This window comes from Bacillus sp. AK031 (assembly GCF_053903065.1).
The window spans coordinates 3,441,081-3,498,751 of sequence record NZ_CP096424.1; the positions used below are offsets into that span (position 1 = coordinate 3,441,081).

At 44.2% G+C, this 57,671-nt stretch carries 56 protein-coding genes and 1 riboswitch (2 of these 57 cut by a window edge); of the genes, 16 read left to right on the forward strand and 40 right to left on the reverse strand.

Translation table 11 applies throughout. The annotated features are described in order from the left end of the window. On the forward strand, positions 1–519 hold the 3' portion of the coding sequence (gene kynB / locus M1E09_RS17640; RefSeq protein WP_456272124.1) for an arylformamidase. It extends 102 nt beyond the left edge of the window; the window shows 519 of its 621 coding nt (coding positions 103–621); its start codon lies off the left edge, out of view; the stop codon is at positions 517–519. A 203-nt stretch (positions 520–722) separates the two neighbouring features. On the opposite strand, the gene M1E09_RS17645 is transcribed toward kynB, so the two are convergent. Further along, positions 723–812: a putative holin-like toxin gene (locus M1E09_RS17645; RefSeq protein WP_456272125.1), complete on the reverse strand. Its 90-nt coding sequence runs from the start codon at positions 810–812 to the stop codon at positions 723–725. A gap of 478 nt (positions 813–1,290) precedes the next feature. Between M1E09_RS17645 and M1E09_RS17650 the strand changes: the two genes are divergently transcribed. Continuing rightward, positions 1,291–1,437: a hypothetical protein gene (locus M1E09_RS17650; RefSeq protein WP_456272126.1), complete on the forward strand. Its 147-nt coding sequence runs from the start codon at positions 1,291–1,293 to the stop codon at positions 1,435–1,437. Between the two features lie 51 nt (positions 1,438–1,488). On the opposite strand, the gene M1E09_RS17655 is transcribed toward M1E09_RS17650, so the two are convergent. The 4 genes from M1E09_RS17655 to M1E09_RS17670 all read right to left on the reverse strand — a co-directional run bounded on the left by M1E09_RS17655 (position 1,489) and on the right by M1E09_RS17670 (position 6,944). Next, a complete protein-coding gene (locus tag M1E09_RS17655; protein ID WP_456272127.1) occupies positions 1,489–3,753 on the reverse strand; it encodes a UvrD-helicase domain-containing protein in 2,265 nt (754 codons plus the stop codon). A 310-nt stretch (positions 3,754–4,063) separates the two neighbouring features. Further along, on the reverse strand, positions 4,064–4,387 hold the full coding sequence (locus tag M1E09_RS17660) for a hypothetical protein (RefSeq protein ID WP_456272128.1): 324 nt from the start codon (positions 4,385–4,387) through the stop codon (positions 4,064–4,066). 120 nt (positions 4,388–4,507) lie between these two features. Then, complete coding sequence (locus tag M1E09_RS17665) at positions 4,508–6,079, reverse strand: diguanylate cyclase domain-containing protein (RefSeq protein ID WP_456272129.1); 1,572 nt, start codon at positions 6,077–6,079, stop codon at positions 4,508–4,510. A 154-nt stretch (positions 6,080–6,233) separates the two neighbouring features. Further along, positions 6,234–6,944: a YqjF family protein gene (locus tag M1E09_RS17670; protein ID WP_456272130.1), complete on the reverse strand. Its 711-nt coding sequence runs from the start codon at positions 6,942–6,944 to the stop codon at positions 6,234–6,236. A gap of 235 nt (positions 6,945–7,179) precedes the next feature. On the opposite strand from M1E09_RS17670, the gene M1E09_RS17675 reads away from it, so the two are divergent. Then, the gene (locus tag M1E09_RS17675) at positions 7,180–7,452 is read left to right on the forward strand and encodes a hypothetical protein (protein WP_456272131.1); all 273 of its coding nucleotides are present in this window, start codon (positions 7,180–7,182) and stop codon (positions 7,450–7,452) included. A gap of 169 nt (positions 7,453–7,621) precedes the next feature. Further along, entirely contained in the window at positions 7,622–9,178 is a 1,557-nt protein-coding gene (locus tag M1E09_RS17680) for an ABC-F family ATP-binding cassette domain-containing protein (RefSeq protein WP_456272132.1), read from the forward strand. A gap of 70 nt (positions 9,179–9,248) precedes the next feature. Here the strand turns inward: M1E09_RS17680 and M1E09_RS17685 are convergent, their stop codons facing one another. Together M1E09_RS17685 and M1E09_RS17690 are read right to left on the reverse strand one after the other, a co-directional pair. Then, positions 9,249–9,698 (reverse strand): N-acetyltransferase family protein, encoded by a 450-nt coding sequence (locus M1E09_RS17685; protein WP_456272133.1) that lies wholly within the window; start codon positions 9,696–9,698, stop codon positions 9,249–9,251. 55 nt (positions 9,699–9,753) lie between these two features. Further along, entirely contained in the window at positions 9,754–9,942 is a 189-nt protein-coding gene (locus M1E09_RS17690) for a hypothetical protein (RefSeq protein ID WP_456272134.1), read from the reverse strand. A 98-nt stretch (positions 9,943–10,040) separates the two neighbouring features. Between M1E09_RS17690 and M1E09_RS17695 the strand changes: the two genes are divergently transcribed. The 4 genes from M1E09_RS17695 (at position 10,041) to M1E09_RS17710 (ending at position 13,656) form a co-directional block, all read left to right on the forward strand. After that, on the forward strand, positions 10,041–11,654 hold the full coding sequence (locus M1E09_RS17695) for an amidohydrolase (RefSeq protein ID WP_456272135.1): 1,614 nt from the start codon (positions 10,041–10,043) through the stop codon (positions 11,652–11,654). A 35-nt stretch (positions 11,655–11,689) separates the two neighbouring features. Continuing rightward, on the forward strand, positions 11,690–12,163 hold the full coding sequence (locus tag M1E09_RS17700) for an ASCH domain-containing protein (protein WP_456272136.1): 474 nt from the start codon (positions 11,690–11,692) through the stop codon (positions 12,161–12,163). 99 nt (positions 12,164–12,262) lie between these two features. Beyond that, positions 12,263–12,826, forward strand: coding sequence for a helix-turn-helix domain-containing protein (locus M1E09_RS17705; RefSeq protein ID WP_456272137.1), 564 nt, complete (start codon positions 12,263–12,265; stop codon positions 12,824–12,826). Continuing rightward, on the forward strand, positions 12,790–13,656 hold the full coding sequence (locus M1E09_RS17710) for an IS3 family transposase (RefSeq protein ID WP_456272138.1): 867 nt from the start codon (positions 12,790–12,792) through the stop codon (positions 13,654–13,656). Before M1E09_RS17705 ends, M1E09_RS17710 begins: the two co-directional genes overlap by 37 nt. Positions 13,657–13,702: 46 nt before the next feature. Here the strand turns inward: M1E09_RS17710 and cls are convergent, their stop codons facing one another. Continuing rightward, positions 13,703–15,211, reverse strand: coding sequence for a cardiolipin synthase (gene cls, locus M1E09_RS17715; RefSeq protein ID WP_456272139.1), 1,509 nt, complete (start codon positions 15,209–15,211; stop codon positions 13,703–13,705). Between the two features lie 560 nt (positions 15,212–15,771). On the opposite strand from cls, the gene M1E09_RS17720 reads away from it, so the two are divergent. Next, positions 15,772–15,957: a CsbD family protein gene (locus tag M1E09_RS17720; RefSeq protein ID WP_456272140.1), complete on the forward strand. Its 186-nt coding sequence runs from the start codon at positions 15,772–15,774 to the stop codon at positions 15,955–15,957. 49 nt (positions 15,958–16,006) lie between these two features. Here M1E09_RS17720 and M1E09_RS17725 read toward each other — a convergent pair whose 3' ends face one another. Together M1E09_RS17725 and M1E09_RS17730 are read right to left on the reverse strand one after the other, a co-directional pair. Beyond that, entirely contained in the window at positions 16,007–17,128 is a 1,122-nt protein-coding gene (locus M1E09_RS17725; protein WP_456272141.1) for a DEAD/DEAH box helicase, read from the reverse strand. 67 nt (positions 17,129–17,195) lie between these two features. Continuing rightward, positions 17,196–18,482, reverse strand: a complete 1,287-nt coding sequence (locus M1E09_RS17730; protein ID WP_456272142.1) for an ATP-binding protein — start codon at positions 18,480–18,482, stop codon at positions 17,196–17,198. A gap of 152 nt (positions 18,483–18,634) precedes the next feature. Here M1E09_RS17730 and M1E09_RS17735 point away from each other — a divergent pair, with 152 nt between their 5' ends. Continuing rightward, complete coding sequence (locus tag M1E09_RS17735; RefSeq protein ID WP_456272143.1) at positions 18,635–18,934, forward strand: hypothetical protein; 300 nt, start codon at positions 18,635–18,637, stop codon at positions 18,932–18,934. 42 nt (positions 18,935–18,976) lie between these two features. Here M1E09_RS17735 and M1E09_RS17740 read toward each other — a convergent pair whose 3' ends face one another. Together M1E09_RS17740 and M1E09_RS17745 are read right to left on the reverse strand one after the other, a co-directional pair. Then, positions 18,977–19,747 (reverse strand): DeoR/GlpR family DNA-binding transcription regulator, encoded by a 771-nt coding sequence (locus M1E09_RS17740; protein WP_456272144.1) that lies wholly within the window; start codon positions 19,745–19,747, stop codon positions 18,977–18,979. A gap of 590 nt (positions 19,748–20,337) precedes the next feature. Next, positions 20,338–21,621: a homoserine dehydrogenase gene (locus tag M1E09_RS17745; RefSeq protein WP_456272145.1), complete on the reverse strand. Its 1,284-nt coding sequence runs from the start codon at positions 21,619–21,621 to the stop codon at positions 20,338–20,340. 159 nt (positions 21,622–21,780) lie between these two features. Then, positions 21,781–21,885, forward strand: a riboswitch (TPP riboswitch). A gap of 311 nt (positions 21,886–22,196) precedes the next feature. Here M1E09_RS17745 and M1E09_RS17750 point away from each other — a divergent pair. From M1E09_RS17750 to M1E09_RS17770, 5 genes are read left to right on the forward strand one after another with little or no spacing between them, the layout of a single operon-like run. Further along, positions 22,197–23,489 carry an acetylornithine deacetylase gene (locus M1E09_RS17750; RefSeq protein ID WP_456272146.1) on the forward strand — a complete coding sequence of 431 codons (1,293 nt, stop codon included), beginning with the start codon at positions 22,197–22,199 and terminating at the stop codon, positions 23,487–23,489. Continuing rightward, positions 23,489–24,163 carry a thiaminase II gene (tenA, locus tag M1E09_RS17755; RefSeq protein ID WP_456272147.1) on the forward strand — a complete coding sequence of 225 codons (675 nt, stop codon included), beginning with the start codon at positions 23,489–23,491 and terminating at the stop codon, positions 24,161–24,163. Before M1E09_RS17750 ends, tenA begins: the two co-directional genes overlap by 1 nt. Continuing rightward, entirely contained in the window at positions 24,156–24,935 is a 780-nt protein-coding gene (locus M1E09_RS17760) for an ABC transporter ATP-binding protein (protein ID WP_456272148.1), read from the forward strand. The genes tenA and M1E09_RS17760 overlap by 8 nt, the downstream gene beginning before the upstream one ends. Next, complete coding sequence (locus tag M1E09_RS17765) at positions 24,932–25,684, forward strand: ABC transporter permease (protein ID WP_456272149.1); 753 nt, start codon at positions 24,932–24,934, stop codon at positions 25,682–25,684. Before M1E09_RS17760 ends, M1E09_RS17765 begins: the two co-directional genes overlap by 4 nt. Then, positions 25,681–26,685, forward strand: a complete 1,005-nt coding sequence (locus M1E09_RS17770) for an ABC transporter substrate-binding protein (RefSeq protein WP_456272150.1) — start codon at positions 25,681–25,683, stop codon at positions 26,683–26,685. The genes M1E09_RS17765 and M1E09_RS17770 overlap by 4 nt, the downstream gene beginning before the upstream one ends. Before the next feature lie 196 nt (positions 26,686–26,881). Here M1E09_RS17770 and M1E09_RS17775 read toward each other — a convergent pair whose 3' ends face one another. From M1E09_RS17775 to M1E09_RS17910, 28 genes are all read right to left on the reverse strand, one after another. Further along, on the reverse strand, positions 26,882–28,036 hold the full coding sequence (locus M1E09_RS17775) for a homogentisate 1,2-dioxygenase (RefSeq protein ID WP_456275028.1): 1,155 nt from the start codon (positions 28,034–28,036) through the stop codon (positions 26,882–26,884). Further along, on the reverse strand, positions 28,030–28,950 hold the full coding sequence (locus tag M1E09_RS17780) for a fumarylacetoacetate hydrolase family protein (protein WP_456272151.1): 921 nt from the start codon (positions 28,948–28,950) through the stop codon (positions 28,030–28,032). The genes M1E09_RS17775 and M1E09_RS17780 overlap by 7 nt, the downstream gene beginning before the upstream one ends. Positions 28,951–28,954: 4 nt before the next feature. Beyond that, complete coding sequence (locus M1E09_RS17785; protein WP_456272152.1) at positions 28,955–29,566, reverse strand: flavin reductase family protein; 612 nt, start codon at positions 29,564–29,566, stop codon at positions 28,955–28,957. Continuing rightward, positions 29,556–30,677, reverse strand: a complete 1,122-nt coding sequence (hisC, locus tag M1E09_RS17790) for a histidinol-phosphate transaminase (protein ID WP_456272153.1) — start codon at positions 30,675–30,677, stop codon at positions 29,556–29,558. Before hisC ends, M1E09_RS17785 begins: the two co-directional genes overlap by 11 nt. Positions 30,678–30,827: 150 nt before the next feature. Beyond that, positions 30,828–31,949 carry a 4-hydroxyphenylpyruvate dioxygenase gene (hppD, locus tag M1E09_RS17795; RefSeq protein ID WP_456272154.1) on the reverse strand — a complete coding sequence of 374 codons (1,122 nt, stop codon included), beginning with the start codon at positions 31,947–31,949 and terminating at the stop codon, positions 30,828–30,830. A gap of 114 nt (positions 31,950–32,063) precedes the next feature. Continuing rightward, positions 32,064–33,494, reverse strand: a complete 1,431-nt coding sequence (locus tag M1E09_RS17800) for a dihydrolipoyl dehydrogenase family protein (protein WP_456272155.1) — start codon at positions 33,492–33,494, stop codon at positions 32,064–32,066. Continuing rightward, the gene (locus M1E09_RS17805; protein WP_456272156.1) at positions 33,495–34,712 is read right to left on the reverse strand and encodes a dihydrolipoamide acetyltransferase family protein; all 1,218 of its coding nucleotides are present in this window, start codon (positions 34,710–34,712) and stop codon (positions 33,495–33,497) included. A gap of 12 nt (positions 34,713–34,724) precedes the next feature. Continuing rightward, entirely contained in the window at positions 34,725–35,720 is a 996-nt protein-coding gene (locus tag M1E09_RS17810; protein WP_456275029.1) for an alpha-ketoacid dehydrogenase subunit beta, read from the reverse strand. Next, complete coding sequence (gene pdhA / locus M1E09_RS17815) at positions 35,720–36,784, reverse strand: pyruvate dehydrogenase (acetyl-transferring) E1 component subunit alpha (protein ID WP_456272157.1); 1,065 nt, start codon at positions 36,782–36,784, stop codon at positions 35,720–35,722. Before pdhA ends, M1E09_RS17810 begins: the two co-directional genes overlap by 1 nt. 22 nt (positions 36,785–36,806) lie before the next feature. Beyond that, positions 36,807–37,913: a Leu/Phe/Val dehydrogenase gene (locus M1E09_RS17820; RefSeq protein ID WP_456272158.1), complete on the reverse strand. Its 1,107-nt coding sequence runs from the start codon at positions 37,911–37,913 to the stop codon at positions 36,807–36,809. A gap of 65 nt (positions 37,914–37,978) precedes the next feature. Then, positions 37,979–38,371 (reverse strand): thioesterase family protein, encoded by a 393-nt coding sequence (locus M1E09_RS17825; RefSeq protein WP_456272159.1) that lies wholly within the window; start codon positions 38,369–38,371, stop codon positions 37,979–37,981. A gap of 424 nt (positions 38,372–38,795) precedes the next feature. Continuing rightward, positions 38,796–39,590, reverse strand: coding sequence for an ABC transporter ATP-binding protein (locus tag M1E09_RS17830; RefSeq protein ID WP_456272160.1), 795 nt, complete (start codon positions 39,588–39,590; stop codon positions 38,796–38,798). Then, on the reverse strand, positions 39,574–40,596 hold the full coding sequence (locus M1E09_RS17835; protein ID WP_456272161.1) for an ABC transporter permease: 1,023 nt from the start codon (positions 40,594–40,596) through the stop codon (positions 39,574–39,576). Before M1E09_RS17835 ends, M1E09_RS17830 begins: the two co-directional genes overlap by 17 nt. A gap of 16 nt (positions 40,597–40,612) precedes the next feature. Then, positions 40,613–41,602: an ABC transporter substrate-binding protein gene (locus M1E09_RS17840; RefSeq protein ID WP_456272162.1), complete on the reverse strand. Its 990-nt coding sequence runs from the start codon at positions 41,600–41,602 to the stop codon at positions 40,613–40,615. Between the two features lie 940 nt (positions 41,603–42,542). Then, on the reverse strand, positions 42,543–43,493 hold the full coding sequence (locus M1E09_RS17845; RefSeq protein WP_456272163.1) for an NAD(P)H-dependent flavin oxidoreductase: 951 nt from the start codon (positions 43,491–43,493) through the stop codon (positions 42,543–42,545). A gap of 15 nt (positions 43,494–43,508) precedes the next feature. Further along, the gene (gene paaX / locus M1E09_RS17850; RefSeq protein ID WP_456272164.1) at positions 43,509–44,384 is read right to left on the reverse strand and encodes a phenylacetic acid degradation operon negative regulatory protein PaaX; all 876 of its coding nucleotides are present in this window, start codon (positions 44,382–44,384) and stop codon (positions 43,509–43,511) included. Positions 44,385–44,612: 228 nt separating this feature from the next. After that, positions 44,613–45,815, reverse strand: coding sequence for a thiolase family protein (locus tag M1E09_RS17855; protein WP_456272165.1), 1,203 nt, complete (start codon positions 45,813–45,815; stop codon positions 44,613–44,615). A gap of 15 nt (positions 45,816–45,830) precedes the next feature. Next, complete coding sequence (locus M1E09_RS17860; protein WP_456272166.1) at positions 45,831–46,682, reverse strand: 3-hydroxyacyl-CoA dehydrogenase; 852 nt, start codon at positions 46,680–46,682, stop codon at positions 45,831–45,833. A 117-nt stretch (positions 46,683–46,799) separates the two neighbouring features. Then, entirely contained in the window at positions 46,800–48,317 is a 1,518-nt protein-coding gene (locus M1E09_RS17865) for an aldehyde dehydrogenase family protein (protein ID WP_456272167.1), read from the reverse strand. Positions 48,318–48,336: 19 nt separating this feature from the next. Further along, positions 48,337–49,110, reverse strand: a complete 774-nt coding sequence (locus tag M1E09_RS17870; protein ID WP_456272168.1) for an enoyl-CoA hydratase-related protein — start codon at positions 49,108–49,110, stop codon at positions 48,337–48,339. Between the two features lie 13 nt (positions 49,111–49,123). Next, positions 49,124–49,903 carry an enoyl-CoA hydratase/isomerase family protein gene (locus M1E09_RS17875; protein WP_456272169.1) on the reverse strand — a complete coding sequence of 260 codons (780 nt, stop codon included), beginning with the start codon at positions 49,901–49,903 and terminating at the stop codon, positions 49,124–49,126. Then, a complete protein-coding gene (locus M1E09_RS17880; protein WP_456272170.1) occupies positions 49,896–50,204 on the reverse strand; it encodes an EthD family reductase in 309 nt (102 codons plus the stop codon). Before M1E09_RS17880 ends, M1E09_RS17875 begins: the two co-directional genes overlap by 8 nt. A 32-nt stretch (positions 50,205–50,236) precedes the next feature. Next, on the reverse strand, positions 50,237–50,725 hold the full coding sequence (gene paaD / locus M1E09_RS17885; protein WP_456272171.1) for a 1,2-phenylacetyl-CoA epoxidase subunit PaaD: 489 nt from the start codon (positions 50,723–50,725) through the stop codon (positions 50,237–50,239). A gap of 16 nt (positions 50,726–50,741) precedes the next feature. Beyond that, the gene (gene paaC, locus M1E09_RS17890; protein ID WP_456272172.1) at positions 50,742–51,557 is read right to left on the reverse strand and encodes a 1,2-phenylacetyl-CoA epoxidase subunit PaaC; all 816 of its coding nucleotides are present in this window, start codon (positions 51,555–51,557) and stop codon (positions 50,742–50,744) included. Further along, a complete protein-coding gene (gene paaB, locus M1E09_RS17895) occupies positions 51,554–51,913 on the reverse strand; it encodes a 1,2-phenylacetyl-CoA epoxidase subunit PaaB (RefSeq protein ID WP_456272173.1) in 360 nt (119 codons plus the stop codon). Before paaB ends, paaC begins: the two co-directional genes overlap by 4 nt. Positions 51,914–51,930: 17 nt before the next feature. Then, complete coding sequence (gene paaA, locus M1E09_RS17900; protein ID WP_456272174.1) at positions 51,931–52,899, reverse strand: 1,2-phenylacetyl-CoA epoxidase subunit PaaA; 969 nt, start codon at positions 52,897–52,899, stop codon at positions 51,931–51,933. 74 nt (positions 52,900–52,973) lie between these two features. Beyond that, on the reverse strand, positions 52,974–54,299 hold the full coding sequence (locus tag M1E09_RS17905; protein WP_456272175.1) for a phenylacetate--CoA ligase family protein: 1,326 nt from the start codon (positions 54,297–54,299) through the stop codon (positions 52,974–52,976). An 866-nt stretch (positions 54,300–55,165) separates the two neighbouring features. Beyond that, positions 55,166–57,001, reverse strand: a complete 1,836-nt coding sequence (locus M1E09_RS17910; protein WP_456272176.1) for an ABC transporter substrate-binding protein — start codon at positions 56,999–57,001, stop codon at positions 55,166–55,168. 46 nt (positions 57,002–57,047) lie between these two features. Here M1E09_RS17910 and M1E09_RS17915 point away from each other — a divergent pair, with 46 nt between their 5' ends. Next, positions 57,048–57,671, forward strand: the 5' portion of a protein-coding gene (locus tag M1E09_RS17915) for an MDR family MFS transporter (RefSeq protein ID WP_456272177.1). Its footprint extends 606 nt past the window's final position; only the first 624 of its 1,230 coding nucleotides appear in the window; the start codon lies at positions 57,048–57,050; its stop codon lies off the right edge, out of view.

Consider the following 57,671-nt stretch of genomic DNA (forward strand, 5'->3'; position numbering starts at 1 on the left):
GGCTCGGTTAACGTCGGAAAATTCACCTTCAGTGCCCATACTGGCACACATATCGATGCTCCGTTTCATTTTGATAACGACGGAAAGAAAGTTGCTCAGCTCCCGCTTGAGCAATTTTTCGGGGATGCCTTAATCGTAGAGGTTTCAGAAAAGGAGTCTATCGGTGCCAAAGACTTGGAGGCTTTCGACCTGTCCTATGTCACAAAGCTTTTGATCCGTACAAACAGCTGGAATGACAGGAGTTCCTTCCCATCCACAATAACATGGCTTCGGGAAGACATCGGACCATTTTTAAAAGAAAATGGAATTGACTTGGTCGGAGTCGATGTTCCCTCAGTCGATCCCCTTGACAGCAAGGAGCTCTCTGCACACCATTCCCTCATGGAGAACGGAATCGGGATCCTTGAAGGAATCATACTCGATGGAATCGAAACGAAAACATATGAACTGGCAGCCTTTCCCCTTCCGGTGGAAGAAGGAGACGGCTGTCCGGTGAGAGCTGTACTGATCGACCGGTAGACAGGGAAAATACACGCTATTTCATTCTTCAAGTTCCTTTACTTCATACTGAGATATTCGGTATAATGAATGTATAAGAAAACGGAAGACATGAGAGTTCCGGCTGCCACCAGATCTCTCATGCAAGTATACATTTCAGGAAGCAGCGGCTTTTGTTTAGACTGGAAGTAACCTACCCAAGGTTGAGAGCCATAGCGGGTGGGTTACTTCTTTTTTTGTGTGACGGCAATTATCGCTACAGTCAATGTTCCGAATGCTATCATTAATTGGAGAACGTCAGCTACTTCTATCATCAGTGGTAATCACCTCCCCTCGAAAAAGGGAGCAGCCGCTGCCAATCCAGCCATGAATACTATATCATCATTTTAACACAAACAGGAACGTATGTTCTATTTTTGTTCGCGTTTTCACTAAAATAGTCCTAATCTACCTGTTTCTTCTGTTCATCTATTTATTAGGCTCTGTTAAAGAGTATTGTTGTTTTTGTATGAAACTATTTAGATTGTGCTGCATGACCTCCGCTCCAGGTGCAATCAAACTTAGTATGCTAAATAAAAAAACATGCTTGATTTTATCATCAGATGCCAAAATGTGCAGGCGAAAAATTACAGAAGTTTAACTAGACAATGCAGTCTGTTAACCAATAGATCCTTTTAAACTAAATAACAACATCATTACTAAATAACAACATCATTAACTAACAAAGTATATCTCCCCTCAAACTTTCATAAGTTAGAAGTATCATAGGTTTCAACAAAGGGGGAGAAACCAGTGGGCATCTTGGTGGTTGTAGGTTTGGCCTTTGTGTTACTCGGTATTGGCGGCTTCTTTATTTATTTCTTGAAATCATCATTGAATACTAAAGACAGTAAAACTATTGATCCTGTTCCGGATGATGATCATCATACATCACAATAAAAGGGCGTCCCAGTGGACACCCTTTTTTTCTATCGCCAAACAACTCTCTATTTAACTAATATATTTGCCGCTCACCAGCTTTTCACCTTTCACCATCGGGCGCTCGCACATCGGACAAGACTTTTTCTTCAGTCTCTGCTCTGCTTCTGAGTTGATTCTCGACCAGGCTATGCAATCGTCTTGGCTGCATAGCCACGCGGACACTTTAATTTTTGGAACTTGTTTCCTCTCCTGGCGTGGAGTCACTTTCGATGGAAGAGATAATGGCTTCTCCCCGAACACTTCCTTCAAAAATCGTGAAATCTCCCGCTTCTCCCCTTGATAAAAGGCAGGGGAGCTTATGAACAGTTCCTCTTTTGCCCGTGTAATGGCAACATACATCAATCTTCTTTCCTCTTCAATTGCAAGGACTTGTTTGTTTTTGTGATCTTGATGAACTTTATCTTCCAACTTTTCCGCATTGAGTGCAGATGAGTGCGGGAGGTTTCCTTCGCTGGCACCAATGACAAACACGGCCGGAAATTCAAGCCCTTTAGCGCGGTGGATGGTCATCAGTGAAATCGAGTCACTTTCCGACGCTTTTTCCTCACTCAGCATCTGCCTGTGCTTCTCAGTCATTCTGTCTATAAACGTAATAAAAGCGGAAATTGAATCAAATCGGGCAGCAGATGACTCAAGTTCTGCGAGTGTTTCTTTAATGGCTTCCTTATGTTCCGTCACAGCCAGCCGTTCATTTGTATCCATATAGTTTTCATAAAAGTCCCTTCTCATCTGCTTGATTGCCGATGCCGGCGATTCTGCAGCGAGGCTTTTAATTAACCTGATTCTTTCCTTTACCTTCTCTTTTTGAAAATCTTGAAGGGTGCTCATTTTCGTCAAATGGATGAGCGGGTATTTTTTTCTGGCTGCTTCTTCGTTAATTTTGATCGTTTTCATACCTGTTTCCTTGTTGATGTATAGCGTAGGCAGAATGCCTTCCACAGCTTCAAAGTTCCTTGGTACAAGGGAAAGGCGTAAATGATCAATTAACGGCTTGACGATCCACTGGTCGTAAAAATGCTGATCGCCCAGATTAAATGAGAAAAAGGGAATTTCCTCGAGCAGGAGCCTTTCAAAGATGGCGCGGCTGCTGCTGATCGTCCGGTGAAGAACAGCGATATCACTGTACTTTTTCTTTTCCTCCTTTACCATTCTCTTGATCCGTGCAATGATCCATTCGGCTTCTTCATCTGAATTGGATGGCCGGCTGTATTGCGGTTTGAAACCTGATTCTCTTACGGATTGAAGTGTTTTCTCTCTCCTGAAACGATTTCCGCGGATCACTTCGTTTCCCAACCCGACAATATTGCTGGCGGAACGGTAGTTGACGTTCAACGTAATAATTCTGGCATCCGGGTATTCTTTATCAAAATCAAGAATGAACGTGTTATCCGCTCCATTAAAGGAATAGATCGTCTGGTCATCATCCCCGACTACAAATAAGTTTCTCGTTTGTCCGGCTATCATCTTGATGAGCTCGTATTGAAGCCAATTGGTGTCCTGAAATTCATCTACCATCAAATGGCGGAATCTATTCTGAAGGGCTTCAAGGAGATTATTGTTCTCTTTAAGCAATTCATAGGCTTTAACCAAAATATCGTCAAAATCCATCTTCCGATTGCTTTCCTTCCACTTTTCATAGGCAAGGAGAATATTTTTCATCTCCTTTTCACTCGTAGTTTTATCTGGAAGCTTTTCAAGGGGATCCATTGCCATTTTCAAAACAGACAGTCTGGAAAGAAGGGTTTCCGGCTGGTATAGGTCTTGAATGCCAAGTTTTCTTTGCAGCTGCTTTAAGATGATATGCTTATATCTTTCATTGCCGAGTATCTCCTGTGTGACTCCCCGGCTCCTGAGAATAAAAAGGAAGAAGGAGTGAAATGTACCGGCTTGTACTTTGTTCACTTGTCTTTTGTTCATGTTCGGCAGAAGTGAGACACGCTGCTTCATTTCCATTGCCGCTTTTTTGGAAAACGTCAGCAATAGAATGTTTTCCGGAGCTATGCCTTTGACCTGCAAGAGGTACCCTGTCCTCGAAACCAGTACCGAGGTTTTGCCTGATCCCGCACCGGCCAATGTCAGGCATGGGCCATCACTATGCCGCACTGCTTCTAATTGGCGGGGGTTAAGAGAAATTCCGCTTTGTTCAAGAAGGCGATAATAGAAAGCATCCTCATCAGTAGTTTGGAATGCTCTTAGATCACCCTTATTGTAGATTTCTGCATTTGGTATCGCTTCACCCGAAACACCAAATGGCCTGTTTGAAAAGTCATTCATCTTCAATCACCTTGCTTAAATTAAAGTAACTCTGCTTTCACATATTTTATGACAGGTTGGTTTCTGCTCTTATATGCGACTTCCAACCATTCACTCATCATGGAAAACAGCCTGAAATAAAAAAGAGTGTAAGAAAAAGAGAACTCTTACACTCTTAGAAAATTTATTATTTTTGATGGAAAAAGTCAACGAAAGCGTTGAAGATTTCGATAGCTTGATAAGATAAAAGCGTTAACGCAGTAAACGAAAACACGCCCATCATCAAAAATCTAATCCACATATTCTTTCCCCCCTTGAATAATCAAATAGATTAGTTATTCAAGAGGTTATTATCCACGTAGTTGGACTGATAAAATACGGGCGTCAAAAAAATTTGCCTCCGAAGAAACACCGAATTCCGGTTGCAGGCAATCGCCAGACAGAGAATCAGGAATACTAACAGTACCTGAGAATCGTAGAAAAACGATTTATTCTTTCCGTAGTCATGTTCATCTCCCGGCTGCATGGCGTCGAATGCATGATGGTCCGCCAGCGTGCTCTCTTGGACAGCACTAACCGAGATGTGCCCGAATTCAATACTGTTTGTGAGGATTGCCAATATGATGAAGCCTGTAATAAATACATACCTGTTCACTGGCCAGCCCCCTCAAAAAAAGTATTGGTATCATTATATTCCAATTCTTACTGATAAGCACCAACTAATTGTACCTATTTATGTTAATCCACAATAATTCAACCAGATTATCCCATGCCCTTAATAGAACTGGTAACTGTTGCGCCCTTGCTGTTTAACGGCATACATTGCCATGTCCGCTGCCTGCAGAAGTTCATTTACATTCCTGCTGTCTTCAGGGAAGAACGAAGCACCAAGACTGAAGGTTATGCGGATTTCTTCACCAAAAACCCTATACCCTTTTTCATTTGCAAAAAAGAATCTCTGAATCGTGGTTTCTATTTCTTCCTTGGAATGTCCATCTTCAATGATGACGACAAATTCATCACCTGATTGTCTGGCAATGAAAGCATCAGAAGGAAACTCCTTCCTGACTCTTTCTGTAAACTGGATCAACAACTCGTCTCCATACGAGTGTCCATACTGGTCATTAATTTCCTTGAATTTGTCAATATCTATAAAGATGAGGGCGAATTCCACTTCTTCTTCGAGAGACTTTTCGAATAATGTTCTCAGCCTTCCTTCCAAAGCCCTTCGGTTCCAGATTTCAGTCAGCTGGTCATGCAGAGCTATATACTTAAGGCGCGCAGTAGACTTTTCCAGCTCGGTATTTTTCTTCCGTAACTCCTCTGTTCTTTTATTTACTTGCTCTTCAAGATTCCTGGCAAGATTCTGATAAGAAGCCGTCATATGGGACAGCTGCGAGCTCGTCATAAGCTGCCTGGAATAGGCAAGGAATATAATAAGAAGCAATGATCCACCTGCTGCAACATCCCCGCTTATGGTAAAGATAGCGTACAAGATCAGTATGCTGAAAATGCTGATAACAGTCCTTGCAGCAGGGTTCGAGCCGGCCTCATAACTGAATTCATTTTCTCCTGCTTTAAATGATACATTACTTCTCAGCAGCTCCAGAGCAGCAATCCCCTGAAGGATAACGGCTGAACTCCATAACGCTTCAAGTATGCTGTTCGGTTCAAACGCATTGTAATATAGAACCAGCACATATCCACTATCAGCTGTAAACAATATAGCGAAAGAAATTACAAACAACAGCATTGCCCTTGCAGGGAAAAAGTACTTCTTCAAAAACATCGTTGCCGACAAAGCAAACAGCAGCAGCAGTTCTAATGCAGGGTAAACAAATGAAGTTACTCCATTGCCGTACGCCACCCCGGCTTCATTATAGAGGGGATGAAGCCAGTAGACCCATAATATTGCAATGAGTGAAAAATAGACTATGAGAATATCAATTGCAAAGTAGACAACCTGATAACGGTTTTTCACAGCAAGTGTTAATAACGCAAATGCTGAAATGTATAATAGCAAATTAATTATGTATAATAAGTCACTCCAAAAAGGGACAGACATCAAGCTCTCCCTGACCTTTTCCTCATAAAACCAAATAACCTCGCCTGCACCGTAGCTTAAAGTTCCAAGCAGCAGCAAAAGGACAAATTTCTGCTGCAATCCCTTTGACTTTTGAAGTGTATAAACTTGCAGAACCAAAGTAAAAAGAATAGCAGAACCTGCAAAGACACTGACACCACCGGCTTTTATACTTCCTTCTGCCAAAACGACCCAAAGGAAGAAAAAGAGAAAGAATGCTGCCGTTCCTATTAGTAACCATTTTAAATTGTTCGCTTCCTTCATGTCATCGCCCTATTCCGCTTTAGTGTTCCCATGGTCTATTTACCTATGAGAAATAACTTTATTTTCCTAGATTCACGTATATTATTCAACTTTTTAACACTACTGCTTTTATACCCCCAAGATAGAAAACAAAACTAAATACACAACTTTAGTATTAGTTACAATGACTCATGTTCTGCAGACGCCAGATATAAGCTTTTTGCCGGGAAGAATAGCATACATGTTGAGGATTCTGCAGTCCGGGCCATAAAGACTGTTCCCTGATATGCGCCTTGGCTTCATATAACTCCCATGGGTCGTGAGCAATCTCCCCTTTGTAGACATCCTCATCTTTAACTGTCCATAAACAATACCTCTCCGTAAGCCATTCTGTAAGGGACCCCTTTTCTGAAGGAAGGCGCTTCCCGGGAGTGTAGTCAATCTCAAGGCATTCGTTGGCCGAGCCCCTATGTGTCCTTCTCGTCCTATAGCTTACTGTTCTGCCTTTTACCTTCATGCTCATTTCGGCATGAACATATGGAAGGGAGAAAAGCTTCCTCGCACCTTCAACAGCAAGAGCATGGTTCGCATCCAAACTAAAAAAATACACACCCGGCTCACCCTTATACGTTACATACGTGCGGACATTGCATTCAAGGAAGGAACGGGCAAATGGAATTTCAGGCAATCCCTTTGCTCTGATGTGATTCATGGCAAACGGGACTATCCCAAGCCATGCTTTCCCTTGATAGGTATCCAATTGAAGCTGAGGCGGAACCTTCTTGCCGAGAATGTCTGCTGGTACTTCCCAATGCAGAAAAAGCAGTTCATCCCATGATTGGGTCATCACCCAATTACTATCACCTTTACTGTTAACTATGGCCATTTCCTTTTCTCCCTTCCATCATTTGCTTGGTTCGGTAAGGCATTTTAGCGATATTTTTCTCCTGCTGTAAGGATATAAGTTACCTATAGCGTTCATTATAATTTACACAACAAACGAAAAATTAAAACAGTTCCCTGCACATTCCGGCGTTTTGCTGCACTGATAGTTCGGGAATAACAAACTGGATAGATACTTTCCTTACGGGTGCCCATAATCTGGGAGAGGCACCGAGGGAATGGAAATGTTATCGAAGAAGGGGGCATCTGACGGCTTGAAACTAGAGAAATGGAGCTATTCCAGAAGGTTCAATATCAAAGCAACCTTTGACACCCTCCCCCATTCCACCGTACTCTTCAGAAGAATCAAGGATTATTATTTTATATACAATGTGTATTGGTCCTCCCAAGATCCGATAGTTACTCGTCAAGACTTGGAAGCAATGGAATTGCTGTTGAACAGGGAGCTTGGCTCAGAGGAACAATATAACAGGCGAAAAAGCCAAAATTGACTGACGGTTCCCATCAGCTTGTGCCTTGTACAGATCCAACGATTTGTACAAGGCACCAGTTTTTCATCTCCTTCCCTCAATTAAATTTTTCCATCCTCTATTCATCTTCTTTTAACACCTTTATAATGAAATGAGGTAAAAAGAATTCAACAGAAAAGGTGCAATTTACATGAGTATATTAACGGTAAAAAATCTAAGCCATGGCTTTGGTGACAGAGCCATTTTCAACGACGTATCTTTCCGCCTGTTAAAAGGGGAACACATCGGCCTTATTGGCGCGAATGGAGAAGGTAAATCTACATTCATGAATATCATCACCCGCAAACTTGAGCCGGATGAAGGCAAAGTCGAGTGGTCGAAACGGGTACGTGTCGGTTATCTGGATCAGCACACTTCCCTTGAAAAAGGCATGACCATCAGAGATGTCCTGAAGACGGCCTTTCAATATCTGTTTGACATGGAAACGGAAATGAATGAACTTTTCGCAAAGATGGGAGAAGCTTCCCCTGAAGAATTGGAAAAGCTGCTTGAAGAGACCGGTACTCTTCAAGATGCACTGACAAATAACGATTTTTACATCATAGATGCCAAGGTAGAGGAGATTGCAAGAGGCCTGGGACTGGATGAAATCGGACTCGACAGAGAAGTACAAGACTTGAGCGGCGGGCAGAGAACGAAAGTCCTGCTGGCAAAGCTCCTGCTTGAAAAACCCGATATTCTGCTTCTCGATGAGCCGACCAACTACCTTGATGAACAGCATATCGTCTGGCTGAAAAGGTATCTGCAGGAATATGAGAATGCCTTTATTCTTATTTCCCATGACATCCCGTTCTTGAATAGCGTCATCAATCTGATTTACCATATGGAAAATCAGGAGTTGAACCGCTACGCCGGTGATTACGATGACTTTAAGAAAGTTCACGAAATGAAGAGACAGCAGCTGGAATCTGCCTATAAAAAGCAGCAGCAGGAAATTTCTGAGCTGAAAGACTTCGTTGCCAGAAATAAAGCCAGAGTATCCACACGCAATATGGCCATGTCCCGCCAGAAGAAACTCGATAAGATGGATATCATCGAGCTTGCCGGAGAAAAGCCGAAGCCTGAATTCCACTTCAAGCCTGCGAGAACTTCAGGTAAATTAATCTTTGAAACGAAGGATCTTGTTATAGGATATGACGAACCGCTTTCGAAGCCGTTGAACCTGCGGATGGAGCGCGGCCAGAAAATTGCGCTTTATGGAGCCAATGGTATTGGTAAAACCACCTTGCTCCGCAGCATCCTTGGTGAAATCAAGCCTGTATCCGGGGAAGTTGAACTGGGAGAACACCTTCATATCGGGTATTTCGAGCAGGAAATAAAAAATGCCAACTATAATACCTGCATTGAAGAAGTGTGGAGCGAATTCCCTTCCTTTACTCAATACGAAGTCAGAGCCGCTCTGGCAAAATGCGGATTGATGACCAAGCATATCGAGAGCAAAGTGGAAGTCCTGAGCGGTGGGGAAAAAGCGAAGGTAAGACTATGCAAGCTGATTAATAAAGAAACCAATCTTCTCGTTTTTGACGAGCCGACAAACCACCTTGATGTCGAGGCGAAAGCTGAGTTGAAGAGAGCTTTACAGGAATACAAAGGCAGCATCCTCCTCATCTCCCATGAACCTGAATTCTACCAGGATATTGCGACTGACTTGTGGAACTGCGAGTCCTGGACGACAAAAGTATTTTAAAAAATAGACAGAATAGAAAAGAGGGTAATCGACAAGGATTGCCCTCTTCTTATTATCTCTATCTATGGAACTACAATGAATACGTATAATGGAATTCTGTATGTTTCTTGAATCCAAATTTTTCATAAAGTTTTTGAGCGTTGTGGTTATGGTGTTCCGTTTCCAGTGTAAGACCTTTGGCTCCTGTTTCTTCAGCCAGTTGCTTTGCACGGCCAAGGAGTTCCTCGCCGATCCCTCTTCTTCTTGCATTCCCGGTGACAAACAAATCGTTCAGAAGCCAGTGCCTTTTCAATGAAACGGAAGAAAAAATCGGATACAGCTGGGTAAAGCCGAGTGGAACCAGACCATTTTCCCTTTCCTCTACTGCAAGGAATATGATGGACTCCTCATTTTCCATTCTGTCGTTCAAAAACTTGCGGCACCCTTCCACATCGCTTTCCTGTTTATAGAAAACCCTGTACTGGTTAAACACTTCTGTCACTAGTTCCAGCTGGCCGATCTCTGCTTTGATGATTTTCATTTGGCATACTCCTTTCAAACACCATTGTCTTATTTCTATTGTGGTAAAAACTTTTCTATTCATTTTTGACCTTAATAGTGCTACTGATTTCCGCTACAATCAACCATTGTTTTCTTTTACAATAACCATGATTATCTAAAATTAAGAAGCGATATTGTTTTGTAATCGAACTACCTTCATCAAAGTCCTGGTGAACCTCATTTATTTCTGCTGGAAAGTGTCCCGTTCCTTGAACAACAAACATAGAACAATTTCCTTTCTATTCAAATAGTTTCGAGAATATAGTAACATGTTTCTACAAGGTTCTTCCATTATTTTCTTTTCTTAAAGGAGAAATGTATTTTGAATATTAATAGTGCCGATACGATTATTAAAAGTGACTCGATTTTCACCTGTGTGAGTGATACACCCTTTACCGGCGCGATTGCCATTAGAGGGGATAAAATAATTGCCGTTGGGACGGAAAAAGAGATCTCAAAATACCGCGGGGAACAAACCAAGGAAATCGATGCTGCCGGCAAGCTGGTCCTGCCTGGTTTTCATGATTTCCATGTTCACTTGTGGCTGGGAGCGATGTTCCAGGAATATCTCTCGTTGACTTTTTGCAGCAATGAGGAAGAAGCGGCTGAAAAGGCCTCTGAATTTGCAAAAGCAAACCCTGAGGACCCTTGGGTGCTGGGATTTGGCTGGCATCATGTCAGATGGCCGGGACAACAGCTTCCGACACGGCATTCGCTCGACCGCTTGATTGATGACCGGCCTGTGTTTCTGTTGAATGAAGAAGCCCACAGTGCCTGGGTAAATTCCAAGGCATTGGAAGTATTGGGGATCGATGAAAACACTGCCGAGCCTCCCTTCGGAAAAATCGAAAAAGACGAGAACGGCAAGCCTACTGGATTTCTCTACGAAACGGCTGTTGGCTTGGCAGTCAAAGCCTTCGAACTTCCTGCGCATAAAAAGAGCAGGTTGATGGATTCGTTTCTGAAGAAAGCTGGTGAATACGGAATTACCTCTATAGGTGATATGCTTCCTTTGCCAGGCTTTACACTGGGAGACCTTGAAGAGTATAAGAAATATGATGAAGACGGCAAGCTGACTGTCCGGATCCACTTTCTTGCTCCCCTTGATGGAAAGCTTGAAAATGTCTCATATTACGAAAATTTTCACTCAGACAAGCTTCAATTTGCCGGTCTTAAACAATTTATTGACGGCGTTCCCTTAACCTATACAGGCTATCTATTGGAACCTTATAGTGACCGTCCCTCAACATCAGGCGGAACCATCTATTCAAGGGAAACTTATTTTAAATGGATTGAAGAAGCAGACAAACAAGGTTACCGAATAAGGCTTCATGCCTGCGGGGATGCAGCTGTCAGGCTGGGGCTCGATGCTTTTGAAAACGCCGAAACGGCCAATGGAAAAAGAGATTCGCGGCACACCATCGAACATATTGAAGTCATTCACCCTGATGATATGGCAAGATTTTCTAAGTTAGGTGTACTTCCTTCCATGCAGCCTGAGCATTTAACTTCCAGCTCCATGGAAACACATGAATACCTTGACCGCCTTGGCCAGAAGAGAATCCAGAATACGTGGCCGATTGGATTGCTGGAACAAAGTGGAGCGCAGCTTGTTTTCGGAAGTGACTACCCGATAGTCGATTGGAATCCATTGTTGGGGATTTACCGGGCAGTCACCAGACAACATGAGGACGGGACACCCGCTGAAGGCTGGAACCCCCAGCACAAAATCACCCTTGCTCAAGCATTGAAACACTATACACTATCGCCGGCATACGGAAACTTCCGGGAAAATGAACTAGGGACAATAGAAGTGGGCAAAAAAGCCGATATCACGATTCTGGATAGAAACCTGTTTGAATGTGATCCCCAAGAGATCAAAGAAAGCAAAGTAGTGCTGACGATCATGGACGGCAGGTGTGTATATCAAAGGTGAATTGAGCAATAGCCCTCAGTAAAGGAGAAACGATTATGGAACGCGAACACGAATCCGTCTTGAACATGTGGAAAAACTATTTATCCTCCATTGGAGAGAATCAGGAGGAGACAGCGAAATCGTATGACAGCTGGTACTTTTGCGATAATGAAGAGGATGCCAATCAATTAGCCCAATTGGTCTTGCAAGGAACTAAACGCGGGACAGCCTCCCTTCATTTACACTTTGCCGTACATAATGAAGAACCTCCAAAAGAAGGATGTCTCAGCATTATTACGAATTGGCAAGGAGAAGCACAATGCATCATTGAAACAGTAAAGGTTGATATCGTTCCATTCAGGGAAGTTACAGAGGAGTTTGCAAGAATAGAAGGCGAAGGGGACAAGTCGCTTGCCTATTGGAATGATGCACACAGGAGATTCTTTACCCGGGAACTGGCAGAGCATGACCTGAAGCTTGATGAAAGTATGCTTGTGGTTTGTGAGGAATTCAGAGTTGTTTACAAATAAACAATGTAGTATCACACTGTCTGAAATCAAAAAACCGCTCGAATTGGTACCGACCCCCGAAAGTTAGAGTTAAAAAACTAACTTTCGGGGGTGTTTTTTATGGCTAAATATAGTGAGGAATTTAAAATAAAGCTTGTCACCGAGTATTTATATGGAAATCTAGGGTACGGATCTTTGGCCAAAAAATATAATATGGGTAGCCAAACGCCGATAGTTGAATGGGTAAATACCTATAAATCTCAGGGGATGCAAGGGTTAAAACGAAGAAAGACGAAGAAGGAGTATTCTGTTCAATTCAAATTAGATACGATACAATTCATGTTAAAGACAGGTGCTTCTTATTTAGAAACTGCTGTTCAATTTAACTTGAACAACCCTTCCTTAATCAAACGCTGGATGAAGACATTTCGTGAACAGGGAGTAGAAGGCCTGGAACTAAATTTAAAGGGGCGGCCTTCTATGTCTAAGAAACCTAATAATCAGAAGAAAAAGGAAGAAAAAAGGTTAACACGCGAGGAAGAATTAGAACGTGAGAACGAACTACTAAGACTGGAGAATGCGTATTTAAAAAAGCTAAGAGCTTTTCGCGAGAATCCGAACGCCTTTCACGAAAAGCACAAACAAAAATGGCATTCGAACTTAAAGAAGAAGGATTTCGATTAAAAAATATTCTCTTTGTAGTAGGAATTCCGGAAGCAACTTATCATTATCATGCGAAAAATTTTGGTAAGGAAGACCCTGATACAGAATTAAAAGAAACCATTACAACCTTATTTAATGTGTTTCATGAACGGTTTGGTTATAAACGGATCACAAAGGAATTAAAGAAACTAGGGCATCGTATCAATCATAAAAAAGTCTATCGTATTATGCGAGACCTAGGATTGAAATGTATAAAATTCATGCGAAAATCTCGTAAATATAATTCGTATAAGGGGACTATTGGAAAGGTAGCGAAAAACCGATTATCTCGCCGTTTCAGCACACCTATTCCCCTTCAAAAATTAGTAACCGACGTTACAGAATTTAAATGTCTTGGAGAAAAGAAATTATATTTAAATCCAATTCTTGACCTTTATAACGGAGAAATTATTGCGTATGGAATCAAGGAACGTCCAACTTTAGATCTTGTCATGGAACCTTTAGAAGAGTCTATAGAAGTATTAAAGAATCAGGCAACCTATCGAACCACCATCCATTCCGATCAAGGCTGGCATTATCAGCACAACAAGTGGGTCAAGACGTTAAAAAGGAATAAAGTTTTTCAAAGCATGTCCCGTAAGGCGACCTGCGCAGACAACGCTTCGATGGAGAATTTCTTTGGGATTTTAAAGCAAGAAATGTATTATGGAGAAGAACTAGTGAGTTATGAAGATTTAAAAAGCCGAATCGAAGAATATATTCACTGGTACAATCATGAGCGTTCAAAAGAAAAATTGGCTGGGATGAGTCCTGTTGAATATCGAACTCACTCCAGCCAATCAGCTGCATAATAAAAACTCTAACTTTTGGGGGTAAGCACCATTCCAGAGCGGTTTTTTATAATACTCCTGAAAAAAGCCTCGCAAATGATTCCTTTGTTCTTTCCACAATCCCTCTTTTATAGTATTCAACCGGCCGGATCCTTATGCTGTCCTTCATGTCATCTTCATAATGCGCAGACAGGTCACGGATGGAACTGTTCCCCATAAGAAAAACGTTGACTTCAAAGTTAAGGTGAAAGCTCCGCATATCCATATTGGCTGTTCCGACGGAAGCGAGGTTGCCGTCGACAATGATAATTTTCTGGTGCATGAACCCTTTCTTATAAGAGTATATTTCTACCCCGCAGCGGATGAGTTCAGAGAAGTAAGACCTTGTGGCATACTGTGTGAGGAATCCATCATTGGTTTCCGGGACCATGATTCTGACTTCGATTCCTTTTGAGGCCGCCACCCGCAAGGCCGTCCTGATCGATTCAGTCGGCACAAAATACGGGGTGGCAATCCAGATTGATTTCGTTGCTGAGGAAATCAGCGAATAATAGAGATCACTCATGATCCCCTGTTGTGTATCAGGTCCGCTGGCGACGACCTGTACTGCCCCGTCAAGTTCTTCTGCAGGGACAGAATGCTGATTTTGAAACTTCTCCAACACCATATCTCCGGAAACATATTCCCAGTCTAAGAGGAATACCGTGTGGAGAGTATAGACTGCTTCTCCTTCCACCAGCATATGGGTATCCCGCCAAAACCCAAATTTCCGATCCTCGCCAAGATACTCAATTCCTACATTCAATCCTCCGACAAACCCGGCTTTCCCATCAATAACAATGATTTTTCGATGATTTCGGAAGTTGAACTTCTGGTTAAAGAAACCGTATTTCAAAGGCAGAAAAGGCTGAACCTGTATGCCTGCTTTCTCCATTTCCTGAAGGTCTTTGGATGCCAGGTGCATGCTTCCGACAGCATCAAAAATAAACAGCACCTCAACGCCCGCATTAGCCTTTTCGATCAGAATATCAATAATTTCTTTCCCCAGACGGTCGGACCGAAAGATATAATACTCCATGTGTATATACTCTTTGGCACTTTGGAGCTTTTCTTTTATTTCTGTAAAAGTCTCCTCGCCATTTTTCAGGATTTTCGTTGTGGAAGCAGTGCTGATGGGAGACCACGCTACCCTGTTGGCGAAGTTTGCGAAGCTCCTTTGATTATCCTGCAGGAAGGACAAGTTAGGCGAATTCTCCCGTTTTAATAACTTCTGCCATTCCTCCCGGTCATTTTTGCGCTTGCTTTTAAACAGGTAACCTTTCAAATATAGCTGCCCTGAATATAAGTAGAAAAAATAGCCGAACACCGGAAAGCAGACAAGGACATATATCCATAACAAAGTATGCTGAGCAGAACGGTTTTCCAATATTAATGAGAAAACACTGATAAGGATTATGACTATGTATACTGCGGCTGCCCCTGTTTTGACCCAGATATTGAAACCGTTTTGCAGAAATATATATACACAGGCAATCAATATAATGACAAATATAAATTCCAATCTTCTCTTTTTCATCTGACCATTCCCCTAGTTTAAAAAGTACCTTGCGTAACAGTTTATAGAGAATCTAACCACTAGTGTTTCACATTACTCAGGTAAGTACGCTTCATATTTATGTTTGATTCGAAAGTCGGACAGGAAAATCTGATTCCATATACAAATTTTATTTGAGTCTCTATTTTCCTTTAATCACACTATTAGAGTTGTTTTCGCCTTTTATTTTGGCGTGTTTCTCCTCTGATCACACTATTACAGCTGTTTTCCTCTTTTATAATGGTATGTTTCTTCGCTATTCGCACCATTACACCTGGTTTCTCCTTTTATAATGGTATGTTTCTTCGCTATTCGCACCATTACACCTGGTTTCTTCTTTTATAATGATATGTTTCTCCTGACCCAAATATCTCTTAACAGGAATCGCCAGCAAACCCATTCAAAATAATGGCCATTGTTAAAATATTTCTATCTGGTCCATTTCCCTTTTTCACAAAAAGCTAACCCTTTATTTCTTACTTGTTTAGCTGCCTTCTATAAAGGGAAATCAACAAGCAAATACTTTTGAAAGGGTGATTTCAATGAGTAAAGATAACGGCATGAAAGATAAGATGAAAGGCTATGCTAAGAAAGCAGAAGGCGAAATGAAGGAAAAAGCGGGCAGGGCCGCTGACAAACCTGAAATGCAGCGTGAAGGAAGACAAGATAAAGGTGAAGGCGAAGTACACGAGACAATCGGTGAAGCAAAGGACGACCACCGCCGTTAAATGAACATGAACAACCCGCAGGTCATCAACCTGCGGGTTTTGTTTTTCATTAATCTTCTACTATCTTGCCGCCGTGAATTCTCTTTCTGGAAACCTTAAGGTTCAACTCTCCAGCCATTTTCTCCAAAAAGCTTTCTTCTCTCTTGGTTACAATGGAAAGCACGTTCCCTTCCGCTCCCATTCGGCCGGTTCTGCCTGATCGATGGATGAACTGTTTGGTATCTGTCGGGAACTCAAAATGAACAACATGAGTGACGCCGCTAATGTCAAGGCCTCTGGCAGCAACATCTGTCGTCAGCAGCATAGGTACTTTCCCTGCCCTGAATTTATCCAATGAATGCTTTCGCTCCATTTTTTTCGATTCACCAGCCAGCACTTCTAACGAAACCTTCTGGTACTTCAGCTTTTCTTCCATTTCAGAGAGTTTTTCCAAACTGTTAAAAAAGACTAAAGCTTTGATGTCTTGTACATTTGAAAGTTTGCGCAGAACCTCGATCTTGTCCCGCTGTTCTGTCAGCAAATAACCATATTCCACCTTAGATGAGGAGACGACCCCCTCGTTCACGCGAATGACCTCATAGTTCTCCATTAACTCAGCCGCCACTTCATCCGTAACATCTGAAAGGGTTGCCGAAAAGAACAGGAGCTGCCTGTCCGCCATGGTAGACTTGATGATCTGCCTGATATTGTTGATGTGCTCATTGCCGATCATCAGGTCGAATTCGTCGACGACAATTGTTTTTACTTCATGCATTTTTAACTTCTTCATTTTCATCAGTTCGATGATTCGCCCTGCTGTACCAACGACGATTTTCGGCTTTTTCTTGAGCTTTTCAATTTGATTCTTTACGTTAGCTCCGCCGATTAAAGCGATGCTGTTGATTCCGGACCCTTTCGTCCACTTCTGCACTTCCTGGTGAATCTGCATAACCAGTTCACGGGAAGGTGCGACGATTACAGTCTGCGCCTGCATTCTCTTTTCATCAATCCCCTCAAGGATCGGCAGAAGATAGGCAAGCGTCTTTCCAGTCCCGGTTGGGGATTCACATACAAGATCCTTTCCTTCTAGAATCGCAGGGATCGCTTTTTCCTGGACAGCCGTCAATTGTTCGAATTCTGAAGTGTTCCATGCGTCCTGTAAAAAAGGCTTTAATTTTGTAATATAGTCCATTCTATAATTCCTCTCTTGTTAAAAGATTGCTGTAGTCCATTTTACACGAAGTCGAAAAGAAAAAACATCAGCACAGCGGCAAAGTAATGATAACCGTCGTGCCGGAGCCCTTTTCACTGTAATAAGTGATTTCACCTTTGTGACGTTCAATGATTTTCTTACATACGGCAAGGCCTAGGCCTGTCCCTTTTTCCTTCGTTGAATAGAATGGTTCACCAAGGTGGGAGATCCATTCTTCGTCCATTCCGACTCCATTATCTTCAATCTTGATAATCGCTATATCCTCACTGTTGGATGTTTCGACCCTTACCGTTCCCGTATCCTCTATGGCCTCCACAGCATTTTTTATCAAATTGATAAATACTTGCTTTAGTTGATTCTGGTCAGCGTTGACAAACATCTTATCCCCTTCGGCAGGATTGTATTCAATTTTTACATTATCAAGGTTCGCTTGAGCTTCCATTAACACGATAACCTGTTTGATAATATCATTGATATCTTCTTTCCCGAATAAAATATCCTGCTGTTTCCCTAGAATCAGCATTTCACCTGATATCAGGTTAATCCGTTCTATTTCGGACAGCATGATTTCCAGGTGGCTGTCTTCGGCTTTTTTTGTCACCTGCATCAACTGCACAAAGCCTTTCAGGGAAGTTAAGGGATTCCTGATTTCATGTGCCACTGCCGCAGCTAACTGGCCGATAACCGAAAGCTTTTCGGAAGCGATCATCATTTCTTCATTCTTCCTGTACAACGTGATGTCCCTGGCGATCCCAAACACACCGATGATCTCTTCATTCACGATAATAGGAAGCAAGGAACAACGAAGTAACTTTTCCTGAGAAGTTTTATTGATGACCTTCATTTCAAATTTTTCCGGATTGCCGTGTAATGTTTCCATAAAACTGGCTGTGACCTGTTCCCTTTCCTCAGGGTGTACGAGAAAATCAATTGGCTTTCCCTTTAATTCATTCGCAGAATAGCCGATGATTTTTTCCCCTTCAGGATTCAAGGCCGCCAGATTGCCCTTTTTAGATATTTCAAAGACAGCATCCGGATTGTGTTTGAATAAGGACTGGTAATGCTGATTGCTCATTTGGAGCAGCCGTTCTTTTTTCCTCAACTCTTCCGTTGACTCCAGGAGCTTCAATGCCCGATTGTGGACAAGAAAGTAAATAAGGATTCCCGTTACCAATATGAACAGCCAGCCTTTATAGCGCTGAAAGAAGATGAAGATATGCATTTCATTATGTGCCATCATCAGGGAGAGCCTGTCTGATAAAATGATCCAACATGCTCCTATTATTATATAAGTTACCGCTATTCTGGCAGCTATCTTTCTTGATTCATTCATAAGCAGACTTCACCTGTTATTGGTAAGATTTATACACCTATAATACCTCACTTCAGCCTATTTATGTTGAAATTACCCGATTGCTGCAAAATTAAAAGACGTTTCAATACCTTTAATGACGGATATTTAATAGATATGCGGGGTGATAAAAGATGTGGCAGAAATACAGGTGCAAGGACTTCAGCAAAACCGGCAATGTAACGCTGCCCAACCAGTGGAGACAGCAATTCGGACTCGTTCCCGGCCGGCAGGCGGAGATATGTTATGACCAGGAGGCCATCATCATCAAAAGACCTGAACAAAACAGCACAAACAATAAACGCTATATTTCAGAAAAAGGCGCAATCCATATCCCAAAGGAAATCCGTGAAATTAGCGGTATACAGCCGCAGCAGGAATTTTGTCTGTTTGTGGATGAGCGTGATAAATGTTTTATTCTAAAAGTTATATAAAAAAGTGAAGCAACATATCACTTCACTTCTGCAGGTTAAGCTTTATTGGTCATTAGCAATTTTTATTACTTTTACTCCATACACTTCCAGTTCATCTATTTGCTCAGACGTCGTTTCTTCGTCCGTTAAAATGATATCAAGCTTTTTGAGCGGAAACATTGTCGTGAACAGATCCACACCGACTTTCGTATGCTCAACAAGTGTAATGATCTTGCGGGAATTCTCATACACCTTTTCATGAAACAATGCTACCTCGGGAGTCGAAGTACTCAGCCCTCTGGCCGTAAGCCCTCCTCCGGTCGCAAAGCACAAATCATAGTTGAACCGTTCTGCAAACTGGGCAGCAAGCGGATCGGTTATATTCCCGGAGCTCTTCATTCTCCCGCCAATCATATACGTTTGGATATTGTCGAAGTCTCTTAACTTATAAGCGATTTCCACCGAATTGGTCACGACTGTAAAAGAAAAATCCTTTGGCAAGTAGGGAATCATGGCATAATGGATGGATGCACCGCCAATGAAAACGGTTTGATCCGGATTGATATAAGCGGCTGCCCTTTCTGCAATCTGGCTCTGATAAGGTGTACTCTCACCAAATCGTTCTTCATTTGACCTGGGCATCGACCGGACCATCGGCAGAGGAATTGCACCTCCATGTGTTCTCTTCAATAGCTGGTCTTCTTCCATGATCGATAAATCGCGGCGGATGGAATCTACAGAAACATCAAACCCCTGCGCTAATTCCTTCGCAAGCACTCTTCCCTCTTTATCCAGGGTTTCAAGGATCTTCTTCCTTCTCTCTTCAGAAAACATTTAATGACCCCCTCCTCTACCTTTATGCTTCCTATTATTGCTGTTTTGTTCTTGTTTTGTCAATTATTGCTTGCGGAAATATTAACAGATATTCCGGCGGCAGAGGAAATTAAACTTTCTTGGGAATATATCTCCTTTGGAGGTACACCATTCCTATCTTTGTTTTCCTTACTCTGCGAACAGGGAAACTGACAGGTGCCGGGACCGGCCACCGTGCCATTGAGATTTCGTTTCCTCGTTTTCACCGGACCGCAAGAGACGTTACCGGGCCAGTGAGATTTCATTCCCCCGTTTTCACCGGACCGCAAAGAACGTTATCGGGCCAGTGAGACTTCATTCCCTCGTTTTCATTGGGCCGTAAACCTCGTTATCGGGCCAGTGAGACTTCATTCCCTCGTTTTCATTGGGCCGTAAACCTCGTTATCGGGCCAGTGAGACTTCATTCCCTCGTTTTCATTGGGCCGTAAACCTCGTTATCGGTCCATTGGATCGCCGCCAAACTTGGTTTTCACTGTCCCATATAGAGAATTTACCCTTCAAAAACAAAAACCAGTACCTTTACTGGTTTCCCACAAAAACAAATTAAATTTCTAAATTTCTATTCTGTATGAACTGCCTACATCCCTGACAACCCTGGAGTCCCTCAGTCTGACCAGGATCTCTTCGAAACTCTTCTTCGATGCCTTGTGAGTAACCAGGACAATTTCGGAAATGCTCCCTCTTTTAGGATTCTGCCAGATCTTTTCCACACTTATTCCTTCTTGGGAAAAAAGCGACGTCACCTCTGCCAGCGTGCCTACTTCATCCTCAACCAACAGGCGGAGAAAGTACTTTTTGAACACTTCATCCGCTCCCTTGATTCTCTTTGGAAACTGCGGAAAGACGGCACTTCGGCCATTTACACCCAGTCTTATATTCCTCATGACTCCAACGAGATCTGATACCACTGCGGTGGCTGTCGGCATACTCCCTGCTCCCGGTCCATAAAACATCGTTTCGCCAACTGCATCTCCATACACATACACGGCATTATTCTCATTTTTGACCGCTGCAAGCGGATGGGTATCCGAGACCAGTGCAGGTTGTACGGTAACATCGATTTTGTCATCGTCCCTCTCAGCTACACCTATCAATTTCATCGTATACCCAAGTTTTTTCCCATAGTCAATATCTTCTTCTGTTACACTGGTGATCCCTTTATAGCTCACATCATTCAGTCCGACATTCATCGAAAATCCCAAGGTTGAGAGGATCGCCATCTTCCTTGCAGCATCTACTCCTTCTACATCCGCTTCTGGATCAGATTCGGCATAACCAAGTTCTTGCGCTTCCCTCAACGCCTCTGGATAGGACCTGTTCTCATCACTCATTTTCGTCAGGATATAGTTTGTTGTACCGTTGACAATGCCTACAATCTTATTGATCCTGTCAGATGCAAATCCATCTGCCACACTCCGCAGAATGGGAACCCCTCCTGCCACACTGGCTTCATAAAAAAGGTCACAGCCGTTCTCATAAGCAGCTTTCAGCAGTTCAGGACCATGCAGGGCCATCAAATCCTTATTGGCAGTCACAATATGTTTTTTATTATGGAGCGCTTTCAGAAGAAGTGTTCTGGTATAATCTATTCCTCCCATCACTTCGATAATAATGTCTATCTCCTCATCATCCAATATATCCCCGGGATTGACTGTGAGCAATGAAGGCTCAACTTCAGCATCTCTGCACTTTCCCGGATCCTGTACAAGAATTTTCTTTATTTTGACGGCGCAGCCAACTCCATGCACTAACTTATCCTGATGGTTTTCAATCACCTTCACTACTCCTGAACCTACAGTCCCAAAACCAAGCAAGCCTATCGAAATCTTTTCCAATCCTTAACCTCCAGTTCTCGATTCATATATTTTAAAAATGTATTCAGCAAGTTTCAGTGTATTCCTGCTCGATTTCAATATTAATTTTTATTTTATTTAAAGTTGCAGAAAGATTGATTGTATGATAGATATGTAATGTACGATAAATTTCATATTTTTTCACAACACTAGGGGTGCGTTTAAGCTGAGAGAGACATTTCTATGTCTTAACCCTGACTACCTGATCTAGGTAATACTAGCGAAGGGAAGTGGCGGACATATGTATGCATATGGGCAGCAGCAGGTTCCTGCTGGCTGTATTCTCTTTACATACTTAAATTTGTACCAAACCACTTTCTGACAGAAAGTGGCTTTTTGTTGTTTTAAAAGGCTGTTGTCGTATAGATTGTTGCTTTCGGAAAAATCCCAAGTGCCGGATTTTTCCCCTGGGTACAAGGTTTTTTCTCTCTGAACAGAGAGAGTAGCTCTTTTCTTTCTTGCTTACTAAGTTATTTCCTGTGGATAATGGCTATATTTTTTGGGGATTCATGTTAAATAGCAACAAAGTTTAAGAAAAGAGCCTTATAAAAAGGGGGATGGAAATTTTGCAGAAACTGATTGACAGCCTCATTCTTGATGCTGAAAACCGAAAGGAAGAACTGGTTGATCTTCTGTGTACACTGATTCGTTTCGAAACACCCAGCCCGCCGGCACGAAATACGGAGCATGCTCAGGAGTTCATTGCTTCTTTCTTGAAAGAAAATGGATTCGCAATCGATAAGTGGGATGTTTACCCGGGTGATCCAAATGTAGTTGGGATAAAAAAAGGAACCGAACCAGCCGGGCACCAGAGTCTGATCATCAACGGCCACATCGATGTGGCTGAAATTGATGAAAGCGAAACCTGGCATACCGGTCCATTTCAGCCAGAGGTAACGGAAGGCTATGTCATTGGACGCGGGGCAGCAGACATGAAAGGCGGTATTGCCGGCGCTTTGTTTGCCATTCAGTTATTGACTGAAGCCGGCATTGAACTCCCCGGGGATCTGATCTTCCAGTCGGTCATTGGGGAGGAGGTCGGAGAAGCCGGCACTCTTCAGTGCTGTGAACGCGGCTATAAGGCCGACTTTGCTGTAGTGGTGGACACCAGCGATCTTCATATACAAGGGCAAGGCGGTGTAATCACCGGCTGGATTACGATTAAGAGCCCGACGACCCACCATGATGCAACCAGGCGAAACATGATTCATGCCGGCGGCGGTTTGAATGGAGCAAGCGCAATTGAAAAAATGATGAAACTCATCCACGGTCTACAGGATCTGGAGCGCCATTGGGCAGTCACCAAGCATTATCCAGGGTTCCCAGCAGGATCCAACACCATCAACCCTGCTGTTATTGAAGGCGGCAGACATCCAGCTTTTATCGCCGATGAGTGCAAATTATGGATTACTGTCCATTTCTACCCGGATGAAACTCATGAAGAAGTGGCAAAAGAAGTAGAGAATCACATATTGGAAGTGGCCAAAGCAGATATTTGGATGAGGGATAACCCGCCGGTTTTTACTTGGGGAGGAACCTCCATGATTGAAGATAGAGGTGAGATTTTCCCGTCGCTGGAAGTTGACCCGGATCATCCGGGGGTAAGGACGTTATCTTCCACCCATACTTCACTGCTCGACCAGAAGGCAGAAATAGATGTATCGCCGACTGTCACTGACGGCGGCTGGCTCGGCAATGCTGGTATCCCGGCCGTCATTTACGGACCCGGTGACCTGAATAATGCCCACAGTGTCAATGAAAAAGTTTCAATAGATCAGCTGGTTCAATTCACTCAGGTGATGATCAAGTTTATTTATGATTGGACCCGTTCAAAGAAGGAGGATGAATAATGCAGTTTACTGACCGCTTGTTTGAGAAGGTGAAGCCTATTTGGCAAAAAAACCACCAGCATCCTTTCGTGCAGGGAATTGGTCTCGGTACGCTGGACAGAAAGAAATTCCGATTTTACATGGTACAGGATTATGTATATTTAATAGATTTTGCCAAACTGTTCGCTTTGGGAGCAGTAAAAGCGAAGGATACGAAAACAATGGGAGAATTCGCAAAGCTTCTGGATTCCACTCTTAATGAAGAAATGTCATTACATCGCCAATATGCGGAACGTTTCGGCATCTCAGCAGAAGAATTGGAAAGCGCGAACCCTTCTCCTATCACACTGGCTTACACTCACTACATGCTTCATGTCTCTGAAAATGGCACTCTCGCAGAATTGGTTTGTGCCCTCCTTCCCTGCATGTGGAGTTATTGGGAGATCGGAAAAGAGTTAAGTTTGATAGAAGGATCGACCAGCCATGAGTTTTATGGAGAATGGGTTTCGATGTATTCTTCCGATGAATTCGGATCTTTATCTCAATGGCTGATCTCCCTGCTCAATGAAATAACGGCCGGAAAAAGTGATGCAGAGCTCAATCACTTGGAAGAAATCTTCCTGAACACAAGCCGCTTTGAGTACATGTTCTGGGATATGGCTTATAACGAAGAAATGTGGCCTACCGATGAGTAACTCCCTGCTTCAACTGGACAACGTCTCTTTCACTTACCAAGGAGAGAAAAAACAGCTGCCTGTTCAAGTGCTGGAAAGGTTGTCACTCTCTATAGAACAAGGTGAATTTGTTTCAATCATCGGGCCAAGCGGATCCGGGAAAAGCACACTGTTCCGTCTGATTACGGGTCTTGAACAACCGTCAGGCGGAAGCATTCTTTTTGAAGGGAAAGCAGTCAAAAACCGCTTGGGGCAGGTAGGATATATGCCTCAGCAGGACCTCTTGATGCCATGGAGAACGGTCATGGAAAATGCTGCCCTGCCCCTTCAGCTGCAAGGAATGAAACGGGAACAGGCAGATGAAATAGTACGCGGGCTGCTCGACGAATTCGGCCTGAAAGGATATGAGGACCGTTTCCCCCATAAGTTATCCGGTGGCATGCGCCAAAGAGTCTCCTTTTTGAGAGCCGTCCTCAGCGGAAAGAATCTGCTTGTACTTGATGAGCCATTCAGTGCGTTGGATGCGATTACCAGACTTTCCATGCAGGAATGGCTGCTCGATCAATGGTACAAGCGGAAGAAGACAATCCTGTTCATAACCCATGATGTGGAAGAAGCATTATTTCTTTCTGACCGTATATTTGTATTCACCCAGATGCCGGTTTCCGAACTGAAAGAAATCACGGTTCCACTTCCACGGCCTCGAAAAATTGAAGACATGGCGGAAAAGGAGATCCAAACCCTTAAAACCAATCTGATTTCTGAGCTGAGGAAAATGGTGAATGTACTATGAGAAATTGGAATTATTATATCGCTTCCACTCTTGTGGTCTCTTCACTGCTGATTGTATGGCAAGTGGGGGCGAATTCTTACAATAAGCCCTTTATTCTGCCGACACCTGGTGGTATTCTCGCCGAGCTCTGGAATTTGAAGAAGATTCTGATCACCAAACATTTACCCGCCACGCTGATGATCATCCTTATCGGGTTGGCTATGTCGATTCTTTTAGGAGTTGCCCTGGCGGTTTCCATGAATTTCAGCAAAACAATTGAACGGGCGTTTTATCCGATACTGATCGCATCCCAGACCATCCCGATCATTGCGCTTGCCCCTATCTTTGTATTATGGTTCGGCTATTCAATTTGGAGCAAGGTCGTTGTCACCATTTTGATTACCTTTTTCCCGATAACGGTCAGTACCTTTGATGGACTCCGCTCGATCAACAAGGATCTTCGTGAACTGATGTTGACGATGGGAGCAGGAAAGCTGGAAATCTTTCTGAAGCTCAGTGTCCCTTCAGCACTCCCTTACTTTTTTTCAGGTTTGAAAGTAGCTGTGACCCTGAGCGTAATTGGAGCTGCTATCGGGGAGTGGCTTGGGGCCGAAGCTGGTTTGGGATACTTCAGCCGCAGGATGATGACCCAGTTCAACGGTGCCGCCGTGTTTGCGCCGATTGTTCTTTTATCCATTGCCGGTATTCTATTATTTTTGCTTGTAACGCTGCTTGAGAACATTTTATTAAAATGGAGGAAATCATTATGAAAAAAATGCTTTTGTTAACATTAAGTCTGTTTCTTGTTCTTGTTGGAGGGTGCTCCCAGGGAGACACAGCTGCCACCACAGAAGACAAAGAGCTGGAAAAAATGACAATCATGCTCGACTGGTACCCAAATGCCGTCCACAGCTATCTATATGCAGCGAAAGAAAAAGGCTACTTCAAGGAAGAAGGGCTTGATGTCGAAATCAAATTTCCGGCAAACCCGACAGACCCTATCAATCTCGCAGCTGCAGGACAGATCGATCTCGGCATTTCCTATCAGCCTGACGTGATCATCGCCAGAGCCAATGAGGATATCCCTGTCAAGTCAGTCTCAGCCATTGTCCGTTCTCCCCTTAACCATGTTGTGTTTCTGGAGGACAGCACCATTCAGTCACCTAAAGATTTAGAAGGTAAAAAGGTTGGATATCCTGGAATCCCGCTAAACGAAGCATTGCTTGATACGATGGTGAAAGCGGATGGCGGAGACCCGGAAAAAGTCGATACGATTGATGTAGGTTTTGAACTGGGTTCTTCCATTGTCAGTGAAAAAGCGGATGCTGTAATTGGGGCATATATTAACCATGAGGTTCCAGTCCTGGAGCATGAAGGGTTTAAAACTCGTTACTTCAATCCTGTTGACTACGGTGTGCCGAGTTTTTATGAGCTTGTATTCGTCACAAACGATGATACCTGGAATGAAAAAGAAGATAACATCCGCGCTTTTTGGCGTGCTGCTACTAAAGGCTATGAGTTCATGAAGGAAAAACCGGATGAAGCACTGAAAGTCCTTCTTTCTAACCAGGATGAGGCAAACTTCCCCCTTGTAGAGGAAGTTGAAAAAGAAAGCATCGACATCCTGCTTCCTAAAATGGAAACAGAAAATGAAGCATTTGGAAGCCAAAGTGAAGATTCCTGGCAGGAAACCATCGACTGGCTGAAAGACTCCGGCCTGATCGAAGAAAAGCCGAACACCGAAGATATTTTTGTTAATATAGCAGAGTAATAGAGATAGGCTGCGTTTTAGGATTCTCCCTTAAAACGCAGCCTAATTCTTTCACCTAATATAAAATCAAAATCTCCCGAAGAAATTTTCCCCTGATACTTATTAATGGGTAAGATAATAACAACATCATCAACTAACAGAGCCATTGAATAAGAACAAAGGGACTGGCTTTGAAAGCCAAGTCCCTTAATTCTGTTTATTCCATCCAAGTGTACATATAATTCTCGTCCTCGACATCATGGGCTTTTTTCACAATCTTCAATGGACGGAAGGTATCGATCATGACGGCAAGTTCCAGGGTTTCTTTCTTGCCGATACTTTTTTCCGTTGTGCCGGGGTGGGGGCCGTGCGGAATGCCGCTGGGATGAAGAGTGATCGACCCTTCACTGATTCCCTTTCTGCTCATGAAGTTGCCTTCTACATAGTAGAGAAGTTCATCACTATTCACATTACTGTGATAATAAGGAGCCGGAATCGATTCCGGATGATAATCATAAAGGCGCGGCACAAAGGAGCAGACAACAAAATTATGGCCTTCAAATGTCTGATGGACCGGCGGCGGCTGATGAACACGCCCGGTAATCGGTTCGAAATCCTCGATATTGAATACCCAAGGGTAAAGGTAGCCATCCCATCCAACTACATCAAGTGGATGATGATTAAGCACATGTGAATTCAGGAGGCCTCTGGATTTCGAAATGACTTCGTACTCTCCTTTTTCGCTGAATGTTTCCAGCTTTTCCGGTCCGCGGATATCGCGCTCGCAGAATGGACTGTGTTCAAGCAGTTGTCCGTACTCATTCCGGTATCTTCTTGGGGTAGTGATTTGGCTGAATGATTCAACGAAAAGGATTTTCGTCTGTTCTTCCGGAATGACACGATAGATGGTCCCGATCGGAATCACTACATAGTCGCCGGGGCGGTAAGTCAGTGTCCCGAACATTGTTTCCACGGTTCCTTTTCCGCGATGGATGTAAAGCATTTCATCCCCGTCACCGTTACGGTAATAATTCTCCATTTTGTCTGTCACTGAAATTGTCCCAATCAGTAAGTCTTCATTCCCTAGCAGGTATTCCCTTGCTTTCAAGGCATCCCCTGACTTTGTAACTTTATCAGTCAATAAATGGCGGTGTTTCAGTGCCTGGCTTTCCTCATATTCCGGGAGATAGGATCCCATCAATTCGGCTTTCGCCACCTCAGTAGGCATATGGTGATGATATAAAATTGATTGAGTCCCTGAAAACCCTTTTGTTCCCATTACCTGTTCACGGTAAAGGCTCCCATCTTCCTTCTTGAACATCGTATGTCGTTTATGCGGGATTTTCCCCAATGTACGATAATACATTAATATCCTCCTTCCTTAATTTCATTTCTCAATGTACCAAGGCCGGTAATCTCCAGTTCGACTTTGTCACCAGGTTCAAGCCAGCGATGGACCTCTGTACCCAGTTCGAGGATACAGCCCGTCCCCACAGTTCCAGATCCTATGACTTCTCCCGGATACAGGGTAACACCAGCTGATGCGCGTTCGATCATCTCAGCAAAAGTATAATAGATACTTTTGAAGTTACCTGAGGACAATTCACGCCCGTTCACCTTTGCGGTCATCTTCAAGTCATACCGGTCTCCGCTGCGAAATTGCTCAAGCTCATCCTTTGTGGCCACATAGGGCCCTATCGATGTCGCAAAATCTTTGCCTTTGGCAGGGCCGAGACCAACTTTCATTTCTTCCCGCTGAAGGTCCCTTGCACTCCAGTCGTTCATGATGCAGTAGCCAAAGATATATTCTTCAGCATCTTCCTTCCTGATGTCTCTGCCCTCTTTCCCGATCACCACCGCTATCTCCAGTTCATAATCAAGCCAGCTGCAGCCTGCCGGACGGACAATCTCATCCCCTTCACCTTTAACAGCTAAATGGTTGGTAAAATAAAAGACCGGCAGCTCATACCATTCCGGAACGACATCCAGCCCCCTGTTTTTCCGTGCTGTTTTCACATGTTCTTCAAAAGCATAGAAATCACGTAAACTGACCGGGCGCGGTAGTGGCGCTTTGATAGAAACATTCTCCAGTAAATAGATTCCTTTATCAGTAAACTCAAGTTCGTTCAAAATACTCATATATTTTTCCTTGTCTTCCAGGAAGGCAAGGAAAGTATCCGGCAGCTCCCCGCCGCTTGCTTCCTGCAAGTCGACCACGGTCTCATTGTCGCGAAGCAATCCGAATTTTACCTTTTCACCGCTTTGTTGAAAACTAATGAACTTCATTTCATCACCTTTTTCTTACCATTTCAAACGTTTCTGCCATTGGTTTGGTATACATTTGCCCAGCCATACGGCCGATGGGATTCAGTTTCTCTGTATCAATCTTTCCACTGTAATAGAGTTCATCCGCTATTCTTACATATTCCACTTTGCCAATCACCAGACTGCCGGAACCAGCTTCCTCTCCAAAATGAAGAACCTGATGAAGGGTGCATTCAAGCTGGACCTTGCTTTCTTTAACTGCGGGAGGAGCAACAGTAACTGATTCAAGCTTCGTGAGTCCTGTTTCTTCGAATTCATCTACCCCTGCTTCATATTCAATCGCCGTGTTATTCATTTGTTCCGTAAATTCCTCACTGACAACATTGATAACAAACTCTTTGGTGTTTTCAATATTATTCAATGTATCTTTCTTGCTGCCATCTGTACCTCTTCTCATCGGCGAGAAGCAAACAAGCATTGGATCGGCACTGATCGCTGTAAAAAAACTGAAAGGAGCAAGGTTCGCCCTGCCCTCTTCATCAATCGTCGATACAAAGGCAATCGGCCTCGGGACAATGGATCCTACAAGCAGCTTATATGCATCCTTCCATGGCAAAGTATCCGGTTTAATTTCCATCGTATCCCTCCTTTTCCCCTGCAATTATTTGTTTCAGACCTTCAATGAACTGGCGGTTATCACTGTCTGTACCGATTGTGACCCTGACGGTTGTCGGATAGCCAAGCAGCGTCCCGGCGCGGACGATAATTCCATGCCTTAACAGGCCTGCTGCCACAATATCCCCTCGGATGCCACAGTCCACCATAATGAAGTTCGATTGAGATGGAAAATAGGAGAGTCCCATTCTATCGAACTCTTCCTGAAGAAAGGTTCTCCCCATTTCGTTTTGCTTCGTGCACTTTTCTATGAATTCCTGGTCCTCAAGTGCTGCAATTGCGGCTCCCTGTGCAAGCCTGCTTACATTGAATACATCTTTCACCTTTCTTAACTGTGTGGCGATTTCTTCATTCATGACACCAAAACCGACACGCAGCCCGGCAAGGCCGTATATCTTGGAGAAGGTCCTCAGAACGATTAAGTTATCAAATTGGTTAAGCAGCGGGATACAATGTAAGTAATCCTCGGTACTTACATATTCCACATATGCTTCATCAACGATGACAAGCACATCTGAAGGCACGCTTTCGATAAATTCCAGGAGCTCGGCTTTCCCATTTATCGTTCCAGTCGGATTATTTGGGTTGCAGACGAATACCATTCTCGTACGGTCTGTTATCTGCTCTCTCATGCTCTTCAGATCATGTACACCTTCTACAAGAGGCACGATGACTGGCGTTCCGCCTTCAAGAAAGACATTTGTTTGATACCTCGGGAATGTGACGTCTGCCATAACAGCTTCATCATCTTCGCTTATGTAGGCTCTTGTCAGCAAACGGATCACTTCATCAGAACCATTGCCGAATACAAGCTGATTTTGGCTGACATTCAAAAAGCCGCTTGTCTTTTCAGTCAACTCCTTGGCCATCCCGTCTGGATAAAGGTAAATATCCGTTCCACCCGTACTTAGGTATTCCTGTACTTTTGGCGAACAGCCGTATATATTTTCATTTTCCGATAGTTTGCGAATTTCCGAGAGTCCCAGCTCAAGCTTAATATCATTTATGCTTTTACCAAGGACATAAGGTGCAATCTCTTCGACTCTTTTTCTAGTTTTGAATTTCACGACCACGTTTGACCCCCGCTTTCTCTAAAATGAAAGGGTGCCCCTTCAAAGTGTCCGACCTTCTCTGAATTTAGAATAGATCCTGACTCTTATTCGGGACAGCCCTTATAGTGAAACACCTTTTTTTAAGCCGCCAAGGCAGTTGTCGCTTTTTGCTTATAAGTTTCCGCGGCGTTCCTGTTCACGCTCGATCGACTCAAACAACGCTTTGAAGTTTCCTTCGCCAAATCCGCGTGCTCCTTTACGCTGGATCACTTCGATGAACAATGTCGGTCTGTCAACGATCGGCTTAGTAAAGATTTGCAAAAGGTATCCTTCGTCATCGCGGTCTACAAGAATCTTCAGCTCTTTGATTTTGGAAATTTCTTCGTCGATCTCCCCTACACGCTCTGAAAGCATGTCATAGTAAGTATCAGGTGTATCAAGGAATTCCACGCCGTTTTCTTTCAGGATCGAAATCGTCTCTACGATATCCTCTGTAAGGATGGCAATATGCTGAACACCAGGTCCGTTATAGAAATCAAGGTATTCCTGGATTTGCGATTTCCTCTTTCCGTCAGCAGGTTCATTGATCGGAAACTTGATTCGGCCGCCGTTGTGCATTACTTTAGACATCAAGGCGGAGTATTCTGTATTGATATCGTCGTTTGTGAAGTGTCTCATTTCCTTGAAGCCCATTACTTTCTCATAGTAAGAAACCCACTCTTCCATTCTTTCAACGTTTCCGACTACGTGGTCGACCGCTATGATTCCTGCTTCTCTAAAAGGTGCTTTCATTTCAGCAGCTTCAAAGCCCGGCATGAAAATTCCTTTATAATCTTTGCGTTCTACAAGAGTATGGATTGTGTCTCCATATGTACCGATAATCGCTTTTTTCACTGTTCCATTTTCATCCGACAGTTCCATCGGAGGCGTAATTTCTATTGCGCCTCGGGAAACTGCTTCACTGTAAGCCTTTTCAACATCATCCACTGCTAAGGCGATATCCTTGATACCATCGCCATGCTGTTTGACGAATGAAGCGACACGGCTGCTTTCATTAAGTGATCCAGTAATCAGCATACGGACTTTATTTTGCTGCAATACATAGGAAACGGTTTCACGGTTACCTGTTTCAAGTCCTGAATAAGCGACCATCTTGAAACCAAATGCCGTACAGAAATAATGTGCTGCCTGTTTTGCATTTCCTGTATAGTACTCTAAGTAATCGACATCTCTTACCGGAAAGAAATCTTCTACCTTTGGATTTTGATTAGCTTCAGCCATTTTACCTTGCATATTAACAACCTCCAATTGATATTTTAATACTTTTCTAAATTTTATAATAATTATTATTGTCACTGTTCTCAAGAGCGGGAGTTAAAGCAGAAACGCATTACCGCGTTAAAGCGCTTATACTTTTGATAACTCTTTCTGTTTTCCAGGTGGCAGGTGCACCGCCCTGCCTTTCAATGCTTCCATTGCCTCCTGAAGGCTTTCGCTTGTGTTGGGATGAGAATAATAGGGATACGAGAAATCCTCGTCTCTAGCTGCCATTTCCATCCCAACTGCAGATGCGGATACAAGCTCGACAGCACCGCTGCCGATCATATGGATTCCCAGGATTAAGTCCGTATTGCTGTCGGAAATGACTTTTACAAGACCTTCTTTCTCCCCGGCCAGCTGGGCAAATCCATTCCCTGCCATAGGATAGGAACTTACTGTAATGGCATGTGCCTCTTTTGCTTCCTTTTCCGTTAAGCCAATGGCAGAGATAGGAGGGATTGTCTGGACAATCGTCGGAAGGAGCATATCATCAAAAGCCGACTGCAAACCTGCTGCACTTTCTGCCGCGACCTTTCCTTGTTTAATCGCTTTCACCGCCAAGGCTGCTCCTTCTGTCACATCGCCGATGGCATAAATATTTTCAATGGATGTTCTGCATGCTTCATCAATATGTATGAAGCCGTTTTCAGACATGTCCATTTTTAACCTGTCGATCCCTAGGTCACCGACGTTGGCTTTCGCTATACACGCTGCAAAGAAATGAGAGGCTTCAATCGTTGCCGAATCTCCATCCTCTTTCAGAAGCGTGACTACAACTCTATCCTCTGATGGCGAAACCTCCCTGGGAACAAACCCTTTCATCAGCTTCACCTTCATTTTCTTTAAAACTCTCGTCAATTCCTTGTTGACCGAGTCATCAAAAGGAAAATCACTGTCCGTTACGAGGGTCACTTTCGTCCCCATTGCAGCGAAACTGGAGGCAGCTTCAAGTTCAGTATAGCTGTTCCCGAAAATAATCATATCTTCAGGCAGGTCACTGAGCTGATAAATTGAAAACTCATTTAAGATGCGGCTGCTGTCTTGTGTGATAAATGAGGGAAGTTCCCTGCTCGCTCCTGTCGCAATAATGGCACTTTCAAAAGAGTACACCGTAAATTGGTGACCATTTTCAACACCAATCTTGTTTTCGGCCAGGAATGAAGCTGTCCCTTTTACTACTTCCACTTTGTTTGCTTTGCAAAGAGAGGCGACACCGTTTTTCAACTGTGTTATCAGACTGCTTTTATATTCCTGCAGCTTTGCTAGATTAATAGCATGGCCTTGTGATTCCAGCCCCATGTTTTGATAATGGTCCATCTCTTTATGTTTCCTGGCTACTTGAGTAAAGACTTTGGAGGGTATGCAGCCTTTATTCAGGCACACGCCGCCGAGCTCTTCTTTTTCGACCAACAGGACTGATAACCCGAGCTGGGCTGCCCTGATGGCCGCATGGTAGCCTCCCGGTCCGCCGCCGATTATGACGAGCTCAGCTGCTTCTGCTAATTCACCTACTACCATTTACATCAACTCCACAATCATCAGACTTGGATTTTCAATCAGCTCCGCAAACCGATTCGTGAAGGCCACTGCTGTTGCCCCGTCTGCCGCCCGGTGGTCGAATGACATCGAGATGTTCATCATCGAACGGATGACGATTTCATCGTTTTCATTTACCATCGGCCTTTTCTTTGTTTTATGGAAGGACACCAATGCGACTTCTGGATGATTGATGATTGGCGTGGCCCCAATCGATCCTCCCATTGGCCCGACATTGGAAATTGTAAAGGTTCCGCCTGCTATATCCTTGGATACGAGCTTGTTTTCCCTTGCCTTCAATGTATAGTTTTTCATTTCAGAATGAATCGCTTTTAATGACTTGTTCTCTACATTTTTTACAACGGGCACTATCAGGCCATCGTCTGTATCTGTCGCGACTCCGATGTTATGTTCTTTCATAAACGTGATTTGCTCTTTGTCTTCTTCCACCCTTGCATTGAAAATCGGGAACTCTTTAAGAGCAATGGAGAGAGCTTTTACAAAAAATGCTGAAGCAGAGATGTTCGTATCCGTTTTCTTCAACTGCTCTCTAAGCTCGATGAGGTTCGTCACATCGATTTCTTCAAAATGGGTGCAGTGCGGAATCGTCATCAATGAATGTTTCATCTTCAAGCCGATCTGCTTTCGCCTTCCCCGGAAAGGAATGCTTTCATTCTCTTGAGAAGCTGGTGATTCCTGTACAACGGGTGCCTGATCCCTTTCTGGCTGGGCTGGTTCTGCTTGCCTTCCGCCGGATATGTATCTCTCAACATCCTCATCTGTTATTCTTCCAGCTGCACCAGTTCCCTCTATCATCGTTATATCGATACCATTTTCCCTTGCAATCTTTCTTGTATAAGGTGATGCAAGGATACGGTTTCTATTACGCGGAGAAGTTGAAAAAGATTTCTGCATCCCTGACGGCACCGTCTCCTTCCTCTCCACCTGTTGTGCCGATTTCACGCTGCTGGCTGATTCCATTACCAGCACAGTTGTCCCGACTTCAATCGTAGTCCCTTCTTTTACAAGGATCTCTTTGATCGTCCCTGCCGACGGTGAAGGGATTTCGGCCGTCATCTTATCTGTCTGCACCTCTACTAATGGCTGGTCTGCCTTGACGGTATCGCCGGCTTTGACAAAGAAATGGCTGATATGTGCTTCTGTCATTCCTTCCCCGATATCATGCAGCTTTACTTCCATCCTCTTCACCTCCTAAAATTCTGCGGCTTTTTCAACGGCCTTGAGGACCCGCTCTGCTGTCGGCAAATAATAATCCTCGAATCCAAAGTAAGGTACCGGCGTATCAAAGCCAGTCACCCTTTCAACAGGGGCTTTTTGATACAGGAAGGAAGTATCATTGATAATGGCCAATACGTCATTCCCTACACCGCCTGTGGCATGAGCTTCATGAACAACCACTGTTCTTCCTGTTTTCTGGACGGACTCTGCAATGATATCCTTGTCGATTGGATACAGTGTCCGCAGGTCAATGACCTCACAGCTGATTCCTTTCTTTTCGGCCTCTTTAGCCGCTTGTGAGGCTACCGGTACCATCGCTCCCCAGGCAATGACCGTTACATCTTCACCCGGTTTGACAATCTTCCCTTTTCCAAGCTCGATGGAATATCGCTCTTCCGGCACATCCTGTTTAGCAGATCTGTAAATCCGCATCGGTTCAAGGAACAGAACTGGATCTGGGTCCTCAATCGCCGCGATAAGAAGCCCTTTGGCATCATAAGGATTTGACGGGCACACAACCTTCAAGCCAGGCATGTGGGTAAAAATAGCTTCAGTGCTGTCTGAATGTATTTCCGGAGCACGGACTCCCGCGCCATATGGTGCCCTGATGACCATCGGGCAGGTAAAATGCCCAAGTGTCCTTGCACGCAGCCTTGAAGCATGGGTCATCAGCTGTTCATAGGCAGGGTAAATGAAACCGAGGAACTGAATTTCTGCCACAGGAATGAACCCATTAGCCGCCATTCCGATTGCCGCCCCGATAAATCCAGCTTCACTTAAAGGCGTATCGAGTACCCTCTCTTCACCAAACTCTTCCTGCAATCCATCCGTCGCGCGGAAAACCCCTCCGTTTTTGCCAATATCTTCACCAAGAAGAAGGACATTCTCCTTCTCCTCAAGCATTGTTCTCATAGCATCCGTAATGGCTCCCACCATGGTCAGCTTATTAGTCTTCACCGCTGTCTTCATCATCTTTCACCTCTTAAATGCTGAAGAAGCTGTTCTTTCTGTTCTGAAATGGTCCATGTTGGTTTTTCGAAGACATAATCGAAAATAACCTTTGGATCTGCTTCAGGATAACTCTCCAGCTCTTCAACAGCTTGATCGACTTCCGCTGCTGATTCTTTCTTTACAGAATCAGCCCACTCTTGATCCCACCAGCCTTGTTTGTCCATGAAGCGCTCCAGCCTGTCAATCGGGTCACCCAGCTTTCTGCGTTCTTCACTTTCCGCCTGGTCTCTGTATTTAGTTGGATCATCCGCAGTCGTATGTGCACCGTATCTCCATGTCACAGCTTCAATGAGAGTAGGGCCTTCACCGTTCCTTGCACGTTCCAACGCTTTCAGTGTTTCAACGTACACAGCAAAAATATCGTTTCCATCGATGCGGACTCCAGGAATATCATAAGCCAAAGCCTTCTGGGCAATGGTCTTTGTTTTCATCTGCTTCTGTATGGGTACAGAAATAGCAAACTGGTTATTTTGATTAAAAAAGACGACAGGAGCATTCAGGACACTGGCTACATTCAGGCCTTCATGAAAATCCCCTTCCGAAGTGGCGCCATCCCCAAAATAAACGATGGCTGCATTCTTTGTCCCTTTACGCATTTCCGCATATGCCGCACCTGCTGCATGTGGCAGCTGGGTCGCAATCGGTATGCCTGGTGGAAAAATTTTCTTCCCCTCCGGCGGTACACACCCTTCATTCCGGCCTTTCCAAAACAATAGAATATTTTTTAGTGAGTGGCCAAAAGTCATTGCCGCACCATGGTCCCGGTAAGATGGGAACATCCAGTCACCTTCATTCAGGGCTACAGAACTTCCGACCTGTGAAGCCTCCTGTCCTTCGAACGGAGCATAGGTACCAATACGTCCCTGTCTCTGCAAGCTGATGGATTTCTTATCAAACGTTCTGATCCTGATCATATGGCGGTAAAAGTTCTTTGCCATTTGTGCAGTTATGCGTTCGTCCATGTCACCAATGAGGTTTCCTTCGTTATCGATCATCCTTTTGATTGGGAACTGCTCTTCCATTTCTTCACCTCAACCATTTTATTTAAGTGCGTACCGACCATTTAGGTCTCTTCATATGAGAAAAGAAGCTGTTTCTTCTTGAACGTGTCTGAATCAGGCTTTCGCAGTAGCGGTCAGCCGCTTCAACAGATGTGATTCCTTCTCTCTCTGCTTGTGCATAGATTCTTTGAAGGGAATTGTAGATGGTTCTCGTTTTTTGGAGAACACGTTCTTTATTCGGCTCGTACAACTCATCTGCCACCTGGATAAGACCGCCTGCATTGACGATGTAATCCGGTGCATAAAGAATGCCTCTCTCATGCAGCCTTTTGCCATGTTTCATATCAAGCAGTTGGTTATTAGCTGAGCCTACTACTGCTTTGCCTTTTAATTTTTCGACTGTGTCATCATTGATGATTCCGCCAATGGCACAAGGCACAAATACATCAGCATCCACGGAATAGATTTCTTCCCCTGAAACAACCTTGATTCCTACCCCTTTTTCTTTTGCTCTGGATACAAGATCATCAATCGCATGCTGGTTGATGTCTGTGATGTAAAGTTCTGCACCTTCATCCATCAAGCGCTCAGCTACTTTGATCCCTACTTTTCCCAGCCCCTGGATGGCATAACTGCGCGCCCCCAGGTCCTCAGAACCCCAAACGGTCTTATTTGTAATCTGCAAACCGTAGATGACGCCCATTGCTGTCGGAACAGAAGAATCTCCGCTTCCGCCATATTCCTCTTCTACACCGACAATGCAGTTCGTTTCTTTCAATGCGTAGATGAAATCTTCAGGTGTCGTCCCCATATCCGTACCTGTATAAAATCTTCCATTCAATGATTCTACGAATTGTCCGAAAGCACGGAATAATTCAGGGTTCTTATCCTTTTCTGGATCTCCGATGATAACGGCTTTGCCTCCGCCGAAGTCGACATCTGCTGCAGCACATTTATAAGTCATTCCCCTTGAAAGCCTTAAGACGTCTTCCAAAGCTTCATCAACTGATTTATATGGTCTCATCCTGCACCCGCCTAAAGCTGGCCCGAGAGTAGTATTATGTATGGCGATAATCGCCTTCAAACCTGTTTCCTCATCATTACAGAAAACTACTTGTTCATGTTCACGAATTTTTTCAAACATATCCATGAAATTCATCTCCTCATACCCTTTTAGTTGAAACCGCTTACAAATTCCGACAAAATAAGTCGCAATTATTCTCCCTTATTCCCCATCAACCTGATTTTCTCTTTTGGCAGGATCACCTGCTTGACTTCCCCAATGCCGATGATTCCCTCTTCATTTCTAGCTTCTACTTTAGTCATTACTATATTTGACCGCAATTCAGATAGTGTCGCAGTCACTGTCACCACAGTTCCTTCACCACTTGGAGCAATATGCTTCATTGAAACAGCTCCGCCCATTCCTTCTTCATCCTCTTCCAAATAGGGAAGGATGATTTTCCTTGATGCCCATTCCATGTGATAAACCATAGAAACAGTCGAGTAGACCGGATGAACAACTTCCCCTTCGAATTGGGCAAACATATCAGGAGTCACTGCGGCAGTGATGGAAGCTGTCTGCCCCACACTCATGCCAGGTTTCATACTGCTCCTCCTTTGAACATACTATTCTAGTAACACAAAACATATAACGTTTATTCAACGATATAATAACATTTTGTATAATGAATAGTCAATAAATTGTAAAGATTTAAAAAGTTTTAATAAATACTTGTTCTGCTATGGAAATGGTCTATCAATACAGTTGGCGGAGGGTTAGGAAAGTCTCGATTTCAGATCCTGCCTTTCTATGTATTCGAAGAGTAGTATGAATTTGTTATTCGTAATTTTTTCGGGATTTTCTGAGGGGCTGTTTGACGACGATTCCTCTATTCTGTGATTCCACGGTGCCATTGAGGCTCTTTAACGGCATCGAGTTCTAAGTTTTAAAGATACCGATGTAAACAAGCTCCCCTTTCCCAATAATTTCCCATAAGAAAAAGGATGGGGTCTCCATCCTTTTTTCTCATCAGGCAAGTATTGCTTTATCGCTTGCCATTTGTGTTCCTCTGATTCTTTGAAACTCTTTTAACAGGCCTTCTACTGTCAAATCTTTTTTCTGCTCTTCATTCACTTCCAGGATGATCTGGCCTTTGTCCATCATGATCAGGCGGTTCCCCAAATCGATCGCCTGCTGCATGTTATGGGTAACCATCAGTGTCGTCAGGTTATATTTTGCAACGATCTCCTTCGTCAGATTGGTGATCAACTCCGCACGGGACGGATCCAGCGCAGCCGTATGTTCATCAAGCAGAAGGATTGACGGTTCTGTAAAGGTGGCCATCAAGAGTGAAAGTGCCTGGCGTTCTCCCCCTGAAAGCAGACCGACTTTTGCATTCAAGCGGTTTTCCAAGTTCAGGTGCAGTGACTCCAATACTTCTTTGAAATACTCTTTTCGTTTTCTGGTTACACCTTTTTTTAGAGTCCTATTCTTATTCCGGGAATAGGCCATTGCCAGATTTTCTTCAATAGTCATTGTCGGAGCCGTTCCTGCCATTGGATCCTGGAAGACCCGTCCGATCAAACGCGAACGTTTATATTCAGAAATCCTTGTTACATCATTTTCATCGATAATGACTTCACCTGTATCGGGTGTCAGGACTCCCGAAATCATGTTCATCAATGTAGACTTGCCTGCACCGTTACTTCCAATGACTGTAACGAAATCACCTGGATTCATCGTCAGGCTGACATCGCCCAATGCAACTTTTTCATCAGGGGTGCCTTCATTAAAGATTTTATGAATTCTATTTAATTGTAACACTGCTCTCATCCTTCCCCTCTGGAGTTAATGCGAGCTCCTGCAGCCGCTGGGCCTGTTTGGCAGCCTTGCGTTTCTTTTCCCGGTAATGGGCCGTTATTTTCGGCATGATCAATGCGAGGATTACAATCGTGGCTGTGATCAGCTTCATATCCCCAGTTTCCAAAAATTCGACTCTCAGTGCCATGCTGACGACGATACGGTAGATAATGGCACCGCCGATTACCGCCAGTGTGGTTCTGACAATCGTTTTCGTTCCAAATAACGCTTCACCTATAATGACCGATGCCAAACCGATGATAATCATCCCGATTCCCATTCCTACATCAGCAAATCCGCTGTATTGGGCAATCAAGGCTCCTGAAAGCGCTACCATTGCATTTGAAATTCCAAGACCCAAAATGATTAGAACATTGGTATTGGCTGAAAGGCTTCTGATCATTCGCTGATTATCTCCAGTCGCTCTCAATGCCAGCCCGATTTCAGTGCGAAGGAACCTATCAGTAAGAAACTTGATCAGAAAAGTGACGATGATCATAAAAAACAAAATCCCCCAGGTACTCGGCTGGAATCCGCCTAATCCTACTGCAGACAGCATATTATTCAGAGCCGAATCAACCCCGAGCTTTGACCACACACTTTCCACTGAAGTAAAAGAAGTTTCTTGATTCAAAAGCGGGACATTCGATTTTCCCATGATCCTTAAGTTAATCGAATACAGGGCAATCATCATTAATATTCCTGATAATAAAGCATTGATCTTTCCGAATGTATGAATAATACCTGTTATACACCCAGCTATAAACCCGGCAGCAATTGAAGCAATGGTAGCCACAAAAGGATTCACCCCGCTTACAACAAGGGTGGCAGCAACTGCCGCCCCTGTTACAAAGCTTCCATCAACCGTTAGATCCGGGAAGTCCAATATTCGGAAAGACAGGTATACTCCTAATGCCATGATAGCGTAGATGATTCCTGACTCAACGGAACCGAAAATTGCAGTAAACACGATGTATCACCCTTCCCTATTCTAAAAACTCTACAAGGTCTGCCCACTCATCCTTAATTTCTACCCCTTGTTCTTCAGCTGCTGCCTTATTAAATGTCAGCACAGCGTTTTCAGGAGTTTCGATATTAAGCTCAGAAGGCTTTTTATCACCGTTCAGAATCTTCACTGCCATCAGGCCTGTCTGGTATCCAAGGTCTTCGTAGCTGAATCCGCTGGCAGCAACACCGCCACGCTTCAAGGAATCCAATTCACCCACAAACAATGGAATGTCCTTATCGTTTGCAACTGAAATTACAGATTCAAGAGCTGAAACAACTGTATTGTCTTTCGGAATGTAAATAGCGTCTACACGGCCGACAAGAGACTCAGCTGCTTGTTTTACTTCAGCAGATGTTGAAATAGACACTTCTACAACTTCTGCTCCTTTTTCTTTCGCAATTTCATTTACTTGTTTTACCTGTACCTCGGAGTTCTGTTCACCTGAGTTAAAGATAACCCCGATTTTCTTCGCTCCAACTTCATCAATCATGAATTCGACAGTCTGCGGGATTGCATTCGGGTTAGTATCAGTTGTCCCTGTAATGTTATCGCCAGGCTTATCAAAAGCCTCAACAAGTCCTGAACCCACAGGATCTGTAACTGATGTAAACACAATAGGAATTTCCTTTGTTTCATTCAGTACATGAAGTGCGCTTGGTGTCGAGTTTGCAAAAATCAAATCGACTTTATCACCAACAAGTTTTTTCGCGATACTTTGCGAGTTACTTTGGTCATTTTGAGCATTTTGAACATCGAACTCTACATTTTTCCCCTCTTCGTACCCATTCTCAGCAAGAGCCTTTTTGAATCCTTCAAACGCAGCATCCAATGAAGGATGTTCGACAATCTGGGTAACACCGATTTCATACATCTTATCCCCTGATGCGGCATCCTTTTCATTTCCGCACCCTGCAAGCATCAGCGACCCTGCCAAAACAGAACTTAATAACAGCAAACTCTTTCTCAACTGAAATCCCCCTTTGTTCTATCCCAAATTATTTATATACAGGGGCATGTACCCCTCTATATCCTGAAAACACCCCTTCTGCTCTGCTGGAAAGAACTCTTTGCTGCAACTACTTAACTATGTAACTTTGAAAAGTGTGATAAATATCACGCCCTGCGTAATTACAACGTTATAGTATCACCGAAGTTATAAGAAAGTCAACAATATTCCGAAAATTAAAAAATTAGTATAATTATATAATGATTCCTTTTTGAATGCTATGGCTTTTTGTATTCTTTTTCACTTTTTTTGCATTCCTTGCTTATATAAATGTCGAACTGACATGCTTTATTCAGATGAAAGTGTTGAAATCTGCAGTTGGGAAGGTTTGTGGAAGGCGGTGATTTTGTCTTTTCTTTCTCAATTGGCTGGTAACTTGCTATTTGGGCCGTTGACTTTCGGTTTCCCCTTTCTCATTGGGCCGGTAATTCACTTTGCGGGCCGTTGACTTTCGACTTCCCTGTTCTCATTGGGCCGGTAACTCGTTTTGCGGGCCGTTGACTTTCGGTTTTCCCTTTCTCATTGGGCCGGTAACTCGTTTTGCGGGCCGTTGACTTTCGGCTTCCCCTTTCTCATTGGGCCGATAACTCATTTTGCGGGCCGTTGACTTTCGGTTTCCCCTTTCTCATTGGGCCGGTAACTCGTTTATCATGAGAACTTCGGATGATTTTCCCATCAAAAAAGGATGGAATCAGAGTCCATCCTTCATCCTGGCCGTTGTGCTGCCGGCACATCCAGACAGCTTTCAGTTTATGAGCGGGATTTCAAATTTATAAGCCAAATTTTAAATATATGAGCAAGATATCAATTTTATGAGCCAAATTTAAGATTTATGAGCATTTCACACTTTTAATTCCAATTCAAACACAAAAAAAGACGGGCATTAAGCCCATCTTATCATTCAATCAAGTATTCTCGCACCTGCAGACAGACATACTTTTGCATCTGCAATCATTCTATCGAACAATTCGGCCACGCTTGGAATATCGTTGATCAGGCTGCTGACTTGTCCGCCGTTGATGAAGCCTTCATCAAGCCTGCCTTCCAGAGCTCCTTTTTTGTGAAAGTCTTCTGATGTAATGCGGGCAAAATCTTCAGGGCTCATTCCTTCTCTTTCATGTCCAAGCAGTTGCTCTGCGTAAGGTGTCTTCATGATGCGGCGGACCCGGCCGACCGTCCTTCCGACAATAACGGTTCCCTGGTCATCCGCTTCCAATAAGGTATTTTTATAGTTTTCATGAAAAGGAGCATCCTTGGTGGCGATCAATCTTGTACCCATCTGCACACCAGACGCGCCAAGGGCAAGCATGGATGCAAGTCCTCTTCCGTCGGCTATTCCTCCCGCTGCTACAACTGGAACACGGACGGCTTCAAGAATCTGCGGAATCAATGTAAGGGTGGTTGTTTCGATGCTTGAATTGATGCCTGCTGCTTCGTATCCCTCTGCGACAATAATATCCGCTCCCGCTTTTTCGGCTTTCATTGCCTGTTTTGCCGAAGCAACCACACAAATGACGGCGATCCCTTTTTCTTTGAAAACAGGAATAAGCGGTGCCGGATTCCCTGCTGACAGCGAGACTGCTGCCAGTTCATGCTTTAATACAAGCTCCACCAAGGGTTTTAAGTGATCTGTAACAGAAATCGGAATGTTAAGTGCAATCGGTTGCTTCGTCAGTTTTTTAGCAGCTGCAATAATCTCATCAACTTCTTCTGCCGGCATCGTTCCAGCACCGATAGTCCCCAGTCCGCCAGCTTCCGAAACAGCTGCTGTCAACTTCGCGTTGCTGATGTTCCCCATGCCCCCCTGCAGGATTGGATATCGAATTCCAAGAATCTCAGTTATTTTACTCACTGACACTCCTCCTCACTAGTCTAAAATCAAAGGATGGTCAAACATGTTATATGACTGATCCTTATTCGTCAGTTCATTTCCTTCTTGATACACTTCTTCAAAAAATTGAGAAGCAGGCTTTGCCAATTCCTTATAATAATCACTGAATAGGGTAGCTGCATGCCCTCCAAGCCACTTTTCCGGGAGCAGTTCCTCGGGAAGCCCCGGATCGACGAAAAGAAACTTCCGGTACTCATGGACAAGTTTGGTCCTTTCCACGAAGCATTCCGCTTCAGACATCTCACCATTCATAATTTTATTTTTATCAATAATGTATCTCTGGCTGTATTCTGAAATGAATTCTGCATACCTGTCATTAATATCTTTCAAGTCCCAGCTCTTGCTGATGATATGCTGGTCTTCATTTGGCCCGTCGTACTCCGCAATAAAGAAATCCACATATTGCTTGATATCATATTTATCGATCAGGTCATAAACCTGCTTTTCAAGGTTGTTCGGAGATATCCAACAGCTGTTTGACAGTGTACCGAATCCGCTCCATACCAGTTCTTTACGCAGTTCATCCCGTACATTGCGTATTTCTTCAGGAATGGTGTACATAAGGATCCGCCACTGCCCGTCCCACTTTTCATTTTGCAGTTTAAAGATACGCTGGGCAGCTTCTTCCATCCGCTTCTGGCCACGGTCTGTTAATGAATAATAACTTTTGTTTCCCTGTTTTTCAGACTGTACCCATCCCTGCTTATTCATACGGGATATCGCGGCCCGGACCGCCTGGTCATTATGGCCGAATTCTCTTAATAGCTTAATGAGACTGCCAATCCATATCTTATTTCCATAATGGCGGATATAGTCTCCATATAAAGTGAAAATCATTGATCTAGTATTCAACCTGTTCGCCTCTTTCTTACCTTCATCACATGATGTTTTCTCAAAATAATATATCTGTGACGTCATTTTAACGTTAAGGATTATTCTATCACAGATTTTTTTGATTTTTAAATGAAATACATGACTTTTGGCACTTTTATGAAAACTTCAATGGAAATGGATATCAGTCAATCATTATATTGAAAAAATTCCATAAAGACAGACGTCCCCATGGAATGATTTTCAATGTTATTCAATCCGCTCTACGATGGTTGCAATCCCCTGGCCGACGCCGATGCACATGGTTGCAAGTCCCCTGTGGACCTTCCTCTTTTTCATCTCGTACAAAAGGGTTGTCAATATCCTCGCTCCGCTGGCTCCAAGAGGGTGGCCGAATGCAATCGCCCCGCCATTGACATTGACGCGCGCTGAATCAAGCCCAAGCTCTCTCATACATGCCAGTGATTGAGAGGCAAACGCTTCATTTAATTCGATAAGGTCAAGATCGCCCGCTCCCAGGCTTGCTCTGTCCAACGCTTTGCGGGTCGCATAAATAGGCCCCAGCCCCATAATGGACGGTTCCAGGCCGGCTGTGGCCGAAACAACATATTTGGCAAGCGGCTTAAGGCCAAGCTGTTTCGCTTTCTCTGCACTCATTAAGAGAAGTGCAGATGCGCCGTCATTAACACCGGATGCATTCCCGGCCGTTACGGTTCCACTTTCAAAAAGCGGACGAAGTTTGGCGAGTTTCTCCATACTGGAATCCGGACGTGGATGTTCATCTTTATCTACAATAACTTCATTTCCTTTTCGGTCCTTGTAGACCACAGGGACGATTTCTTCTTCGAATGCACCAGACTCCATTGCCTCTTTGGCTCTCATCTGGCTTTGCAGTGCAAACTCATCTTGTTCTTCCCTTGAAATATCAAATTGCTTTGCCACGTTTTCTGCGGTTTCCGGCATACTGTCTGTTCCGTATCTTTGAGCAATACGGCTGTTAACGAATCTCCAGCCGATCGTTGTATCAAACATCTCCATATTGCCTCTTGGGTATTCACTTTCGGGCTTTGCCATGACGAAGGGAGCGCGGGTCATGCTTTCTGTTCCTCCGGCAATGAAGATATCTCCTTCCCCTGCGATGATGGCCCTGGCAGCATAATTGACAGCATCAAGGCCTGAACCGCAAAGCCTGTTGATCGTGGTTGCCCCTGTTTCGACCGGCATACCTGCCAGCAAAGCCGACATCCTCGCTACATTGCGGTTATCTTCCCCTGCCCCATTGGCATTTCCGAATACCACTTCTTCAACCTGAGCTGGAGGCAAATCAGGATTACGGTCTAATATTGCTTTTATTACGATGGCTCCCAAATCATCAGGGCGGACTTTCTTTAAGGCCCCTTTATATTTTCCGATAGGTGTCCGGACTGCATCGACAATCACTACTTCTTTCATTGCAGTTCCTCCTTTTTAGCGTTCGTAGTCATATACCCCACGGCCGGATTTCCTGCCCAATCTTCCTGCTTTTACATACTTCTCAAGCAGCGGTGCAGGACGGTATTTTTCACCAAGCTTTTCATGCAGGTATTTAAGGTTATTCAGCCTGGCATCAAGGCCCACAAGATCTCCCAGCTCAAATGGACCCATTGGATAGTTCAACCCGAGTTTGATGGCTTTATCAATTTCTTCTGGCGTCCCAAGCCCTTCCTGGAGCATATAAAAAGCTTCATTTCCGACTAGTGCTGAAATACGGCTTGTCACGAATCCAGGAAACTCATTGATCACCACAGTTTCTTTACCCATTTGCCTGGCTGCAGCCTCAACGAATTCAGCTGTCTCATCACTTGTTTCAAGACCGCGGACAATTTCCACCAGCGGCATTTTATGTACGGGATTAAAGAAATGCATCGCGATAACCCTTTCAGGCCGCTTTGTGAATGAAGCGATTTCTGTAGGGCTCATCGTTGAAGTGTTTGTGGCAAAGTAACAAGACTCTTGAGCATGTTCATCAATTTTTTCGAAGACGGCTTTCTTGATTTCTGTCTTTTCCGGGACCGCTTCGATAACAAGGTCTGCATCTTGTGCTGCTGCAGCCATATCCGTAGAATAATTCATTCTCCCTTTTGCAGCCTGCATGTCCTCTTCAGAGATTTTCCCGCGGGCTACACCTTTCTGAAAAATAGAAGAGAGTTCACCCTCAGCACTGTCCAGCTGCCTTTGTTCGATATCAACCAGTGTTGTATGGAAGCCTCCGACTGCACTTACATATGCAATCCCCCTGCCCATTACACCGGAACCGATTACGACCAGTTTCTTCATCATCCTGCCTCCTTGTCAGTCGAGTTTCTTCATTAATATACCTGTAAAAGGAATAGAGGGACTGATGGCAATCCAGCGAGATGCTGAATGGACCCTCAGTCCCGTTCATACTAATTTATTTTACAAGCCGAAAGGATTCAATGGACGGCTGCCAAAGTATGAAATGATACTCTTCGTTTCTGTATAAAGGTCCAGCGTTTCAATACAAAGCTCTCTGCCGAATCCGGATTGCTTGTATCCTCCGAATGGAGTCCCAGGGAATGCCGAGAATGGGCAGTTAACCATTACGATTCCTGCCTGGATGGATTTGGAAACTCTTGTCGCCTTCGCGTGGTCCTTCGTCCAAAGTGCAGAGCCAAGTCCATATACAGTGTCATTCGCCAGCTTGATTGCTTCCTTCTCATCACTGAATTTCATGACAACGACAACCGGCCCGAAAATCTCTTCTCTTACCGCTTTCATTTCATGGTTTACATCCGTGATGATCGTCGGCTCATACCAGTGGCCGTTTTCAAAACCTTCCACTGTTGCCGGCTTTCCGCCTGCAAGGATTGTCGCTCCTTCTTCTTTGGCGGATTGAACATAGCTGTCAATCGTTTTTACTTGGCTTTCATCGATGATAGCCCCGATGTGAGTTCCTTTATCGAATGGATCTCCTAGCGAAAGCTGCTTTGTTTTTGCAACGAATTTTTCCATGAACTCATCATAGATGTCCTCGTGTACATAAAGTCTGGAACGGGCTTCACAGGATTGGCCTGTGTTATAGAAGATACCGAACAGAGAACCATCGACAGCTGCATCAACGTCTGCATCGTCGAATACGATGTTAGGCGATTTCCCGCCAAGCTCCAACGTTACGCGCTTCAATGTTTGAGACGCTCTCTCCATGATATTTTTACCGATTGGAGTGGATCCAGTGAAAGCAACCTTATCCACTTGATCATGTTCTACAAGGTAATTTCCGATTGTAGAACCGGATCCAGGGATTACGTTGACAACCCCTTGAGGAACTCCCGCTTCGATACAGATTTCTCCCAGTACTATTGCCGTCAGTGGAGTCAGGGAAGCCGGTTTAACGACAACTGAACATCCAACAGCGATTGCCGGCGCGATCTTCCATGCTGCCATCATCATTGGGTAATTCCAAGGAATGATTTGCGCACAGACACCCACTGGCTCTTTCTCTGCAACGTTCGAGAATTGACCCGGAACATTATTCACTGTTCCACGGTGGCCGACAATGGCCCCTGCATAAAATTCAAAATCTTCAATTGCCTGCATGACCTGGCCTTGCGCAGCTGACAGCGACTTCCCGCTGTCCATGATTTCAAGTGATACCAATTCATTGAAACGGGATCTCATAATTGAGGCAATTTTCATCATCACACGCTGGCGCTTGTTTACGGGGAACTTCTTCCATTTCCCTTTATCAAACGCGTCTCTTGCCGCCTGGACGGCACGCTCTGCATCTTCTGTCGTCGCTTTGGCTACAGTGGCAATTGCTTCGCCAGTCGCCGGGTTGTATGTAGTAAAGGTTTCTCCGGATGCACTGTCCGTTCTTTCACCATTGATAATCATTCCATAATGTTCACGTTTTGTTTCAAGGACTTCGAAATTTTGTTCTTTTACAGTCGCCATTTTCTCATCTCCTCAATTTTTATTTGCCTTGGAATACAGGCTTTCTTTTTTCCATGAATGCTCCGACACCTTCACGGTGGTCCGCACTCTGTCCGGCTATTCTCTGGCCGTACGCTTCTTTATCCAAGTACTCTTCCAAGCTGGAATTATAACTTTCATTCAAATACCTTTTGATCAGGCCGATCGCTTTTGTAGGCATGTTTGCCAGCCTCTCCGCGTAAGTTGTCACTTCGCTTTCCCAATCATCGAGTGCAATCACCTTATTGGCAAGGCCCAGCTCTTCTGCTTTAGCAGCTGGAATCTTCTCACCAAACACAGCCAGTTCCAGTGCCTTGGCATGGCCGACAAGCCTTGTCAGATAATAGAGATTTCCCGAATCAGGGATCAAACCGACATGGATGAATGCTTCTACAAAACTAGCTTTTTCTGATAGCAAACGGAAGTCACATGCCAGAGCAAGGCTCATCCCTGCTCCTGCCGCTACCCCATTGACGGCAGCGATGACAGGTTTTTCACAGGCTGCCAGTTCTTTGACCATCGGACCGTAGTTATTTCTAAGAACTTCACCATGGTCCATATCTTCGCTGACTTCACTCAAGTCCTGGCCTGAGCAGAATGCCCTGCCTTCACCTGTAATGACAATGGCACGGACTTCTTCGTCCCTTGAGGACTGCTTAAGCGCCTTGGCGATTTCTTTGTTCATCTGTCCGATAAAGGCGTTCAGCTTATCGGGTCTGTTCATTCTGATCCAGGCCACTCCATTGCTGACTTCATAGAGGATCGTTTCAAACATGGATGATACCTCCTTACCTTCCTTTATACTGTGGTTTTCTTTTCTCCATAAATGCTTTCATTCCTTCTTTCTGATCTTCGGAAGCGAAAAGCAATGAGAAGTTCTTGCGTTCGTACTGCATGCCTTCATATAAAGAGTAATCAACTGCCTTCAAGACCGACTCTTTAATGAGGCGGATCGACAAGGCCGGCTGTTTGGCCAGCTTTGCAGCAAATTTTTTCGTTTCTTCCATTAGAAGCTCCCTCGCTACAATGCGATTGATAATTCCCAACCGATGCGCTTCAGATGCAGTCATCCTATCGCCTGTCATCAGCCATTCCATCGCCCTCGTTTTGCCGATAAGTTTAGTGAGGCGCTGAGTTCCGCCTGCACCCGGCATGACGGCAAGGCCGACTTCCGGGAATCCGAATTCGGTATCATCAGCGGCGAAAAGCATGTCACAGCATAAAGCGAGTTCGAACCCGCCTCCAAGCGCAAACCCCTGAACGGCCCCGATGATCGGTTTTTTCACGACAGCGATTCTGTCCCAATCCGCAAACTGGTTCATCAGTTCAAAATCAATCGCACTGTCATTCGCCATTTCATCGATATCGGCTCCAGCTGCAAACGCCCGGCCTTTTCCGGATAGGAGGATGACCTTCACTTCATCATCCCTGTCAAAACCTTCAAATGCAGAAAGTATTTCCGACACCATCGGGCGGTTGATCGCGTTCAGGACTTTCGGACGGTTCAGTTCCACATGGCCGATGCCGCCCTCCACGCTCACATTGATATATTCATAGTTTTTATTCATTCACTTCTTCACCGATCATCAATGTGACAAGGTCACCGGCAAAAGACATTAAATCCTTTCCGGAAGCTTTACCTTCGTCAGATTTCATGGCTGCCTTCAAAGCTTCGTGGCTGTCATAGAACATTTCACACATTAAATAGTATTTGCCTTCCCCGCCCATTGGCGAGCCGACAACCTTTGTAACCTTCATTTCTTTTAAGCCCGGAATCTTTGCTGTGATTGGAGCATGCGTATTGAAGTAATGTTCGTCAAATTGCTCCTTGTTTTCCGGATGTTTATAAAGTGCGATCAATTTTACCATTTGTATCTCTCCCTTTATCTTCAATTATATTTTTACATTAATGTAGAAATCGGCTTCATTGCTTCAAATGGATTCTTGCATTGCTTGCAGTACAGGATACTTCGGCAGGCAGTCGGCCCGAAGATGTTCTCCATTGTTGTATATGGAGAGTCGCAGTAAGGACAATTCACTTTCCAGCCGCCATCGTCATCCAGTTTTTCCGGCGGCGGGGCAATGCCGAATTCCTTCAGTTTTTCCCTGCCAACATCGGATACCCTATCTGATGTCCAAGGAGGACTGAACAGGAAATCAACATCTGTTTGCTGCACTGCCGAATCTTCAAGAAGTGCCTTTTCGACATTTCCTTTGATGATTTCGAGTGCAGGGCAGCCCATGAAAGTAGGCAATAGTTTGATAGTCGCTTTGCCTTCATGCAATTCTGCCTTTTCTACCATCCCCAGTTCAACTATGCTCACCGAATCAATTTCCGGATCTTTCACCTGCTGAAGGATTCTCAGTATACTTTCATTTTTTGTAATCAATAGAAACAGTCCTTTTTTACCAAGCTGCTGCCGGATCTGAGTTGTAGACTTCGCCCAAAGTTTCAATGGCTTGCTGCAGATCAGAAGTATGTACTTTGTTGCGGCCGTTCCCTCTCTTCATTTCCAATTCCGGAAGTGGCAGATTGCAAGATTCGAAGATTGGCTCTACTGCATTTTTCCACCGCTTGACCAGCATCTCCTCACCTTCAATCAATCCTGCTTTGGCCATTTCTTCACCCTGGACACCAAGCGAAAGGACTCCTGCAAAATCGGCCGCTGTTTTTTCAACAGCTTTCATCATCCGTTCCCTGGCTTCCCCGCCTGCGTTGATCAATTGAGAGAACCATGTCTTCCAATGAAGAAGATGATAATAGAGCTCCATGTTCACCTTGACCGCCGCTTCAGCCAGTGGCTGATAAGAGGAATTCTTTAAAGAGTCGATGCGGATTTTCTTTGCTTGTGCATAAAAGTAATTACGGACCACCGCAAACGCCCAGTCATAATTCGGCTCCACCAAGTAGGTTCCCGGCCCGTTCACTTCTTCCAGGATAATCGCATTTCGGCGCTCATCAGCTATTCTTGCATGAGCAAGGCTGTTCATATCGCCTTCTCCCAAATCATCAAGCAGCCTGTAAAACATGGAGGCATGGCCCATTGTATCCTGGTTAATCGAAGAGAATGCCACATCCTCTTCAATATGGGGGGCAAGGCCAAGCCATTCCGACCCTCTGAAGGCGATGATAAAATCGTCATCTGCCAGTTGATATAACAGTTCGACCAATGCTGCTTTATATTTTGCATCTTTCACTTCTGCCGCAGTATTTACCGTCATGACTTTTTCACCTTCTTTCCTTCCCAGGATAGAATTTCTTTTTCGTCGAGCATTTCCTGCTCATAATGACGCCATTTTTTCTTAAGGTACCCGTAGCCTTTGGCATTTCGGTAATCTTTATTATCAAGCCGCTGCAGCGACTCTTTTTCTTCCTGATCCATCTTCCGGATATCAGATCTTTTTACGACCCAGACATCTGTCGCTGGCTCTCTTCTCATAAAATTCTCCTGCGCCATCACCAATGCTATTTCCTTATTTGGAGCCAGCAGGCTGAACTGGTGCTGCATCGGCGAATTATCAGTTCTTCTGCTGAATACCTCATATTCCTGGTAAAAGTTCCTTCCCTTTTCAGACATGTCACCGCCCCCTCCTTTTATCCTGCCGCTGTGTCATCACTTAATGCTTCACGGACCCAGGCATTATTCTCATAAGATATTCTTCTGAGATTCAGTCTCTCTTTTGATTTCGGACCATTGTTTTTGACAATTTCTTTAAAACGGTTCCAATCCGGCTGCTGATAGATCCACTCATCTTTCTCCTGGTCGAAGTGCATAGTTTCATCAGGGATCGTCAGTCCCAACGAAAGAATTCTAGGTACGTACTTTGTGAAGAAGTCCTGTCTCAGTTCTTCATTTGTCTTCGTACGGATGCCATACTTGATGGTGATATCCTGCTTGGAAGAACCAGTCGTAGTAGCACTTCCCGGGCCGAAGAACATCAGAAGAGATTCCCACCAGCGGTCAACCGCATCCTGCACTAAAGCTCTCTGCTCCGGTGTTCCTTCTGCTAATGCCATAATGATCGCCTCTCCATGCTGGGCGTGGAAAACCTCTTCGGCACAGATACGTTTTAAAGCTCTCGCATATGGACCGTAAGAGGCACCAAGCATGTTGGTCTGCGTGATGATGGCTGCGCCGTCAACAAGCCAGCCGATCAAGCCTGCATCTCCCCATGTCGGAGCTTCCATATGGAAGACATTATGAAATTTCAAATCTCCTGAAAATAAATCCTGCATGATTTCCTCTCGGGTCTTGCCATAGGGCTTCATCAAATCTTCAGCGACACGCAGCAACAGCTGTCCATGTCCCATCTCATCCTGTACTTTTGCCATGATGCCCAGTTTACGGCCCAATGTAGGAGCTTTCGGTACCCACTCTTTCTCTGGAAGCGCTCCCATAATTTCGCTGATTCCATGCATCGAAATCAACTTAATCAATGTTTTTCTATATTCTTCCGGCATCCAGTCGTCTGCCTCGATTTTCTCTCCCGCTTCAATCCGCTTCATAAAATGCGCCATTTTCTCTTCTTCTGTCAATGCTGCAAAAGATGCTGTATCACTCATGGAAAACCCTCCTTAGATAACGTATTTATTACGTATTACATTTATGATGTCATACTATTGGTTTGCAAATTTTTTTATACTTCGAGTTCTCTTTCCCGCTTATCAAGGACACGTACTGCTTTCCCTTCTGAACGCGGCAGTGACTTAGGGATATTCACTTTGACATCCATCGATACAAGACAGCTGCTCTTCATGATATGCTGAATTTTTTTACTTAGAAGAAAAATATTTTCATGTTCAGGATCACTCCCGAAGCTTAGGAAAACCTCTTCCTTGATCTCAACATGCAGTTCTACGGAATCCAGGGTTCCTTTCCTTGTAAGGTGGAGCTGGTAATGGGGGGAAAGCTCTTCCACCGTCAGAAGAAAATGTTCTACTTCAGAAGGAAATACATTCACTCCGCGGATGATCAGCATATCGTCCACCCTGCCCTTTACCCTGGTCATTTTAACGGTTGTCCTCCCGCATCTACACTTCCCATAAGAAAGGGAGGCAATATCCCCCGTTCTATAGCGGATAATCGGAAAGGCTTCTTTTGTCAGCGATGTAAAAACCAATTCCCCTTCTTCTCCAGGGGGCAGGGCTTCCAATGTTACCGGATCAATCACCTCTGCAAAAAAATGATCCTCGGCAATATGCAGGCCGTCTTGACCTTCATGGCACTCCATCGCGACACCAGGGCCGATCACTTCACTCAATCCATATATATCGCATGCCTTCAGGTTCCACTTCTCCTCAATCTTATGCCTCATCTTTTCTGACCAAGGCTCAGCCCCGAAGATTCCGTAACGAACGGAAGTAGCAGCGGGATCCTTCCCTTGCTCTTCCATCTTCTCAGCAAGGCTCAGGATATAAGAAGGTGTTCCACAGATGACGGCAGGTTTGAAGTCTTCAATCAGTGTAATTTGCCTGGCTGCATTCCCCCCGGACACAGGAACAGTCACCAGGCCCAGCCTCTCGCTTCCATAGTGAAGCCCGAGACCGCCTGTGAATAATCCGTATCCGTATGCATTATGAAGCAAATCCCCCGGCTGTCCGCCTCCGATGGCAATCGCGCGGGCAACAATTTCACTCCACATGTCAATATCATTCTGCGTATACCCTACTACTGTCGGATTTCCGCTTGTCCCCGAAGAAGCATGTACCCGCACCAGTTCATTCTGATTGACGGCAAAAAGCCCGAACGGATAATGATCCCTGAGATCTGCTTTGGTGGTAAAAGGAAGAAGAGCAATATCATTCAGTGAATGGATATCCTCCGGTCGAATCCGCTTTTCCTCAAAGTGTTTCTTATAAAAAGGTACTTTCTCGTACACATTACCTACTGTCTCCTTAAGGCGTTTCAACTGAACTTCTTCAATCTCGCGTCTCTCAGATGTTTCAATATCATGTAAAATCACTCAGTGAGTCCCCCTTTTAATAGACCATGACCCTCTCCCAGCAATACTCTCTATTTTTATATAACGCTTTTAATTCGTAATGTTATTATTTTGTTATACATCTACATTCAAAAGATAACGTGAAACCCATTAAAAGTCAATATATTTTCTGAAAATTTATATTTTTACAGAAACTTTTGGGTTGGGTTGCAATGACTGCTTTTTTGGATGGGATTTTATGATGTTGGGGAGATTCATTTTATATGGGGGGCAGTTTTGCTTTAGGGTGAGGATTGGTGGATAAAACCCTTTTGTTGACCAGCTGGACACTTTAACCATTGTCCAGATGGCGGATAACAGCTTTTTATTCACCAGCAGGACTCTTTACCCGGTAGCCAGGTGGCGGATAAACTCCTTTTATTCACCAGCTATGCTCTTTAACGGACAGCCAGATGGCGGATAAACTCTTTTATTCACCAGCTACGATCTTTAACAGACAACCAGATGGCGGATAAACTCCTTTTATTCACCAGCTGCGATCTTTAACGGACAGCCAGGTGGCGGATAAACTCTTTTATTCACCAGCTACGATCTTTAACGGACACCCAGATGGCGGATAAACTCTTTTATTCACCAGCTACGATCTTTAACGGACACCCAGATGGCGGATAAACTCCTTTTATTCACCAGCTATGCTCTTTAACAGACAGCCAGATGGCGGATAAACCCCTTTTATTCACCAGCTATGCCCTTTAACAGACAACCAGATGGCGGATAAACTCCTTTTATTCATCAGCTGCTCCAAAGGAAATCGCACACCTAAAGAGGCGGAAACAACCGAGTACCATGTAACATAAAAAAACAGCCGAATCAGAATCGGCTGCCCTTCAGTTTCGTTTAAACCAGATACGGTAAAAATCAATCCACCCCTGCGAGTTAATAAGTGCCTGCTGAATGATTTCATCGCTTTTCAATTCAGAAAGATTCTTATATAGAGGTACTGCCACACAGGTATCTGTCAACAGTCTTTCAATGTACTCAAGGATATCCATCCGCACGGACTTGTCTGGAATTCCTTTTAAGCAATCCACTTTATCTAAGACTGTGCCTTTCAACTCTTCGCCCAGATGATTATAAATCGGACTGTTCCCCGCAAGCAGAAGCTGTAGAAAACTCAATTCTTCCTGCTCCGTCAATGTAGCACTGTCATGGATCAAATCCGCCATTTCCAGCGTTTCTTTTTTCAGGAAAACATCCGCTGGAACAAAATGATTGGTTATGTGTATTCCAAACTTGGAGCACCTTTCTTTTAACCAGGAAGCATCTTCTACATGATCACGGTCCTGAAAGCTGTATAGATGCAGCTCCTCACCATTATATGTACTTCGAGCAAGCCACTCTGACGGTTCTCCCTTTTCGAAATCCATACCGGGTTGTAAAAACGAGCTTGCTGCCTCCTGACGGAATTCGCCCAGTTCTTTTACAATCAGGGAAGGGTTCGCCGCCATCCTGATCGCTTTACGAAGATGCCGGTCGCTCATCGGTCCTTTCTTTTTGCTATTTAATGAAAGGAATTGGACATTCTTTTCCATCCGCTTCTGCTTTTGACGGCCGCTGTCTCCCTCTTGTTTGCCGGTACTGTACCCGAACTCCACTTCTGTTATTCCGGGACTTCGGTCTGCGCCCTCAGGCACATTCCATATTTCCACTTCGTCCAGGAACGGCCTTTCTCTAAAATAATTTTCATTTGCTTCCAGCACCAGCATCGTCCCATCATTTCTTTTCAACCGAAACGGCCCTGTCCCTGTCAAATGGTCTTTATAAAATTCTGCCTTCCGGCTGCAGCTTATAATCGATAAGTGTTCATCACTCAAGATATCCGGCAGCAGAAAGTTCGGCTTATCAAAAATAAGGGTAACGCAATGATCATCTATAATCCGCGACTCTTTAAGGTCTGATAGCATCCATTTAAAATGGCTTTCCTCGTGTTTTAAGAATCTCTCAAAGGTGTACTGGATATCATGGGCTGTCATGATGCTTCCGTCATGAAATCTCACCCCTTTCCGGAGATAAAATGTCCATTCATCCCCCGCCCGGTTATGCTCCCAGTAAAAGGCAAGCCGCGGCTCGTATGTGCGGGTTTCTTCATTAAAATAGATAAGCGTATCACACACCTGTTTGACGATATGACACTCTGAGCGAAGGCTGACACGCGCGGGGTCAAGAGGAGCAAACGGCTGCTTGCCGAATTTCATCCTCAGTATATCCCGCTGCTTATTGTTCCGATTTTCTGCCTTGTAGCCGAACATCGTATCGATCCACCTCCCAAAGGTGGATTCCAGCTCAGTGAAGTGGATGCCATATTCTGTGACCAGCAGTTGTGCAGCTTCCAACTTCCCATTTTTCACAAGTCTTTTGCACTCATCAAATAAAAGCTCAACGGGGTCTCTTAGGAACGTCAATCTCGACTTATTCCCCCTTCCCCTTCCTGGTGACCATTTCACCCAGCCTTCCTTCTCCCATTTCCCGATTGTCATCTTGCTGTTCCTTGCCGTACAGTACAGCACCTCAGAAATGGAAGACAGTGACACTTCACACACTCCCTCTCTGTTCTCGGTTTCTAAAGCTATATATAAACGCAGATAATGCTCCAAGATAATCATCAGTATTGTCCTTTCTCTAAAAGATGAAGTAATACAGTATGTATTTCTACACTTTTTCATCTTTTTCCTCCTTTATAAAATGAAGGTATTGAAAGGGAGGATGAAAATGAAGGGTAAATTACTGAAACGCTATCCGACTGTAGTCTGGATTAGAGTATTAGGGGAAATGTTGACTAGTGTCACCGGTTCTATGCTCGCACCTTTTCTGATTATTTATCTTTACGACAAGCTGGATGGGAATGTTCTTCTGCCAATGATCATTGTCGGGCTGCAGCCTCTGGCAGAAATTCTTTTTACAATTGCAGGAGGAGGGCTGACCGACCGATTGGGAAGAAAGAAAATCATCTTATTCGGCCTCCTGATGCAATCCGCCGCAATGGCAGGCTTCATATTTGCTGAATCTGTGTGGTTCTTTGCTTTGTTTTATGTCTTGAATGGCATGGGCCGCGCTGTTTATATTCCTGCCCAGAGGGCGCAAATCGCTGATTCGACGGATGACAGCATTAGATCAGAAGTGTTCGCACTTATCAACACCGTTGCTTCCACCGGGATGGCACTTGGACCGGTTATCGGATATTTTGTCTATACACAGGACCCTGCTCTCATGTTTGGACTGCAGGCTTCGACTCTGGCACTTTACTCAGCACTTGTTTACTTTAAACTTCCTGAAACCGTTCCTGTGGAAACAAGCGAATCAGAAGGCGCACAAAAGGGATTCAGCCTGAAAGCC

Excerpts from the sequence above, each read along its gene's own strand:
- M1E09_RS17825 (WP_456272159.1), bottom strand. The coding sequence starts at position 38,371 with ATGAAACCTGGCATGAGTGTGGGGCAGACAGCTTCCATCACTGCCGCA.
- pdhA (WP_456272157.1), bottom strand. The coding sequence starts at position 36,784 with ATGGAAGAGCAGTTCCCAATCAAAAGGATGATCGATAACGAAGGAAAC.
- M1E09_RS17680 (WP_456272132.1), top strand. The coding sequence starts at position 7,622 with ATGAGTATATTAACGGTAAAAAATCTAAGCCATGGCTTTGGTGACAGA.
- M1E09_RS17720 (WP_456272140.1), top strand. The coding sequence starts at position 15,772 with ATGAGTAAAGATAACGGCATGAAAGATAAGATGAAAGGCTATGCTAAG.
- M1E09_RS17670 (WP_456272130.1), bottom strand. The coding sequence starts at position 6,944 with ATGGCCATAGTTAACAGTAAAGGTGATAGTAATTGGGTGATGACCCAA.
- M1E09_RS17865 (WP_456272167.1), bottom strand. The coding sequence starts at position 48,317 with ATGGCGACTGTAAAAGAACAAAATTTCGAAGTCCTTGAAACAAAACGT.
- cls (WP_456272139.1), bottom strand. The coding sequence starts at position 15,211 with ATGAAAAAGAGAAGATTGGAATTTATATTTGTCATTATATTGATTGCC.
- M1E09_RS17690 (WP_456272134.1), bottom strand. The coding sequence starts at position 9,942 with ATGTTTGTTGTTCAAGGAACGGGACACTTTCCAGCAGAAATAAATGAG.
- M1E09_RS17750 (WP_456272146.1), top strand. The coding sequence starts at position 22,197 with ATGGAAATTTTGCAGAAACTGATTGACAGCCTCATTCTTGATGCTGAA.
- M1E09_RS17800 (WP_456272155.1), bottom strand. The coding sequence starts at position 33,494 with ATGGTAGTAGGTGAATTAGCAGAAGCAGCTGAGCTCGTCATAATCGGC.
- M1E09_RS17760 (WP_456272148.1), top strand. The coding sequence starts at position 24,156 with ATGAGTAACTCCCTGCTTCAACTGGACAACGTCTCTTTCACTTACCAA.
- M1E09_RS17730 (WP_456272142.1), bottom strand. The coding sequence starts at position 18,482 with ATGAATGAATCAAGAAAGATAGCTGCCAGAATAGCGGTAACTTATATA.
- M1E09_RS17910 (WP_456272176.1), bottom strand. The coding sequence starts at position 57,001 with ATGAAAAAGTGTAGAAATACATACTGTATTACTTCATCTTTTAGAGAA.
- M1E09_RS17725 (WP_456272141.1), bottom strand. The coding sequence starts at position 17,128 with ATGGACTATATTACAAAATTAAAGCCTTTTTTACAGGACGCATGGAAC.
- M1E09_RS17705 (WP_456272137.1), top strand. The coding sequence starts at position 12,263 with ATGGCTAAATATAGTGAGGAATTTAAAATAAAGCTTGTCACCGAGTAT.
- paaA (WP_456272174.1), bottom strand. The coding sequence starts at position 52,899 with ATGAGTGATACAGCATCTTTTGCAGCATTGACAGAAGAAGAGAAAATG.
- M1E09_RS17855 (WP_456272165.1), bottom strand. The coding sequence starts at position 45,815 with ATGAAAGAAGTAGTGATTGTCGATGCAGTCCGGACACCTATCGGAAAA.
- M1E09_RS17785 (WP_456272152.1), bottom strand. The coding sequence starts at position 29,566 with ATGGAAATTAAACCGGATACTTTGCCATGGAAGGATGCATATAAGCTG.
- paaC (WP_456272172.1), bottom strand. The coding sequence starts at position 51,557 with ATGACGGTAAATACTGCGGCAGAAGTGAAAGATGCAAAATATAAAGCA.
- M1E09_RS17810 (WP_456275029.1), bottom strand. The coding sequence starts at position 35,720 with ATGAAGACAGCGGTGAAGACTAATAAGCTGACCATGGTGGGAGCCATT.
- M1E09_RS17700 (WP_456272136.1), top strand. The coding sequence starts at position 11,690 with ATGGAACGCGAACACGAATCCGTCTTGAACATGTGGAAAAACTATTTA.
- M1E09_RS17805 (WP_456272156.1), bottom strand. The coding sequence starts at position 34,712 with ATGGAAGTAAAGCTGCATGATATCGGGGAAGGAATGACAGAAGCACAT.
- M1E09_RS17735 (WP_456272143.1), top strand. The coding sequence starts at position 18,635 with ATGTGGCAGAAATACAGGTGCAAGGACTTCAGCAAAACCGGCAATGTA.
- paaB (WP_456272173.1), bottom strand. The coding sequence starts at position 51,913 with ATGTCTGAAAAGGGAAGGAACTTTTACCAGGAATATGAGGTATTCAGC.
- M1E09_RS17770 (WP_456272150.1), top strand. The coding sequence starts at position 25,681 with ATGAAAAAAATGCTTTTGTTAACATTAAGTCTGTTTCTTGTTCTTGTT.
- M1E09_RS17675 (WP_456272131.1), top strand. The coding sequence starts at position 7,180 with ATGGAAATGTTATCGAAGAAGGGGGCATCTGACGGCTTGAAACTAGAG.
- hppD (WP_456272154.1), bottom strand. The coding sequence starts at position 31,949 with ATGCAAGGTAAAATGGCTGAAGCTAATCAAAATCCAAAGGTAGAAGAT.
- M1E09_RS17880 (WP_456272170.1), bottom strand. The coding sequence starts at position 50,204 with ATGGTAAAATTGATCGCACTTTATAAACATCCGGAAAACAAGGAGCAA.
- M1E09_RS17710 (WP_456272138.1), top strand. The coding sequence starts at position 12,790 with ATGGCATTCGAACTTAAAGAAGAAGGATTTCGATTAAAAAATATTCTC.
- M1E09_RS17875 (WP_456272169.1), bottom strand. The coding sequence starts at position 49,903 with ATGAATAAAAACTATGAATATATCAATGTGAGCGTGGAGGGCGGCATC.
- M1E09_RS17780 (WP_456272151.1), bottom strand. The coding sequence starts at position 28,950 with ATGAAGTTCATTAGTTTTCAACAAAGCGGTGAAAAGGTAAAATTCGGA.
- M1E09_RS17645 (WP_456272125.1), bottom strand. The coding sequence starts at position 812 with ATGATAGAAGTAGCTGACGTTCTCCAATTAATGATAGCATTCGGAACA.
- M1E09_RS17765 (WP_456272149.1), top strand. The coding sequence starts at position 24,932 with ATGAGAAATTGGAATTATTATATCGCTTCCACTCTTGTGGTCTCTTCA.
- M1E09_RS17870 (WP_456272168.1), bottom strand. The coding sequence starts at position 49,110 with ATGTTTGAAACGATCCTCTATGAAGTCAGCAATGGAGTGGCCTGGATC.
- M1E09_RS17655 (WP_456272127.1), bottom strand. The coding sequence starts at position 3,753 with ATGAATGACTTTTCAAACAGGCCATTTGGTGTTTCGGGTGAAGCGATA.
- M1E09_RS17860 (WP_456272166.1), bottom strand. The coding sequence starts at position 46,682 with ATGATGAAGAAACTGGTCGTAATCGGTTCCGGTGTAATGGGCAGGGGG.
- M1E09_RS17820 (WP_456272158.1), bottom strand. The coding sequence starts at position 37,913 with ATGGATATGTTTGAAAAAATTCGTGAACATGAACAAGTAGTTTTCTGT.
- tenA (WP_456272147.1), top strand. The coding sequence starts at position 23,489 with ATGCAGTTTACTGACCGCTTGTTTGAGAAGGTGAAGCCTATTTGGCAA.
- M1E09_RS17665 (WP_456272129.1), bottom strand. The coding sequence starts at position 6,079 with ATGAAGGAAGCGAACAATTTAAAATGGTTACTAATAGGAACGGCAGCA.
- M1E09_RS17740 (WP_456272144.1), bottom strand. The coding sequence starts at position 19,747 with ATGTTTTCTGAAGAGAGAAGGAAGAAGATCCTTGAAACCCTGGATAAA.
- M1E09_RS17685 (WP_456272133.1), bottom strand. The coding sequence starts at position 9,698 with ATGAAAATCATCAAAGCAGAGATCGGCCAGCTGGAACTAGTGACAGAA.